Annotated in this window: 62 protein-coding genes (1 of these 62 only partly in view); 46 read left to right on the forward strand and 16 right to left on the reverse strand. The window is 32.6% G+C overall.

Annotated features, from left to right (window positions below; genetic code table 11):
* A protein-coding gene (locus Q4Q39_RS01080; RefSeq protein ID WP_303280527.1) for an FMN-binding negative transcriptional regulator crosses the window boundary here: on the reverse strand, nt 1–88 show its beginning. It extends 530 nt beyond the left edge of the window; the window shows 88 of its 618 coding nt (coding positions 1–88); the start codon lies at nt 86–88; the stop codon falls past the left edge of the window.
* 315 nt (nt 89–403) lie between these two features.
* Here Q4Q39_RS01080 and radC point away from each other — a divergent pair, with 315 nt between their 5' ends.
* From radC to Q4Q39_RS01110, 6 genes are read left to right on the forward strand one after another with little or no spacing between them, the layout of a single operon-like run.
* Nucleotides 404–1,102 (forward strand): RadC family protein, encoded by a 699-nt coding sequence (gene radC, locus Q4Q39_RS01085; RefSeq protein WP_303280528.1) that lies wholly within the window; start codon nt 404–406, stop codon nt 1,100–1,102.
* Complete coding sequence (locus Q4Q39_RS01090; RefSeq protein WP_303280529.1) at nt 1,102–2,412, forward strand: polysaccharide deacetylase family protein; 1,311 nt, start codon at nt 1,102–1,104, stop codon at nt 2,410–2,412. The genes radC and Q4Q39_RS01090 overlap by 1 nt, the downstream gene beginning before the upstream one ends.
* Entirely contained in the window at nt 2,393–3,091 is a 699-nt protein-coding gene (locus Q4Q39_RS01095; protein ID WP_303280530.1) for a YjjG family noncanonical pyrimidine nucleotidase, read from the forward strand. Before Q4Q39_RS01090 ends, Q4Q39_RS01095 begins: the two co-directional genes overlap by 20 nt.
* 49 nt (nt 3,092–3,140) lie before the next feature.
* On the forward strand, nt 3,141–3,704 hold the full coding sequence (locus Q4Q39_RS01100) for a hypothetical protein (protein WP_303280531.1): 564 nt from the start codon (nt 3,141–3,143) through the stop codon (nt 3,702–3,704).
* An 8-nt stretch (nt 3,705–3,712) separates the two neighbouring features.
* The gene (locus tag Q4Q39_RS01105; protein ID WP_303280532.1) at nt 3,713–5,116 is read left to right on the forward strand and encodes a DUF5723 family protein; all 1,404 of its coding nucleotides are present in this window, start codon (nt 3,713–3,715) and stop codon (nt 5,114–5,116) included.
* Nucleotides 5,106–5,999 carry a hypothetical protein gene (locus tag Q4Q39_RS01110; RefSeq protein WP_303280533.1) on the forward strand — a complete coding sequence of 298 codons (894 nt, stop codon included), beginning with the start codon at nt 5,106–5,108 and terminating at the stop codon, nt 5,997–5,999. Before Q4Q39_RS01105 ends, Q4Q39_RS01110 begins: the two co-directional genes overlap by 11 nt.
* A gap of 26 nt (nt 6,000–6,025) precedes the next feature.
* Here Q4Q39_RS01110 and Q4Q39_RS01115 read toward each other — a convergent pair whose 3' ends face one another.
* Nucleotides 6,026–7,303: a replication-associated recombination protein A gene (locus Q4Q39_RS01115; protein WP_303280534.1), complete on the reverse strand. Its 1,278-nt coding sequence runs from the start codon at nt 7,301–7,303 to the stop codon at nt 6,026–6,028.
* A gap of 265 nt (nt 7,304–7,568) precedes the next feature.
* Here Q4Q39_RS01115 and Q4Q39_RS01120 point away from each other — a divergent pair, with 265 nt between their 5' ends.
* Nucleotides 7,569–8,291: a rhomboid family intramembrane serine protease gene (locus Q4Q39_RS01120; RefSeq protein WP_303280535.1), complete on the forward strand. Its 723-nt coding sequence runs from the start codon at nt 7,569–7,571 to the stop codon at nt 8,289–8,291.
* On the opposite strand, the gene rlmB is transcribed toward Q4Q39_RS01120, so the two are convergent.
* The 6 genes from rlmB to Q4Q39_RS01150 form a co-directional block, all read right to left on the reverse strand.
* Entirely contained in the window at nt 8,288–9,022 is a 735-nt protein-coding gene (gene rlmB / locus Q4Q39_RS01125) for a 23S rRNA (guanosine(2251)-2'-O)-methyltransferase RlmB (RefSeq protein ID WP_303280536.1), read from the reverse strand. The two genes, Q4Q39_RS01120 and rlmB, sit on opposite strands and share 4 nt — an antisense overlap.
* A 67-nt stretch (nt 9,023–9,089) precedes the next feature.
* Nucleotides 9,090–9,572 carry a lipid-binding protein gene (locus tag Q4Q39_RS01130; RefSeq protein WP_303280537.1) on the reverse strand — a complete coding sequence of 161 codons (483 nt, stop codon included), beginning with the start codon at nt 9,570–9,572 and terminating at the stop codon, nt 9,090–9,092.
* Between the two features lie 10 nt (nt 9,573–9,582).
* Nucleotides 9,583–10,185, reverse strand: a complete 603-nt coding sequence (locus Q4Q39_RS01135) for a DUF5011/hyalin repeat domain-containing protein (RefSeq protein ID WP_303280538.1) — start codon at nt 10,183–10,185, stop codon at nt 9,583–9,585.
* Nucleotides 10,186–10,200: 15 nt separating this feature from the next.
* Nucleotides 10,201–11,670, reverse strand: a complete 1,470-nt coding sequence (locus tag Q4Q39_RS01140; protein WP_303280539.1) for a SusD/RagB family nutrient-binding outer membrane lipoprotein — start codon at nt 11,668–11,670, stop codon at nt 10,201–10,203.
* A gap of 19 nt (nt 11,671–11,689) precedes the next feature.
* A complete protein-coding gene (locus Q4Q39_RS01145) occupies nt 11,690–14,923 on the reverse strand; it encodes a SusC/RagA family TonB-linked outer membrane protein (RefSeq protein WP_303280540.1) in 3,234 nt (1,077 codons plus the stop codon).
* Nucleotides 14,924–15,248: 325 nt separating this feature from the next.
* Nucleotides 15,249–16,943, reverse strand: coding sequence for a POTRA domain-containing protein (locus Q4Q39_RS01150; protein WP_303280541.1), 1,695 nt, complete (start codon nt 16,941–16,943; stop codon nt 15,249–15,251).
* 306 nt (nt 16,944–17,249) lie between these two features.
* Here Q4Q39_RS01150 and rpsL point away from each other — a divergent pair, with 306 nt between their 5' ends.
* From rpsL to ctlX, 37 genes are all read left to right on the forward strand, one after another.
* Nucleotides 17,250–17,624, forward strand: coding sequence for a 30S ribosomal protein S12 (gene rpsL, locus Q4Q39_RS01155; protein ID WP_102756994.1), 375 nt, complete (start codon nt 17,250–17,252; stop codon nt 17,622–17,624).
* Between the two features lie 22 nt (nt 17,625–17,646).
* Nucleotides 17,647–18,123 (forward strand): 30S ribosomal protein S7, encoded by a 477-nt coding sequence (rpsG, locus tag Q4Q39_RS01160; protein WP_135877589.1) that lies wholly within the window; start codon nt 17,647–17,649, stop codon nt 18,121–18,123.
* A 6-nt stretch (nt 18,124–18,129) separates the two neighbouring features.
* Entirely contained in the window at nt 18,130–20,256 is a 2,127-nt protein-coding gene (gene fusA / locus Q4Q39_RS01165) for an elongation factor G (RefSeq protein ID WP_303280542.1), read from the forward strand.
* Nucleotides 20,257–20,267: 11 nt separating this feature from the next.
* Entirely contained in the window at nt 20,268–20,573 is a 306-nt protein-coding gene (gene rpsJ, locus Q4Q39_RS01170; protein ID WP_007650482.1) for a 30S ribosomal protein S10, read from the forward strand.
* 218 nt (nt 20,574–20,791) lie between these two features.
* Complete coding sequence (gene rplC, locus Q4Q39_RS01175; RefSeq protein WP_303280543.1) at nt 20,792–21,409, forward strand: 50S ribosomal protein L3; 618 nt, start codon at nt 20,792–20,794, stop codon at nt 21,407–21,409.
* The gene (gene rplD, locus Q4Q39_RS01180) at nt 21,409–22,038 is read left to right on the forward strand and encodes a 50S ribosomal protein L4 (RefSeq protein WP_303280544.1); all 630 of its coding nucleotides are present in this window, start codon (nt 21,409–21,411) and stop codon (nt 22,036–22,038) included. Before rplC ends, rplD begins: the two co-directional genes overlap by 1 nt.
* Before the next feature lie 7 nt (nt 22,039–22,045).
* Nucleotides 22,046–22,336, forward strand: a complete 291-nt coding sequence (gene rplW, locus Q4Q39_RS01185) for a 50S ribosomal protein L23 (protein WP_135877593.1) — start codon at nt 22,046–22,048, stop codon at nt 22,334–22,336.
* Nucleotides 22,337–22,346: 10 nt separating this feature from the next.
* Nucleotides 22,347–23,174 (forward strand): 50S ribosomal protein L2, encoded by an 828-nt coding sequence (gene rplB, locus Q4Q39_RS01190; RefSeq protein WP_303280545.1) that lies wholly within the window; start codon nt 22,347–22,349, stop codon nt 23,172–23,174.
* 3 nt (nt 23,175–23,177) lie between these two features.
* The gene (gene rpsS / locus Q4Q39_RS01195; protein ID WP_042499126.1) at nt 23,178–23,456 is read left to right on the forward strand and encodes a 30S ribosomal protein S19; all 279 of its coding nucleotides are present in this window, start codon (nt 23,178–23,180) and stop codon (nt 23,454–23,456) included.
* Between the two features lie 6 nt (nt 23,457–23,462).
* Nucleotides 23,463–23,870, forward strand: a complete 408-nt coding sequence (gene rplV, locus Q4Q39_RS01200; protein ID WP_303280546.1) for a 50S ribosomal protein L22 — start codon at nt 23,463–23,465, stop codon at nt 23,868–23,870.
* Nucleotides 23,871–23,877: 7 nt separating this feature from the next.
* Nucleotides 23,878–24,603 (forward strand): 30S ribosomal protein S3, encoded by a 726-nt coding sequence (gene rpsC, locus Q4Q39_RS01205; RefSeq protein WP_068602672.1) that lies wholly within the window; start codon nt 23,878–23,880, stop codon nt 24,601–24,603.
* A gap of 22 nt (nt 24,604–24,625) precedes the next feature.
* Complete coding sequence (rplP, locus tag Q4Q39_RS01210) at nt 24,626–25,045, forward strand: 50S ribosomal protein L16 (RefSeq protein WP_303280547.1); 420 nt, start codon at nt 24,626–24,628, stop codon at nt 25,043–25,045.
* 13 nt (nt 25,046–25,058) lie between these two features.
* Nucleotides 25,059–25,250, forward strand: a complete 192-nt coding sequence (rpmC, locus tag Q4Q39_RS01215) for a 50S ribosomal protein L29 (protein ID WP_274184815.1) — start codon at nt 25,059–25,061, stop codon at nt 25,248–25,250.
* Nucleotides 25,251–25,262: 12 nt separating this feature from the next.
* Nucleotides 25,263–25,520 carry a 30S ribosomal protein S17 gene (gene rpsQ, locus Q4Q39_RS01220; protein ID WP_072399584.1) on the forward strand — a complete coding sequence of 86 codons (258 nt, stop codon included), beginning with the start codon at nt 25,263–25,265 and terminating at the stop codon, nt 25,518–25,520.
* Between the two features lie 2 nt (nt 25,521–25,522).
* Nucleotides 25,523–25,891 (forward strand): 50S ribosomal protein L14, encoded by a 369-nt coding sequence (gene rplN / locus Q4Q39_RS01225; RefSeq protein ID WP_019386277.1) that lies wholly within the window; start codon nt 25,523–25,525, stop codon nt 25,889–25,891.
* A 14-nt stretch (nt 25,892–25,905) separates the two neighbouring features.
* Nucleotides 25,906–26,217, forward strand: coding sequence for a 50S ribosomal protein L24 (gene rplX / locus Q4Q39_RS01230; protein ID WP_135877599.1), 312 nt, complete (start codon nt 25,906–25,908; stop codon nt 26,215–26,217).
* A gap of 2 nt (nt 26,218–26,219) precedes the next feature.
* A complete protein-coding gene (gene rplE / locus Q4Q39_RS01235) occupies nt 26,220–26,771 on the forward strand; it encodes a 50S ribosomal protein L5 (RefSeq protein ID WP_135877600.1) in 552 nt (183 codons plus the stop codon).
* 3 nt (nt 26,772–26,774) lie between these two features.
* Nucleotides 26,775–27,044 (forward strand): 30S ribosomal protein S14, encoded by a 270-nt coding sequence (gene rpsN, locus Q4Q39_RS01240; protein ID WP_135877601.1) that lies wholly within the window; start codon nt 26,775–26,777, stop codon nt 27,042–27,044.
* Between the two features lie 73 nt (nt 27,045–27,117).
* Nucleotides 27,118–27,516 (forward strand): 30S ribosomal protein S8, encoded by a 399-nt coding sequence (gene rpsH, locus Q4Q39_RS01245; RefSeq protein WP_303280548.1) that lies wholly within the window; start codon nt 27,118–27,120, stop codon nt 27,514–27,516.
* A gap of 18 nt (nt 27,517–27,534) precedes the next feature.
* On the forward strand, nt 27,535–28,077 hold the full coding sequence (rplF, locus tag Q4Q39_RS01250) for a 50S ribosomal protein L6 (RefSeq protein WP_303280549.1): 543 nt from the start codon (nt 27,535–27,537) through the stop codon (nt 28,075–28,077).
* A 10-nt stretch (nt 28,078–28,087) separates the two neighbouring features.
* Nucleotides 28,088–28,444 carry a 50S ribosomal protein L18 gene (gene rplR, locus Q4Q39_RS01255; protein WP_303280550.1) on the forward strand — a complete coding sequence of 119 codons (357 nt, stop codon included), beginning with the start codon at nt 28,088–28,090 and terminating at the stop codon, nt 28,442–28,444.
* Between the two features lie 6 nt (nt 28,445–28,450).
* A complete protein-coding gene (gene rpsE / locus Q4Q39_RS01260) occupies nt 28,451–28,975 on the forward strand; it encodes a 30S ribosomal protein S5 (RefSeq protein ID WP_135877605.1) in 525 nt (174 codons plus the stop codon).
* Between the two features lie 11 nt (nt 28,976–28,986).
* Complete coding sequence (gene rpmD / locus Q4Q39_RS01265) at nt 28,987–29,169, forward strand: 50S ribosomal protein L30 (protein WP_303280551.1); 183 nt, start codon at nt 28,987–28,989, stop codon at nt 29,167–29,169.
* Nucleotides 29,170–29,182: 13 nt separating this feature from the next.
* A complete protein-coding gene (rplO, locus tag Q4Q39_RS01270; protein ID WP_303280552.1) occupies nt 29,183–29,635 on the forward strand; it encodes a 50S ribosomal protein L15 in 453 nt (150 codons plus the stop codon).
* Nucleotides 29,636–29,650: 15 nt separating this feature from the next.
* Nucleotides 29,651–31,003, forward strand: coding sequence for a preprotein translocase subunit SecY (gene secY / locus Q4Q39_RS01275; RefSeq protein WP_303280553.1), 1,353 nt, complete (start codon nt 29,651–29,653; stop codon nt 31,001–31,003).
* Nucleotides 31,004–31,015: 12 nt separating this feature from the next.
* Complete coding sequence (gene infA, locus Q4Q39_RS01280; RefSeq protein ID WP_007094967.1) at nt 31,016–31,231, forward strand: translation initiation factor IF-1; 216 nt, start codon at nt 31,016–31,018, stop codon at nt 31,229–31,231.
* Between the two features lie 4 nt (nt 31,232–31,235).
* Entirely contained in the window at nt 31,236–31,352 is a 117-nt protein-coding gene (ykgO, locus tag Q4Q39_RS01285; protein WP_010181906.1) for a type B 50S ribosomal protein L36, read from the forward strand.
* 2 nt (nt 31,353–31,354) lie between these two features.
* Nucleotides 31,355–31,729, forward strand: coding sequence for a 30S ribosomal protein S13 (rpsM, locus tag Q4Q39_RS01290; RefSeq protein WP_303280554.1), 375 nt, complete (start codon nt 31,355–31,357; stop codon nt 31,727–31,729).
* A gap of 99 nt (nt 31,730–31,828) precedes the next feature.
* Nucleotides 31,829–32,212 carry a 30S ribosomal protein S11 gene (gene rpsK, locus Q4Q39_RS01295; protein WP_135877609.1) on the forward strand — a complete coding sequence of 128 codons (384 nt, stop codon included), beginning with the start codon at nt 31,829–31,831 and terminating at the stop codon, nt 32,210–32,212.
* 251 nt (nt 32,213–32,463) lie between these two features.
* Nucleotides 32,464–33,069: a 30S ribosomal protein S4 gene (gene rpsD / locus Q4Q39_RS01300; RefSeq protein ID WP_303280555.1), complete on the forward strand. Its 606-nt coding sequence runs from the start codon at nt 32,464–32,466 to the stop codon at nt 33,067–33,069.
* A gap of 95 nt (nt 33,070–33,164) precedes the next feature.
* Nucleotides 33,165–34,157, forward strand: a complete 993-nt coding sequence (locus Q4Q39_RS01305) for a DNA-directed RNA polymerase subunit alpha (RefSeq protein ID WP_135877611.1) — start codon at nt 33,165–33,167, stop codon at nt 34,155–34,157.
* A 60-nt stretch (nt 34,158–34,217) separates the two neighbouring features.
* A complete protein-coding gene (rplQ, locus tag Q4Q39_RS01310) occupies nt 34,218–34,691 on the forward strand; it encodes a 50S ribosomal protein L17 (protein WP_303280556.1) in 474 nt (157 codons plus the stop codon).
* An 85-nt stretch (nt 34,692–34,776) separates the two neighbouring features.
* Nucleotides 34,777–35,880, forward strand: coding sequence for a glutamine-hydrolyzing carbamoyl-phosphate synthase small subunit (gene carA, locus Q4Q39_RS01315; protein WP_303280557.1), 1,104 nt, complete (start codon nt 34,777–34,779; stop codon nt 35,878–35,880).
* 271 nt (nt 35,881–36,151) lie between these two features.
* Nucleotides 36,152–37,444 carry a phosphopyruvate hydratase gene (gene eno / locus Q4Q39_RS01320; RefSeq protein WP_303280558.1) on the forward strand — a complete coding sequence of 431 codons (1,293 nt, stop codon included), beginning with the start codon at nt 36,152–36,154 and terminating at the stop codon, nt 37,442–37,444.
* 168 nt (nt 37,445–37,612) lie between these two features.
* Nucleotides 37,613–38,899, forward strand: coding sequence for a citrate synthase (locus Q4Q39_RS01325; protein ID WP_303280559.1), 1,287 nt, complete (start codon nt 37,613–37,615; stop codon nt 38,897–38,899).
* 149 nt (nt 38,900–39,048) lie between these two features.
* Nucleotides 39,049–39,963, forward strand: a complete 915-nt coding sequence (locus Q4Q39_RS01330; RefSeq protein WP_303280560.1) for a dimethylarginine dimethylaminohydrolase family protein — start codon at nt 39,049–39,051, stop codon at nt 39,961–39,963.
* An 85-nt stretch (nt 39,964–40,048) separates the two neighbouring features.
* Nucleotides 40,049–40,984, forward strand: coding sequence for a citrulline utilization hydrolase CtlX (gene ctlX, locus Q4Q39_RS01335; RefSeq protein ID WP_303280561.1), 936 nt, complete (start codon nt 40,049–40,051; stop codon nt 40,982–40,984).
* 1 nt (nt 40,985) lies between these two features.
* On the opposite strand, the gene Q4Q39_RS01340 is transcribed toward ctlX, so the two are convergent.
* Nucleotides 40,986–43,055, reverse strand: a complete 2,070-nt coding sequence (locus Q4Q39_RS01340) for a tetratricopeptide repeat-containing sensor histidine kinase (RefSeq protein WP_303280562.1) — start codon at nt 43,053–43,055, stop codon at nt 40,986–40,988.
* 481 nt (nt 43,056–43,536) lie between these two features.
* Here Q4Q39_RS01340 and argS point away from each other — a divergent pair, with 481 nt between their 5' ends.
* On the forward strand, nt 43,537–45,321 hold the full coding sequence (gene argS, locus Q4Q39_RS01345; RefSeq protein WP_303280563.1) for an arginine--tRNA ligase: 1,785 nt from the start codon (nt 43,537–43,539) through the stop codon (nt 45,319–45,321).
* Between the two features lie 84 nt (nt 45,322–45,405).
* Here argS and Q4Q39_RS01350 read toward each other — a convergent pair whose 3' ends face one another.
* The 7 genes from Q4Q39_RS01350 to Q4Q39_RS01380 form a co-directional block, all read right to left on the reverse strand.
* Nucleotides 45,406–45,948 (reverse strand): hypothetical protein, encoded by a 543-nt coding sequence (locus Q4Q39_RS01350; protein ID WP_303280564.1) that lies wholly within the window; start codon nt 45,946–45,948, stop codon nt 45,406–45,408.
* 6 nt (nt 45,949–45,954) lie between these two features.
* Nucleotides 45,955–50,130 (reverse strand): leucine-rich repeat domain-containing protein, encoded by a 4,176-nt coding sequence (locus Q4Q39_RS01355; RefSeq protein ID WP_303280565.1) that lies wholly within the window; start codon nt 50,128–50,130, stop codon nt 45,955–45,957.
* Between the two features lie 216 nt (nt 50,131–50,346).
* The gene (locus tag Q4Q39_RS01360; RefSeq protein WP_303280566.1) at nt 50,347–50,526 is read right to left on the reverse strand and encodes a hypothetical protein; all 180 of its coding nucleotides are present in this window, start codon (nt 50,524–50,526) and stop codon (nt 50,347–50,349) included.
* A 102-nt stretch (nt 50,527–50,628) separates the two neighbouring features.
* A complete protein-coding gene (locus Q4Q39_RS01365; RefSeq protein ID WP_303280567.1) occupies nt 50,629–51,009 on the reverse strand; it encodes a hypothetical protein in 381 nt (126 codons plus the stop codon).
* A gap of 16 nt (nt 51,010–51,025) precedes the next feature.
* The gene (locus Q4Q39_RS01370) at nt 51,026–53,314 is read right to left on the reverse strand and encodes a TonB-dependent receptor plug domain-containing protein (protein WP_303280568.1); all 2,289 of its coding nucleotides are present in this window, start codon (nt 53,312–53,314) and stop codon (nt 51,026–51,028) included.
* A 52-nt stretch (nt 53,315–53,366) separates the two neighbouring features.
* On the reverse strand, nt 53,367–54,263 hold the full coding sequence (locus Q4Q39_RS01375) for a FecR family protein (protein ID WP_303280569.1): 897 nt from the start codon (nt 54,261–54,263) through the stop codon (nt 53,367–53,369).
* 226 nt (nt 54,264–54,489) lie between these two features.
* Entirely contained in the window at nt 54,490–55,005 is a 516-nt protein-coding gene (locus tag Q4Q39_RS01380) for an RNA polymerase sigma factor (protein WP_303280570.1), read from the reverse strand.
* A 116-nt stretch (nt 55,006–55,121) separates the two neighbouring features.
* Here Q4Q39_RS01380 and Q4Q39_RS01385 point away from each other — a divergent pair, with 116 nt between their 5' ends.
* Complete coding sequence (locus tag Q4Q39_RS01385) at nt 55,122–56,912, forward strand: hypothetical protein (RefSeq protein WP_303280571.1); 1,791 nt, start codon at nt 55,122–55,124, stop codon at nt 56,910–56,912.
* Nucleotides 56,913–57,024: the final 112 nt, after the last annotated feature.

Raw genomic sequence — 57,024 nt, forward strand, 5'->3', positions numbered from 1 at the left:
AAATTAAAGTAGCTAAAGGATAGGCTTTAATTACTTCAATCATGTGATTAATATTGTTGTCCTGATGGTATTTTGGAGGATATTTCAAATGAATCTTTTAAATTTAAAGTGATGACTTATTAAATGAACTCATTTTGACTTTTTCTATTTCCTAAAAAATGGCTAAAATTCGCTCATAATTTTGTTACTTTTTTTATGCGTAAAACTGCTATGCCTTGCAAAAAATGCCTCATCTGAACAAATATTATCTCATTTTCGGTTAAAACAAAAAGTCAAGATGAGTTCAATGTATAAAACTACAATATTTATTTTTTAAAAGAACAGAAAGAAATTACTTACTTTATAAATTATTGATTTACTTTGTGTAAAATTAAAAATTCACAAAATAACGTATATCTAACCAATGCAAGAAAAGCTAGCATCGTTTTCAATAAAAAACTGGTCGCAAGGAGATCAACCAAGAGAAAAACTATTTTATAAAGGAAGAGAAGTATTAAGTGATGCAGAATTGGTGGCTATTTTAATAGGTTCTGGCAACAGAGATGAAAGTGCTGTTGCCTTATGTAAACGAATTTTAGCAAGCGTAGATAATAATTTAAGTGAACTTGGAAAACTATCTATCATACAACTTATGGAATTTAAAGGTATTGGAGAAGCTAAAGCAATTTCTATTGCTGCAGCTTTAGAATTAGGAAGACGTAGAAGAGTGGAGGATGCTTTACAAAGAAGTAAAATAATATCCAGTAGATCTGTTTTTGAACTCATGCAGCCAAAAATAGGGGAGTTAAAACATGAAGAGTTTTGGATTATTTATTTAAACAATTCTAATAGAGTAATTCAAAAAAATCAATTGAGTAAAGGAGGCATTACTGGTACTTTAGTTGATGTACGTTTAGTGCTTAAAAATGCTTTAGAGGTTGGAGCCACGGGCTTAATATTAGCACATAACCATCCGTCGGGAACTTTAAAACCTAGTGAATCTGATAAACAAATTACCAATAAATTAAAAAAGGCAGCTCAAAGTATAGATATAAAGGTGCTAGATCATCTAATTATAACAGAAAAAGCATATTTTAGTTTCGCAGATGAAACGCTTTTATAATGCTTTTAGTTTATACTCATAAAATATCACCTCGATTAAAATACATTTTTAAACATATTTGCTCTAGAATTCTAGGCGTAGAAGTAGATTTTACGACCAAAATAGAAACATTTATTGCGCACGATAGTTTAAAAATGTCTTACACAAAACAACAACTCGCTAATGAGTTTTTTATTAAAAGTCATGATATATTATTTGAGCAAGGACTAAATGATTTGGATATTAATATCCATGATTGGGAAAATACAAAATGCTTTTTTTTTAATGGAGATAAAAGTGCTATTCCTTTCGATATATTTGCTGCTTCTTTTTATTTATTATCACGATATGAAGAATATTTACCGCATGTAAAAGATGAATTTGGTCGTTTTACTGCAGAAGAAAGTTTAGCCTATAAGCATGGATTTCTTAAACAACCTGTGGTTGATATTTGGGCGTACAAATTTAAAGATGCTTTACAAACTCAGTTTCCTGAATTTAAGTTTCCAGAAAAAAACTATACTATTAAACCCATTATTGATGTTCCTAGTGCCTATAATTTTAGGCTGAAAGGAATAATTAGAACTCTTGGAGGTATGGCTAAAGATTTGGTTAGGTTTAGATTTAAAGGTCTGTATCTTAGAATTATGGTTATTCTTGGTTTTATGCATGATCCGTTTGATACTTATAAGTATATAATAAACAGACAAAAACATACCAAGTTTAAGTTTCTGTTCTTTTTTTTAATAGGCGACTATTCTACTTACGACAAAGGTATTAACCCTAATAAAAAGAAGTTTGTGTCGCTTATAAAACATATTGCAGATTATTGCATAGTTGGTTTAAAAGCTTCCTATTTTGCTGTTGATGATATATCTATTTTGAAGAAAGAAAAATCACGAATGGAAGCCATTTTAAACATCTCATTAAAAGCTTCCAGACATTCTTTTTCCAGACTTAATTTACCTAATTCATATAGAAATCTTATAGAATTAGAAGTAAAGGAAGATTATACCATGGGATATATCGATCAGATTGGTTTTAGAGCAGGATCGTGTACACCTTTTTTATTTTACGATTTAGATTATGAAGTACAAACTCCTTTAAAAGTTCATTCATATCACCTTTTGGATTATGCCTTGTTAAAAACACATTCTTTATTAGATAAAAAGAAAGTTTTAAGTGAGATCATTCATGAGGTAAAGCAAGTTAATGGCGAGTTTGTTACAGTATTTCACAATTATACTTTTGGTGCTGAAAGAAGATGGAATGGGTTTAAAGATTTATTTAATATTATTTTAGAATCTGCAAATGAAACAAACGAAACTTGAAGGGATTACAGATGTGTTTTTTGATTTAGACCATACCTTATGGGATTTTGATAAAAATTCTGCACTGACATTTGAAAAAATATTAACTTTAAACGATATTAATGTTGATATAAATAATTTTTTAGGTTATTATGTTCCCATAAATTTAAAGTATTGGAAATTATACAGAGAAGAAAAAATAGACAAAAAAACATTGCGTTTTGGAAGGTTATATGAAGCTTTTTCTGCAATTGGTTATCAAATTGAAGAAGCTGTTATCTATAAATTATCGGATGATTATATAACTTATTTATCAACGTTTAATTATCTATTTGAAAATACTTTTGAGATCCTAGATTATTTAAATCTCAATTATAATTTGCATATCATAACTAATGGGTTTGACGAAGTACAACATAAAAAGTTAACCCGATCTAATATTCATAAATACTTTAAAACAGTTACAAATTCAGAGATGGTAGGCGTTAAAAAACCAAACCCCAAAATTTTTAATTTTGCACTACAATTAGCTAATTCTAACAGTGCCCAAAGTGTTATGATTGGAGATAGTTATGAAGCTGATATTCTTGGCGCAAAAAATATTGGCATGGAAGTTGTTCTTTTTGATATTAATAACACAGCTGTTAATAATGATATTAATAGAATTAACAATTTAATCCAATTAAAGGAGTATCTATAATGTACTAATTCTCCTATTTTATCGTTAAGTCCTTAAATCTCTAACCTTTATGCGAAAGCGAATAATTAAATTCTTGTTTTTAGTCATTGTACCGTGTGTAAATTTTTTTTCTTGTGCAAAGGAAATTGATTTTGAGCAAGCCGATGATTTTGAAATTTCCCCTGTAATAGAATCCAGCCTTATATTTTTTGATGAGCCTGCTAGTTCTTTTTTTACTAGTAGTGCAGAAATAATTTCTATAAAGGATTCTATAAGTATAGAGGTTTTTAATAATGATTTTGTTGTTGATAATCTTATTAAAGCCGATTTTGTATTTGAAGCTACAAATTCAATCAATAGAACATTTCAAATACAAGTAGATTTTATTAACGATGCAGACCAACAAGTACATTCGTTCACACTTCAAGCTTTGTCATCAACAGATGGTAGTGACCTTTTATCAAATTATATAGAAGTATTTGAAGGCGATGAGTTAGACGCCTTAAAAAATACTTCAAAACTAGTATTCACCCTTAGCTTGTTACCTGGAGACACTATTAATCCAACTACACCAGGTAGAATAAAATTAAAATCAAAGGCTATTTTTTATTTGAATATAGGTGATTCCATATGAGAAAATTAATGATGTATTTTATAATTGTTTCGTGTTGCTTTTCATTCTCACAGAACAAGCAGTTACTTTATGGGTTTTCAGAAATACCACAATCTTTACTACTAAATCCAGGAGGTAAAATAACGAATGATTTCTATTTTGGGATTCCTTTACTATCACATATTCATAGTAATGTAGGTATTACTGGTAGTACTGTTTATGATATTTTCGCAAATGATGGTATCGATTTTAATACCAAGTTGCAACATGCTGTTTATGGTATGAATTCCAAAGATTTTTTTAGTGCAAACCAACAGCTAGAAATTTTTTCTGGAGGGTTTTCTTTTGGAAGTTCATATGAAAAGAATCAATATTTGAGTTTTGGTGTATATCAGGAATTAGATTTTATAGCTTATTTTCCTAAGGATTTGGCAGTTTTAGCTTTAGAAGGAAATCAGAATAATATTAATAGACCTTTTAAAACAAGTGATATAAATGTAACTGCCGAAGCTATTTCAGTATTTCATGTAGGCTATAATAAAAAAGTAAATAACAAACTTACTTTTGGTGTTAGAGGAAAAATATATTCGAGTATTGCAAACATAAATTCTACAAAAAACAAAGGACACTTTACAACTACAAATGGACAAAATAATTTTTATAACCATATCTTTAATTTAGATTTAGAAGCCCGAACATCTGGTCTGACGAGTTTAACAAATGATGAATCGGACTCAGGATCTGTCGTTAAAGACTTAACAAAACGTGTTTTTTTAGGAGGAAACCTTGGCTTGGGGTTTGACGTTGGAGTTACACGTCAATTGGATGAACAATGGAGTATGGATGTAAGTTTATTGGATATAGGTTTTATTAGACATAAAAAAGACATTGAGAATTATAAAATAGAAGGAAATTATATATATGAAGGTGTCGACCCTATTTTTACAGACACAGCAAACGGGCAAACAGCAGAAGATTACTGGAATGCAATTGAAGAAGACTTCGAAGATATATTTGAGATAGATACAACAACAGCAAAATATACAACGTGGCGACCTATTAAGTTTAATGCGTCATTAAACTACGCTTTTGGAGAAAAAAAATACAAAGATTGTAATTGCACAAGACCAGAAAAGAGCTATTTAAATAGTACCGGATTGCAATTATTTGCTATGAGTAGGCCTAAGCAAGCACAACTAGCACTAACAGCATATTATTATAGACGTTTATTTAATGGTTTACAGGTTAAAGCAACTTATACAATAGATTCTTACTCAGCATATAATGTAGGTTTGGGAATGTCTGCTAGATTGGGAGGGGTGAATTTTTATATAATGACAGATAATTTTTTACAATTAAAAAACATATATAATGCACAAAGTGTATCTTTACAGTTAGGGTTTAACTATATATTTAATAAAAATGAAAACTAAATTTTTCTCTTTAATTATAACATGTTTTATTGTTGCTAATGTTTTTTCACAATCTAATTTAAGCGATTATAAGTACGTGATTGTTCCTAATAAATTTGATTTTTTAAAACAGAAAGACCAATATCAATTAAATTCTTTAGCACAATTTTTATTTAAAAAATATGGATTTGAAGCATTGATGGAAGGAGATGCTTATCCTGAAGATTTAATTAGAAATAGATGTTTAGCATTAAGATCTGATGTATCTAAAGAAACTGGAATGTTTAAAACCAAATTAGCAATACAACTGAAGGATTGTAACGATCAGATAGTTTATTCATCTAATTTAGGAGAAAGTAGAGAAAAAGATTATGCTAAAGCTTATAATGAAGCTCTAAGAAATGCTTTTAAATCTATAGAAACTCTCAAATATAAATACAAACCTAATAAAAGTATAACAGGTTTACAAACAACTCAAAGTACCGAAGTTAGTAATGAAGTAACGCAAGAGATTGAGCAACTAAAGCAAGAGATTCAAAACCTTAAAAAGGAAAAAGAAGTAGAAGCTATAGCAAATAATACTAGTGAGGCTATTCAACCTAAATCAAAAGTAGAAGTAGCACCAGTAGTACCAGTACCTATAATTCAAGAAAAAACCAATAGCATAGAAACTGGTGTAAAAGAAGTGTTATCTAAGGTGTTATATGCTCAAGAAATTGAGAATGGGTTTCAATTGGTAGATAGTTCTCCAAAGGTAGTTTACAAAATCAGACAAACAAGACTTGATAATGTGTTTTTAGTAGAAAACACTAGTGCTATTATTTATAAAAAAGAGGGTATTTGGACTATTGAATATTACTCAAATAATACGCTTAAATATGAAGAATTAAATATTAAGTTTTAGCAACTAGTATTTAGTGCTGTAAGATATTAATATCCATATTTATCTTTCCAACGCTGCTTTAGAAACTCTTTGTGAGCATTTTCGCGAGCATTATTACCAGGTTCGTAAAGCTTTGTGCTTTTAATTTCATCTGGTAAAAACTCCTGATTGGCAAAGTTGAGATCATAATTATGTGCATATTTATAATTATCACCATAACCTAATTCTTTCATCAACTTGGTCGGAGCGTTCCTTATTTCCAAGGGTACGGACAAGTTGCCTGTTTCTTTAACTAATTGTTGTGCTTTACCAATAGCTTTATAAGCTGCATTGCTTTTGGGTGAGCATGCTAAATATGTAGCACACTGACTTAATATAATTCTAGATTCAGGGTAGCCTATTGTAGAAACGGCCTGGAATGCATTGTTTGCTATGACTAGAGCAGTTGGGTTGGCATTGCCTATATCTTCACTGGCTAAAATGAGTAACCTACGGGCTATAAATTTTACATCTTCACCACCTTCCACCATTCGAGCCAACCAATATACTGCAGCATTTGGATCGCTACCTCGTATCGATTTTATAAACGCAGAAATAATATCGTAGTGCTGTTCACCAGTTTTATCATAATGAACTGTATTACTTTGAACTCTTTCCAAAACAGATTCATCGGTAATGGTTATTTTATCAGAATCATAAGAATTTACTATAAGTTCAAAAATATTAAGAAGTTTCCTGGCATCACCTCCAGAAAGCCTTATAAGAGCATTCGTTTCTTTTAGTTTAATTGTTTTTTTAGAGATATATTCATCTTGCTCGATTGCACGCTTTAAAAGTAGCTCTAAATCGGTTTTATTAAAAGCATTTAAAATATAAACTTGACAGCGAGATAAAAGTGCCGAAATAACTTCAAAACTAGGGTTTTCTGTAGTAGCTCCAATGAGTGTAATCCAGCCTTTTTCTACTGCTTGTAATAAAGAATCTTGCTGTGATTTGCTAAACCTATGAATTTCGTCAATGAACAAAATAGGATTTTTTGTAGTAAATAATCCGCCACTCTGTTTCGCTTTATCAATAACATCACGAATGTCTTTAACACCAGAATTTATAGCACTAAGTGTATAAAAAGGCCTGCCAGATTCTGTAGCAATAATATTTGCAAGAGTAGTTTTCCCTGTACCTGGAGGCCCCCATAAAACCATAGAAGGGATTAAACCTTGTTTTATATGCTGTGTTAAACTACCCTGTTTACCAACTAGGTGATTTTGACTTACATAGTCATTTAAAGTTTTTGGTCTTAAACGTTCAGCTAACGGTTCATTCATAATGTAAAATTAAAGTATTTATACTGAACTTGTTTCAGTATCTATTATATTTTTAAGGAGATATTTTTCAAATTAATTAAAAAATAAAGCGCTGTTGCTTGATAAATAGTTCAGGAAATCTTTATCTGACAATTTAGCATTAAAGCAAATCTTGGTGAACTATTTGTTATCTTTATTTAGTATGAATGAAAACGACCAATAATTTTAATATATGGAACAATTTAGTTATGTGAATTACATCCGACTAAATAAAAAATAAGCCCAAATGAAAAACAGAGACCACTTTAAATTTTCTACAGGAGTTATTCTCTACCCCATCCTTTTTGTATTAGCTATTTGGTTAGTGTTTTGGTTTGAGGTACGTTTTGGCTTTAATTTTAGTAAATATGGGGTGTATCCTCAAAATTTGAAAGGTTTAAGAGGAATTATTTTGAGTCCGTTTATTCACGGAGATATAGAGCATATTTATCATAATACCATTCCATTATTTGTGCTATCCATGGCTTTGTTTTACTTCTACAAGCCTATTGCTTGGAAAGTGATACTATTTGGTATTTTATTCTCAGGATTTTTTACCTGGTGTATTGGAAGACCATCTTATCATATTGGAGCTAGCGGCCTTATTTATGTATTAGTAAGTTTCACTTTTTTTAAAGGTGTATTTGCAAAGCATTACAGGCTTATAGCATTATCTCTTCTGGTTATCTTTCTTTACGGTAGTATGTTATGGTATGCAGCTCCTGTAAAAGAAGGCATTTCATGGGAAGGACATTTGTCAGGTTTGGTTACAGGTTTATTATTTGCACTTTTCTTTAGAAGAAATATTGCAAAACCAAAAAAATATGTTTGGGAACAAGAAAGCTATAATGAAGAAGATGATCCTTTTTTACAGCATTTTGATGAGAATGGTAACTTTATTGAACGTATTGAAAACGAGGAGACCCCTCCTATTATAAATTACACCTATAAAGAAAATAAAGAGAACTAGAGACGTTGTCTTACTGCTTCATATAAAAAAGCACCACAAGCTACAGAAACATTTAAAGATTCAATGTCACCTAGTATAGGTAATTTTGCTTTTGCATCGACAACTTTCAAAGTAGAAGGGTTAATACCTCTGCCTTCAGACCCCATAATAATAGCACAAGATTCTTTAAAAGAAACATCATATAGTGTATTATTTGTTTTTTCGGTTGCGGCAATAACATTTATACCAGATGCTTGCATATAAAAAACGGCATCTTTAATATGGTCAACTTTACAAATGGGCACTTTAAAAACGGCACCAGCACTTGTTTTTATAGTGTCTCCATTTACTGGCGCACCACCTTTTTTCTGAATAATAATACCATCAACACCAGTACATTCTGCAGTACGTATAATAGCTCCAAAATTACGAACATCGCTTAATTGATCTAGTAATAAAAAAAGAGGTGTTTTGCCAGATTCTAAAACACTTAAAACTAAAGTCTCCATCTCATGAAACGCAATTGGAGAAATTTGAGCAACGGCACCCTGGTGATTTTTTCTGGTAAGCCTGTTAAGTTTTTCGACAGGAACATAAGAAGAGTTTATTGCATTTTTTCTTAAAATAGTTTCTAATTCGCTAAAAAGCTCTCCTTTAAGACCTTTTTGAAGAAATACTTTATCGATTGTTTCACCAGCATTAATTGCTTCAATAATAGCTCTAATTCCAAAAATTTGTGTTTGTTCTTGCATGGGGTAAAGGTATAAAAAAACCACCTCTATTGAGGTGGTTTTTTAGTACTAGTTATTTTATAATTGATTATTCATCTTCTAAGAAACCAGTTCTTCTGTAACCTGAATATACCCATATTTCACCTGGTATATCAGAAAATTCAGCTGTAAATGTTATACTGTCTGTTACGGTGCCACTAGGCGCTGTTGCTCCATCAGTAATTATTTGACCATCAGTAACTGTAACTGTTACATCAAAATAGGTTTCTTCTAGATCAGTTCCAGAAAAAGTTTTGGATGCTAAGTCTAAGTTAACCTTAGCTTTTAAGCCCCAACCATGTTGTTGATCATCAAGCCACATTTCAGTAATTGAATTTGCAGACGTATTGTATGTGCTTATATGATCATGGGCATAATCTGCACCATCTCTAGTTATATTAACAACCCAATCACCAGCTATTTCTGCTATAGCTGTTGCGCCTGGGTCTGGGTCGCCACCTTCATCACAAGAAATAAATATGCTTAGTGTGAATAGTAGTATAACCGATTTTATTATATTTATTTTTTTCATAATTATTATTTTATTGATATTTAAAAGTGTAACCAAATCCATAAGGGTTTACAAATGTTGTAAATTGCCTCTCTATTGGATCATATGTTAAATCAACAGAAGTTGCACCAAATGGATATACTTGAGGTATTTCAGAGATTGTGTCTCCATCCATTTGAAACCACATTGGGAAAGTACCACCAAAAGCAAAATCCGTTACAAAAAATATACTAGTAGTACCTTCAACTAAACTAATTATGCCAGTTCTTTCATTTCTAGTGGTATCAAATATGTTACCTGATACATCTGTACCAATAATGTTAGGGTCATGTACGATTACTTTTTGAGTAGCATTAATTCCAAATCCGTCAGAATTTACAGCAGAATATACGACATCATAAACTCCTGGAACATTAACATCTATATCTGAACTAAATTCTACTGGTAATTCTTCTCCTGCTTCAATTGCAGTTGCAGCTGCACTAAATGGAACCCCCATAGGATGTACTACTATAGCTTCAAATTCAAAAAGAGGAAGGTTTGTTATACTGTTAACGTTTCCTGTAGACTCTGTTTCACAAGAGCTAAAGATAAGCAATGTGATACATGCAATATATTTAATTATTTCTTTCATGATTTTCAATTTTTATTATTGATTCCACCAAATTGGTGTTGTGATTGGTACTATCGCAGGAGCATTTAGATTCGTCGATGTTTCTCCAGCAGGGTATAATAAACGCTGAGGGAAACCAGTCCCTAATACACCATTAACAGAAACTGCAAATTGTCCAGGAATATAACCAGCATCTGTTTGTGGAACTGAAGATGTTTCAGGAATACCAGTTCTGTGCCATTCAAAGAAAGCTTCGGCGCCATTTCCAGGATAACTAGCAACCCATTTTTGAGTAATTATTGCAGTTAGATTTTGCTCGAAAGTCCCTGCTGGATACTCATATGCACCAGTAGCAGCTACAAATGCAGAACCGTCTAAGCTCCATTTGTTAAAGTTTTCTATAACTGCAGCATCATACATTGCTTTTGCACCTGTACCACTATTATAGCGTTCCATAGCTTCAGCTTGCATAAATAAACTTTCTTCATGACTTATAAAGTAAACAGGTGTCGTTGGGCTTAATATAGATACTGCAAAGGTATTTGGTCCCGCTGGATTATTAAAGTCTCCTTGATCTACAGAATTTAATGGAGTATCAGGATCATCAGTATAAAACAATGCTTTTCTTGGATCTGCGTTTTCAGTTAAATAAGAAAACATTGTAGTACTTGCTCTTAAATTAAGTGCTGTATTTAATTGTCTTTTATCAGATTCGAATAAAGGATTACTTTGATTAGGTGCGTCTATAAATTTATGCTGTTCAATTAAACCTAAGCCAGCATCAGTATCTAAAAAGGTCACATTAGCATTTAGCATAGCTGTAATTCCTGCTTGAGCAACAGAAGGTCTAGCTTCAGTTTGACGTAAAAATATCTTAAGTTTAAGTGTATTTGCAAACTTAACCCAGTTACTCATTGTGCCTCCAAAAACTAAATCATCAACTCCAGGTGCATCACCTGTAGAGGTTGTTAAATTACGACTTAGAGCATCATCAAGGTCAGTAATCATATTATCGTAAACGGCTTCACCTGTATCAAAATTAGGTTGAAAAATTAAAGGGTCATTCGCTTCACTATATGGAATATCGCCATACCAATCAGTAAGCATGTGAGAAATGTATGTCTCTAAAACAGTAGCTATCAAATAGTAATTCCAGTTTTCGGCAGCAAGTGCTTTTCTTTTAATATTTCTTATATCTAAAAGCCCATCATAAGTGTTACGCCATCCACTTTCAGCAATGGCATCTGTAGTTCCAAGTGCATAGCTGTCAACGACACGATATTGACTTGACCCAGGGCTTTGTGACCACATTTGTGCCCAAATACCACCTATTAATGCCCAGTTAGCTCCTTGTACACCAGCTACAGCTGTAATACTAGCCGGTAATTCAACCGCAAAAGTTAAATCATCTGGAGTTAGAAGGTCAGGGTCTCTGTTTATATCTAAATTTGATTCACAAGATATTAACATCCCGAATCCTATTAATAATATTATTATTTTTTTCATTAGTATATTTTTTTAATTATTAGAATGACATTTTTAATGCAACTCCGTACGTTCTTTGGGCAGGGTTTCCTCCAAATTCACCAAATTCAGTTTCTATATCATTACCTCCAAAAGAAGTCACTTCCGGATCTACATAAGGATTTTCGTCAGGAGTCCATAGCATTAAGTTTCTACCATAAAAGCTCAAAGATAAAGAGCTTAATCCTGATTTTCCAATAATACTTTCAGGGAAGTTATAAGATAAAGATAAATCACGTAACCTTATAAATGTTTTATCTATTACATGATTTTCAGCTTCTGTACTTGGGTTATTACTTGCACTATAAAAACCAGTAACAGCATCAAAAGTTATAGGTGTTGTGTTTTCTGGATATGTAGGAGCTGTTACAACAGAACCGTCAGGATTGTAAACACCATCATCAATAACTGAGTTAGGAACAATAAATGTGTTTCTATCGTTATATGTAGTTGCAATAGAATTACCAGTAAATCCTAAAAGTCTAGATGTATAAGAGTACATTTCACCACCTTCTTTCCAATCAAATCCAAATGATAATCTGAAATTTTTGTATCTGATAGTATTTTGAAGCCCCATTACAAAATCTCTTTGTGAATTACCAATGGTTTGTTCTTCTGTAGATTGTAATGGAATCCCAGTATTAGGGTCTACAATAATCTGACCAGCTGCATTGGTTTGTGGAACACGTGCTTGGAAAACGCCTAAAGGCTGCCCTTCAATAGCATAGTAATTCACACCAAAAGCACTATTTACTAATAATTTATCTAATCCATCTGGAAGATCCGTAACCTCATTTTCGTTTTTTGTAAACGTATAGTTAATATTCCAACTAAAGTCATCCGTTCTAATTGGTACAAATCCAAGAGCTACTTCAATACCTTTATTTTCAATATCTAAAAAGTTACCAAATATTTCTCTATACCCCGTAGAGTTAGGAAGTTGTTGTTGTATAATAGCACCATCAGTTGATTTGCTATAGTAAGCAAGATCTGCTGTAACTCTATTATTAAAAAATCGACCTTCAAGACCTATTTCATATTCATCAGTAAATTCAGGCTCAATTCCTATATTACCTAGAGTTCTACCAATTTCAAACGAGTTTAAGCCAGCAAAAGGGAAATCAATAGATCCAAAATAAGCACCTGCAACACCCTGTGTCGCAGAACTTTCTGTTAAATATAAAGCAGCTCCATTAGCAAGAGATGCATAACCACCACGTGCTTTTAAGAAATGTTCCCCATTATCTAAAACAATCGCACTTAAATTAGCCGAAGGGTAGAAAAAAGAGTTATTGCCTATCGCTAAAGTAGACGTCCATTCGTTTCTTGCTGTTAAGTTTAAATAAATACGCTCTTTATATGATAATGTCGCTGCACCAAAAACTGAATAATTTCTAGATAAATTATCGTTTTGACGAGTTACAGGAAGCACTGCTGAGTTAGAAATTTCATAAAAATTAGGGATATCTAAATTGGTTACTCTAACTTGTAAAAAACTTGAAGCACTATTATTAATAGATCCCCCAAGAGACGCTTCTAATCCGAAGTCTTCACTTAAAGCAGTATTGTAATCAAATGTCATAAAAGATTCATAACGTCTAGTTTCGTTTGTTCTTTCAGTTACACCACCAACAACAGTACTTGCTCCCAATAATGCATTTGGAGAACCAGGAGTGTAGTTAATTACGGCTCCATGGCTATGACGTTTACCATTATTTACATCAGCACCAATTTGAATCGTACCAACTAAATTAGGTGTTATATCGTAAGAGAAATTAACATTTCCGTAAAAACGCTCACGATTTATAACCGTTGCATTTTCGTTAAGAAGCCACCATGGGTTTCTTGAATATGGCGTATAGAAATTATCGTTGTTATTAAAAGGATTATTAGTATAATCTCTTAAATCTAGCACACTGACACCTCTAGGGATTTGAATTAACTCTTGCATAAAAGTTTCTCCTTCACCTGCGCCATCACCCTGTCCTGTATTTACAGCATTTTGTCTTGTTTGGGCATAATTACCATTAACACGAAGTCTAAATTTTTCACCAGAAATACCAGTATTTAAACTGATAGTATTTCTTTTTAAAGCATCCGCATCAGTAGGGATGATACCATCTGTGTCTACTCTTGTGAATATAATAGAGAAGTCCGTTTTTTCTCCACCACCACTTAGACGAACTGAGTTTGTGAATGTATTACCAATGTCATAGAAGTCTTTGATGTTATCTTCTAGGTTTTCATATATTTTAAATTGCTGAGTATTATCAACTACTTGACCCCAAAGACGAGGCTGTCCATTAAATATAGGTCCCCAAGAACCATTTTCATTAGTAGCACCTGTCCCTCCAGCTGGAAGACCGGAATAATCTACACCATTCCAACCCTGACCGAATTTTTGCTGTAAATGAGGGATTCTGGCAACTTCTAAAAAGTCAACAGAACTATTCACTTCTACTTTTACTTTTTGTCCAGCTTGTCCTTTTTTAGTTGTAATAATGATAGCACCACCTTGTGCTCTAGAACCATATAGGGCTGTTGCAGCACCCCCTTTAAGGACATTTATACTTGCAATAGCATTAGCATCTAAGTCATTAATGTTGGTACCACCATCAAAAGATCTATTAACATCAGTATCTAATCCAGTAACACTACCAGTATTTGAAGCTGAAGATATTGGTGTACCATCAATTACATATAAAGGACCGTTACCACTCAAAGAACTGAAACCCCTTAGAATTATTTTTGTAGAGGCACCAGGTTGATTTGGAGCTGTTATATCTGCACCAGCTATTTTACCAGATAAACTTTCAAATGGGTTAAGTGTTGCTACCTCTGTTAACTGTTCTCCAGAAACAGAAGTTGCAGCATAACCAAGAGATCTTTTTTGTTTGGCCTTACCAAAAGCAGTTACAACAACCTCTTCTAGAGATTCTGCATCTTCTTGTAATGTTACATTAACTGTATTAGAACTGCCAACAGGAGCTTCCGTAGTCGTATATCCTACGAAGCTAAATACAAGGATGTCTCCCTGACTAGCTTTAATTGAATATTTTCCATCGAAATCTGAAGATGTACCAGAACTAGTACCTTTAACTAAGACAGTTGCTCCAGGCAACGGCAAACCAGAATCATCTGAAACTGTACCTGAAATTGTCTTTTCTTGTGCAAACGTAAGCTGCACGACAAACGCTAGTAATAGCGTTAGAATTCCACTAAACTTTGTTTTCATTTTATAATTATTTGAATTAGTCAATGCCAAAAATCATAATAAAAAGTTAATAAAACAATAAATAATGGTTAAAATTTACCTTTTAACGAGAAATTTTAAGAAAAAAGTGAAAAAACATAAGCTTATTTCCTTCTTTTTTAAAAGTAAAAGAGACTACTTTTCTAATTCAAATAAATTGTTCTTATAAATGAATTTATTATGATTTAAAATAATTTTAGACGAGTTTCTTTTTGTAGCGGAATAAATATCTTTAGTTGTTGAACATCAGCATTGGTTTGCCGCTATTGCCTGAAACCACCAACATATTAAGAAACCACAATAATAGTTAGAAATTTGCTATTAAACTTATATGTATTTTAGAATTGGAAAGCTTAAATTTTTGATTTTCACTTTTACCATTCGCGTAGTTAAACCGAAATAGTCCAGCTTGAGTAAGAATACCAAAACCAAATCCGTAACCGAAAAGTTTTTCTTTGGTATTTAAAATGTCATTTTCAAAATAAGCAGCATCTATAATAGAATGTACATAAATGGAATTGTTAAGTTGATATCTGTATTCTGTGTTAATTAAACCGAATAAAGAAGAAAATAAACTATTCTCTTCAAACCCTCTGATAGAATTTATGCCGCCAAACCTGAGTAACTCATTTTCGAAATACGTGTTAGAATTTAAAGAAGCACCGTTTAGTCTTAAAAACACACTGTTCTTTCTATTTAAATAAAAGATCTTAAAAGCATCAATAGCAAGATGAGTCTGCTTTTCTTGTGTATTTAATGCTTTTCTTTCTCCAAAATTTGTTTCTAGGTATAGTTTAGAGTTTAAAGGAAAAAGCAAATTGTATGCTTGTGCTTTAGTAAACTCGTAGGCTAAGGTGTAATATTGAGTTTTGTAATCTGAAATAGTTAAAGATGTATTTTCTGTTAGCAAATTATTTGACTCTGTAGAAAGAAGCCCTGCGTAAATTTTATGCTTCGAATTTATTTGATAATGTAGTTTTAATGCTTGGTTTACGGTTGTAAAAGATGAATCCTTTTTAAAAATTCGTAAACCAAAATCCAATCCAATAGGAGATTTAAATAAATAAGGAAGTGTTAAATCAGCTTGAAATGTTTTTTGATCATTTTCATCACTTTTGTATAGTAGTTTAAATGATTCGCCAAAGTTTAAATTGTTGGTTAAGTTTAAATTAAGGAAACCGTCGAATTCTAATTGGTTGGTTTCTTCATTGGTTCCAAATCCTAAAAAACCATCAAAAGAATTACTTTTTGCTTTTTCAAGATATAAATACAAAGTTGTTGAGTCTTTAGAGAATAAAACTTCAGGAGGTTTTATCTCGTTGGCAAACTTTAAATTGTTTAGCTGACTCGTCTTACTTTTAATTTTGCTTAAGTTAAAAACTTGAGACGGTTTTATTTTCAAATAGTGTTTTAGGTAAGAACGTGGAAATTTTTCATAGCCCTTAATTACGATATCACTAATAACTCTTTTTCTTATTTCTGATTCAATTATCAAATTTGCTGATAAATTAGATGTGTCCTTAACTTTAATATTAGACAGACGTAGTTTTGAAAAAGGTAATCCCTCATTTGAAATTTTAGAATTAATAAAATTTAAAGTGTTTTCGATTTTGCTAAATTCTAATTCAAAATAGTCATCAAAAATGTTTTTCGAAATGGATTCTAAAAGGGAACGCTTAATTTTAGTTTTATCGTAATATATATGTATGGTATTGAATTTCTTTTTTAAATGGATTTTAGTTTCGAATGATGAATCATTTATTTTAATAATTTCTTTTAACTTATTTTCAATGTATCCTATTTTAAAAAGTCTTTTTTGAATAGAGTCTAGCTCATGTTTAATAGAATTGTAATTTGCATGAGTTTTTGTGTAGCTTAAAGAATCTATTATGTTTGTCTCATGTTTGGTATTGCCATCAATTTTAAAGTGTAAATTTTGGCAAAACAGAACTGAAGAGAAAAGTATATATATAATAAGGAGTAAAAAAGAAGTTTTTTTCACTGTATAGCTAGCTGTTTATTGTGTAAATCTAACGGAAAACCTAGACTTATAATATAGTAGATAAGATATTTTTTAATTCTATTAAAAACGTTTTATGTTTTTTATGAAAAAAAGGATGAATAATTAAGCTTGTTTTAAGAATAAGATGAGGCAAGTAATTAATGAAATAGAGCGGTTAAGTATCCTATGAAAATTAAAAATTCATTACGATATGAAAATTAATGATTTAGGGTTTGAATTATTGATTTTAATTTCTACCTTTGCAGCCCTCTTAAAAGAGGATTTTAAAATTTATATATAATATATATGCCAACAATTTCACAATTAGTAAGAACAGGAAGAGCCAAAATAACCAAGAAGAGTAAATCGGCTGCTTTAGATTCTTGTCCGCAAAGACGTGGTGTGTGTACTCGTGTTTACACGACAACTCCTAAAAAACCAAACTCAGCAATGCGTAAGGTAGCAAGGGTTCGTTTAACAAACGGTAACGAGGTTAATGCATACATTGGTGGAGAAGGACATAATCTACAAGAGCACTCGATAGTATTGGTTAGAGGTGGAAGGGTAAAAGATTTACCAGGAGTTAGATATCACATCGTTCGTGGTGCTTTAGACACCGCAGGTGTTTCAGGTAGAACACAACGTAGATCTAAGTATGGTGCAAAACGCCCTAAGAAGTAATTTAAAACTTTAAGAAGAAGACATGAGAAAAAGAGCAGCAAAAAAGAGACCGCTTTTACCGGATCCACGTTTTAACGATCAGTTAGTAACTCGTTTCGTTAATATGATGATGTGGGATGGAAAGAAGTCTGTCGCTTTTAAAGTATTCTACGATGCTATTGATATTGTAGATTCGAAAAAAACTGACGAAGAAAAAACAGCTTTAGAAACTTGGAAAGATGCTTTATCAAATGTGATGCCTCACGTAGAAGTACGTAGTCGTCGTGTTGGTGGTGCAACATTCCAAATTCCAATGCAGATTCGTCCAGATCGTAAAGTTTCTACAGCAATGAAATGGCTAATTAGCTATGCTCGTAAAAGAAACGAAAAATCTATGGCTAATCGTTTAGCTTCAGAAATTTTAGCAGCAGCTAAGGAAGAAGGAGCAGCCGTTAAGAAAAGAGTCGATACTCACAAAATGGCAGAAGCAAACAAAGCATTCTCTCACTTTAGATTTTAATACGACATGGCAAGAGATTTAAAATTCACTAGAAATATAGGTATTGCTGCTCACATTGATGCAGGAAAAACTACTACTACAGAGCGTATTCTTTATTATACAGGGGTGTCTCATAAAATTGGAGAAGTACATGATGGTGCTGCTACAATGGACTGGATGGAGCAAGAGCAAGAAAGAGGTATTACAATTACTTCTGCAGCTACAACTTGTGAGTGGGAATTTCCAATTGAAAACGGAAAGCCAACTCCAGATACTAAAGGGTATCACTTTAATATAATTGACACACCGGGTCACGTAGATTTTACAGTTGAGGTAAATCGTTCATTACGTGTGCTTGATGGTTTAGTATTCTTATTTAGTGCAGTTGATGGTGTTGAGCCACAATCTGAAACTAACTGGAGACTAGCAGATAACTATAAAGTGCCTAGAATTGGTTTCGTTAATAAAATGGACCGTCAGGGATCTAACTTTTTAGGTGTTTGTCAACAAGTAAAAGATATGTTGAAATCTAATGCGGTGCCAATCGTTTTAAACATTGGTGACGAAATAGATTTTAAAGGTATTATAGATTTAGTTAAAAACAGAGCTATTGTTTGGCATGATGAAACTCAAGGGGCAACTTTTGATGTTGTTGAGATTCCAGATGAATTGAAAGAAGAAGCTCGTAAATATCGTGCACTACTTATTGAAGAAGTTGCTGGTTATGACGAGAATCTTTTAGAGAAATTCATGGAAGATGAAGATTCTATTACAGAAGAAGAAGTGCATGCTGCACTTAGAGCTGCTGTGATGGATATGGCAATCATTCCAATGATTTGTGGTTCTGCATTTAAAAATAAAGGTGTTCAGTTTTTATTAGATGCTGTATGTCGTTATTTACCTTCTCCAACAGATAAAGAAGGTATTATAGGTACAGATCCAAGTTCTGGAGAAGAAATTCTACGTAAGCCTGATGTAAAGGAGCCATTTGCAGCTTTAGCATTTAAAATTGCTACCGATCCTTTTGTGGGACGTTTAGCATTCTTTAGAGCGTATTCGGGTCGTTTAGATGCTGGTTCTTACGTGTTAAATAACCGGTCAGGCAAAAAAGAACGTATTTCTCGTATCTATCAAATGCATGCTAACAAGCAAAATGCGATTGATTTTATAGAAGCTGGAGATATTGGAGCTGCTGTTGGATTTAAATCTATTAAAACAGGAGATACACTTTCATCAGAAAAGCATCCTATTGTTTTAGAATCTATGGACTTCCCTGATCCAGTAATTGGTATTGCGGTTGAGCCTAAGACTAAAGCAGACGTTGATAAACTAGGTATGGGCTTAGCTAAGCTAGCTGAAGAAGATCCTACATTTACTGTACGTTCAGATGAAGCTTCAGGACAGACTATTATTTCTGGAATGGGTGAGCTTCACTTAGATGTCATCGTTGATCGTTTAAAACGAGAATTCAAAGTTGAGGTTAATCAAGGTCAACCACAAGTTGAATACAAAGAAGCTATTACACAAGCGGCTGATCATAGAGAAGTTTATAAGAAACAATCTGGTGGTCGTGGTAAATTTGCCGATATCGTATTTACGGTTGAGCCAGCTGAAGAAGGTAAAACTGGTCTTGAATTTATTTCAACAATTAAAGGTGGTAACGTTCCTAAAGAATTTATCCCTTCAATTGAAAAAGGATTTAAAATGGCAATGGTTAACGGACCTTTAGCAGGATATGAAATTGATGCTATGAAAGTAACATTGAAAGATGGATCTTACCATGATGTGGATTCTGATCAATTATCTTTCGAATTAGCTGCAAAGATTGGATTTAAAAATGCTGCAAAAGCTGCAAAAGCAGTTGTTATGGAGCCTATAATGAAACTTGAGGTAATTACTCCTGAAGAAAATATGGGTGATATTGTAGGCGATTTAAATAGAAGAAGAGGACAAGTAAGTGATATGGGTGATAGAGCTGGTGCAAAAACTGTAAAAGCAACTGTACCATTATCTGAAATGTTTGGATATGTTACAACATTAAGAACATTGTCTTCAGGCCGTGCAACATCAACAATGGAATTTTCACACTACGCTGAAACTCCTTCAAATATATCTGAAGAAGTTATCAAAGCAGCTAAAGGAGAACAATCTTAAAAGTTAAGAAAATGAGTCAAAAAATTAGAATAAAATTAAAGTCTTACGATCATAACTTAGTAGACAAGTCTGCTGATAAGATTGTAAAAACAGTAAAAAGTACTGGTGCTGTTGTAACTGGACCAATTCCTTTACCAACACACAAGAAAATTTTCACTGTATTACGTTCTCCACACGTAAACAAGAAATCAAGAGAACAATTTCAATTAAGCTCTTATAAGAGATTATTAGATATTTACTCTTCGTCATCAAAAACAATTGATGCGTTAATGAAACTTGAATTACCAAGTGGTGTTGAGGTGGAAATTAAGGTTTAATTTCCATTCCCACGAAGGTGGGAATCTCATTAAAGGTTAAGAGATTAGAAGTATAAGATTTCCGTTTTCACGGAAATGAAAATGTCCCACCGATGCGGTCGCGGGAAAAACGGAAAAATACATTTCAGGGACGAAACGTATTTTGTCCCTGAATTTTTTTAAATAAGTAATGTTGAAAGCTGTTTCAACGAAATAACAATAATTAATAAATAATAAATATGTCTGGGTTAATTGGAAAAAAAATCGGTATGACCAGCATCTTTGATGACAACGGAAAGAATGTTCCTTGTACAGTTATCGAAGCTGGACCATGTATCGTTACCCAAGTCAGAACCGAAGAAGTTGATGGCTATGAAGCTATCCAACTTGGTTTCGATGACGCGACAGAAAAAAGCGCTACTAAAGCTGACTTAGGTCATGCTAAAAAAGCGGGTACTTCTGTAAAACGCAAAGTTGTTGAATTCAAAGGTTTTGATGAGGAGTACAAATTAGGAGATGCAATCACTGTTGAACATTTCGCTGAAGGTGAATTTGTTGATGTGGCAGGAACATCTAAAGGTAAAGGATTTCAAGGTGTTGTAAAACGTCATGGTTTTGGTGGTGTAGGTCAAGCGACTCACGGTCAACATAACCGTTTAAGAGCGCCAGGATCAATTGGAGCTGCATCTTACCCTGCAAGAGTTTTTAAAGGCATGAAAATGGCCGGAAGAATGGGTGGTGACACAATAAAAGTTCAAAATTTAAGAGTTTTAAAAGTAGTTGCTGAAAAGAATCTACTAGTTGTGAAAGGGTGTGTACCTGGACACAAAAACGCTTATGTAATTATTAGAAAATAATGAAAGTAGCAGTTTTAGATATAAACGGAAAAGACACAGGAAGAAAGGCAGACCTTTCTAAAGATGTGTTCGCTATTGAGCCTAATAATCACGCTGTATATTTGGATGTTAAACAATATTTAGCAAACCAACGTCAAGGAACTCACAAATCTAAAGAAAGAGGTGAGATTACTGGAAGTACACGTAAGATTAAAAAGCAAAAAGGAACTGGTACAGCAAGAGCAGGTAGTATTAAGTCTGGTATATTTAAAGGAGGAGGTCGTATGTTCGGTCCAAGACCAAGAAATTATAACTTCAAACTTAATAAAAACGTTAAGCGTTTAGCGCGTAAATCTGCATTAAGTATCAAAGCAGGAGAAAAGTCAATTACAGTTTTAGAAGACTTTAATTTTGATGCTCCAAAAACGAAAAACTTTACAGCGGTTTTAAAAGCGTTAGAACTTGAAAACAAAAAATCTCTGTTTGTGTTGGGTGGGTCAAATAATAACGTATATTTGTCATCGCGCAATTTAAAAGGTTCAGAGGTTATAACTTCCTCGGAATTAAGTACTTACAAGATTTTAAATGCAAATCAAGTCGTGCTTTTAGAAGGTGCCTTAGAAGGAATTGAAACAAACTTAAGTAAATAAGAAACAGATGAGTATCTTAATTAAACCTATAATCACAGAAAAAGCGACTGCAGATAGCGAGTTAAGAAATTGCTATACTTTCGCGGTGAAGACAAAGGCGAACAAGGTAGAAATTAAAAAAGCGGTGGAAGCTGCTTATGGTGTTTCTGTTGAAAAAGTTCGTACTATAAATGTCCGTCCAGATAGAAGAACCCGTTTTACAAAAACAGGTATTCAACATGGTAAAACAAATGCTGTTAAAAAAGCAATTGTACAACTGGCGGAAGGTGAAATGATTGATTTATACAGTAACATGTAATTAGACAACAATGTCAGTAAGAAAATTAAAACCAATCACACCAGGACAGCGATTTAGAGTAGTAAATGGATTTGACGCCATAACTACTGATAAGCCGGAAAAGAGTTTACTCGTTCCGAATAAAAGGTCTGGTGGTAGAAACAGTCAAGGAAAAATGACCATGCGCTATATAGGTGGAGGTCATAAGAAAAAGTATCGTATTATCGATTTTAAACGTGACAAAGCTGGAATTCCAGCAGAAGTTAAGTCTATCGAATATGATCCAAACAGAACCGCTTTTATCGCATTATTGAATTATCAAGATGGAGAAAAGAGATATATTATTGCTCAAAATGGATTACAAGTTGGGCAAAATGTGGTTTCTGGTTTAGAAGAAGTTGCTCCGGAAATCGGAAATGCAATGCCATTAAGTGAAATTCCATTAGGAACTATTATTTCTTGTGTAGAGTTACGTCCAGGACAAGGAGCTGTTATGGCTCGTAGTGCTGGTGCTTTTGCACAGTTAATGGCAAGAGATGGTAAATTTGCTACTATTAAATTACCTTCAGGTGAAACAAGGTTAATTCTTGTTAACTGTATGGCTACTATAGGTGTTGTTTCTAATTCTGATCATCAATTATTAGTTGGTGGTAAAGCAGGTAGAACAAGATGGTTAGGAAGAAGACCACGTACTAGACCGGTAGTTATGAATCCAGTCGATCACCCAATGGGTGGTGGTGAAGGTAAATCTTCAGGAGGACACCCTCGTTCAAGAAACGGTATTCCAGCTAAAGGATATAGAACACGTTCTAAGACTAAAGCAAGTAATAAATATATTGTAGAACGTAGAAAGAAATAAGACATGGCAAGATCATTAAAAAAAGGACCTTACGTTCATTATAAATTAGAGAAGAAAGTAGCTGTTAATGTTGAATCTAACAAGAAAACAGTAATCAAAACTTGGTCAAGAGCTAGTATGATTACTCCAGATTTTGTTGGACAAACAATCGCAGTACACAATGGCCGTCAATTTGTACCTGTTTATGTAACAGAAAACATGGTAGGTCATAAGTTAGGAGAATTTTCACCAACACGTTCATTCCGTGGACACGCTGGTGCTAAAAATAAAGGTAAAAAGTAGTAAGCTATGGGAAGTCGTAAAAAACAAATGGCAGACGCTATTAAGGAAGCAAAAAAGCACGTTGCTTTTGCTAAACTTAATAACTGTCCTACATCACCGAGAAAAATGCGTTTAGTAGCCGATTTAGTAAGAGGTGAAAAGGTAGAACATGCACTTAATATCTTAAAATTCAACCAAAAAGAAGCTTCTGGTCGTTTAGAGAAATTGTTGTTGTCTGCAATTGCAAACTGGCAATCTAAAAATGAAGAAGCTAATATAGAAGAGGCTGGATTGGTAGTAAAGGAGATTAAAGTTGATAGCGGATCTATGTTAAAAAGATTACGTCCAGCACCACAAGGACGTGCGCACAGAATTAGAAAACGTTCAAACCACGTAACAATCGTAGTTGGAGCAAACAATAATACACAAAGCTAAGATAGATATGGGACAAAAAACAAATCCAATCGGGAATCGCTTAGGAATTATCAGAGGATGGGAATCTAACTGGTACGGAGGTAATGATTATGGAGATAAGCTTGCCGAAGACGATAAAATTAGAAAATACGTTCATGCACGTTTATCTAAAGCTAGTGTAAGTAGAGTAATTATTGAAAGAACTTTAAAACTTGTAACCGTTACTATCACTACTGCAAGACCAGGTATTATTATCGGGAAAGGTGGACAAGAGGTAGACAAGTTAAAAGAAGAGCTTAAAAAAATTACTGGAAAAGAAGTTCAGATTAACATCTTTGAAATTAAAAGACCTGAACTTGATGCATTTTTAGTAGGATCTAGTATTGCTCGTCAGATTGAAAATAGAATTTCATACAGACGTGCAATAAAAATGGCTATCGCTGCTACTATGCGTATGAATGCAGAAGGGATTAAAATCCAAATTAGTGGTCGTTTAAATGGTGCTGAAATGGCACGTTCTGAACACTACAAAGAAGGACGTATTCCTTTATCTACCTTCAGAGCTGATATTGATTATGCTTTAGTTGAGGCGCACACTACTTATGGTAGATTGGGTGTTAAAGTATGGATCATGAAAGGTGAAGTATATGGTAAAAGAGAACTTTCTCCGCTAGTTGGTTTGTCCAAAAAGCAAGGAAAAGGTGGAGCAGGAGGACGTGGCGGAAATAAATCTAACCCTCGTCGTAGAAAGTAATTTTTTATAAAGTAAAGAAAAAATGTTACAGCCTAAAAGAACAAAATTTCGTAAGCAACAAAAAGGACGTATGAAAGGTCTCTCTGGAAGAGGGCACCAACTTTCTTACGGTACTTTTGGAATAAAAGCATTAGACGCAACTTTTATAACGTCACGTCAAATTGAAGCAGCTCGTATTGCCGCTACACGTTACATGAAAAGAGAAGGACAACTTTGGATTAAAATATTTCCAGACAAGCCTATCACAAAAAAGCCTCTTGAAGTACGTATGGGTAAAGGTAAAGGTGCCGTTGAATATTGGGTAGCCGTTTGTAGACCAGGTCGTGTTTTATTTGAAATTGGAGGTGTGCCGTTAGATGTTGCTAAAGAAGCATTACGTTTAGCAGCGCAAAAGCTACCAGTAAAAACTAAGTTTTTAATTGCTCGCGATTACGAAGCATAATTTATTTGATATTATGAAACAATCAGAAATTAAAGAATTATCTACAGCTGAGTTACAAGAGAAACTTGGTGAGACTAAAAAAAGTTATTCAGACCTAAAAATGGCTCATGCAATATCTCCTTTAGAAAATCCAATTCAGTTACGTAGTATTAGACGTACAGTAGCTAGAATTGCGACAGAATTAACTAAAAGAGAATTACAATAATTCTGCTGAAAGATGGAAACAAGAAATTTAAGAAAAGAACGTATAGGAGTTGTTACTAGTAACAAAATGCAAAAATCAATAGTTGTTGCAGAAGTTAAAAAAGTAAAGCACCCTATGTATGGTAAGTTCGTGTTAAAAACAAAAAAATATGTTGCACACGACGAAACAAACGATTGTAATATTGGAGATACTGTAAAGATCATGGAAACAAGACCTTTAAGTAAATCTAAATGTTGGAGATTAGTTGAAATCATAGAAAGAGCTAAATAATTATGGTACAGCAAGAATCAAGATTAAAGGTAGCAGATAACACTGGAGCAAAAGAAGTATTAACAATACGTGTTCTAGGTGGTACTAAGAGAAGATACGCTTCTGTAGGAGACAAAATAGTTGTTTCTGTTAAAGATGCAACACCTAATGGAAACATTAAAAAAGGTGCTGTTTCAACTGCAGTTGTTGTTCGTACTAAAAAGGAAGTAAGAAGACCTGATGGATCTTATATTAGATTCGACGATAATGCTTGTGTTTTATTAAACCCAACGGGTGAAATGAGAGGAACACGTGTATTTGGTCCTGTTGCTAGAGAACTTCGTGATAAACAATTCATGAAAATTGTATCATTAGCACCAGAGGTGCTTTAATACATCAATTTAAGATGACAAAGCTTAAAATAAAAACTGGAGATACTGTAAAAGTAATTGCTGGAGATCATAAAGGATCTGAAGGTAAAGTACAAAAGGTATTAATAGACAAGAACAAAGCGATTGTTGAGGGTGTTAACATGGTTAAGAAACATACTAAACCAAGTGCACAAAGTCCTCAAGGAGGAATCGTAGAAAAAGAGGCTCCTATTCATATTTCAAACTTATCATTGTTAACTTCAAACGGAGAAACAACTAGAGTAGGTTATAGAGTAGAAGGCGATAAGAAAGTAAGATTTTCAACAAAATCTAATGAAGTAATATAGTTATGGCATATTCACCTAGACTTAAAGAAGAGTATAAAAGCAGAGTAATTGCAGCTCTTACCGAAGAATTTGGATATAAGAATGTTATGCAAGTTCCAGTACTTAAAAAGATCGTAATATCTAAAGGAGTTGGAGCAGCAGTAGCAGACAAAAAGTTAATCGACTATGCAGTAGAAGAATTAACTACTATATCTGGACAAAAAGCTATATCAACATTATCTAAAAAGGATGTTGCATCATTCAAATTACGTAAAGGGATGCCAATTGGCGCTAAAGTTACTTTACGTGGAGAAAGAATGTATGAATTCTTAGACCGTTTAGTTACTTCTGCGTTACCGCGTGTAAGAGACTTTAATGGTATAAAAGCAACTGGATTTGATGGTAGAGGTAACTACAATTTAGGAGTTACTGAGCAAATAATATTCCCAGAAATTAACATTGATAAGGTTAATAAAATTTCTGGAATGGATATTACATTTGTAACATCTGCTGATACAGATAAAGAAGCAAAATCATTATTAACAGAACTAGGGTTACCTTTTAAAAAGAACTAAGTTATGGCTAAAGAATCAATGAAAGCCCGTGAGGTTAAAAGAGCAAAAACAGTAGCTAAATATGCAGAGAAACGTAAAGCTTTAAAAGAAGCTGGAGATTATGAAGCATTACAGAAGTTACCTAAAAACGCTTCTCCTATTCGTATGCACAACAGATGCAAATTAACAGGAAGACCTAAGGGGTATATGAGAAACTTTGGAATTTCTCGTGTAACATTTAGAGAAATGGCTAACCAAGGATTAATACCTGGTGTTAGAAAAGCAAGTTGGTAAAAAAAGAATTATAAATTGGTTTTAGGTTCAAAAGAAGGGTTCTTTTGAAAACCACTACCGCAAATTAATAAATATGTATACAGATCCAATATCGGATTATCTTACGAGAGTTAGAAATGCAATACGAGCTAACCATAGAGTGGTTGAGATTCCTGCATCTAACTTAAAAAAGGACATCACTAAAATATTATTCGAACAAGGATATATTTTAAGCTACAAGTTTGATGATTCTTCAGTACAAGGGACTATTAAAATAGCACTTAAGTACAACAAAGAAACTAAAGAACCTGTAATTAAGAAACTTCAAAGAATTAGTAAACCAGGTTTACGTAAGTATGCTGGTTCTAAAGAATTACCTAGAATCCTTAATGGTCTTGGTATTGCCATCGTTTCAACTTCTCATGGAGTAATGACTGGTAAACAAGCCAAAAGAGATAATGTAGGTGGCGAAGTGTTATGTTACGTTTACTAATCTAAAAGGGAGAAAGAAATGTCAAGAATAGGAAATAACCCAGTTGCAATTCCAGAAGGAGTTACAGTAGAAGTAAAGGATAACGTAGTTACAGTAAAAGGGAAATTGGGAGAGTTAACCCAAGAGTTCGATACTGTAGAGATTAAAGTTGAAGATGGAAACGTTTTAGTAACACGTTCTTCTGACTCTAAAGAACAAAAAGCTAAACACGGTTTATATAGATCATTAATGAATAACATGGTCGAAGGTGTATCTAAAGGATGGACTAAAGAATTGGAATTGGTTGGTGTAGGTTACAGAGCATCTAATCAAGGTCAAAAATTAGATTTAGCTTTAGGTTTTTCTCATAATATTGTTTTAAACATTGCTCCAGAAGTAAAAGTTGAAACAGTTTCAGAAAAAGGAAAGAATCCATTAGTAAAGTTAACATCATTCGATAAACAACTTGTTGGTCAAGTAGCTGCAAAAATCCGCGGATTTAGAAAACCTGAACCTTACAAAGGAAAAGGAATTAAGTTTGTTGGTGAAGAAATAAGAAGAAAAGCAGGTAAATCAGCTTAATAAAATAGTTATGGCATTAACAAAGAATCAAAGAAGACAAAGGATTAAAAACAGAATTCGTAAGATCGTTTCTGGTACAGAAGCTAGACCGAGATTAACTGTTTTTAGAAGTAATAAAGAAATTTATGCTCAAATTGTGGATGACGTAAATGGTACAACTATCAGTGCTGCATCTTCAAGAGATAAAGATATTAGTTCTGCAAAAGGTAATAAATCAGAAATCGCTACTCTAGTAGGAAAGGCAGTTGCTGAGAAAGCTTTAAAAGCAGGTGTAGAAGCAATCGCTTTTGATAGAGGTGGTTATTTATATCATGGTAGAGTAAAATCATTAGCTGAAGGAGCTAGAGAAGCAGGACTTAAATTCTAGAATATTATGTTTCAAAAATATAAAAGTGCAGAGTTAGTAAAACCAGGTGGATTAGATCTTAAAGATCGTTTAGTTGGTGTACAAAGAGTTACAAAAGTAACTAAAGGTGGTAGAGCATTTGGTTTTTCAGCAATTGTTGTAGTTGGTGATGAAGCTGGTGTTGTAGGACAAGGTTTAGGAAAATCTAAAGATGTTGCTAGTGCTATTGCAAAAGCAGTTGAAGATGCTAAGAAAAATCTAGTAAGAATTCCTATTATAAAAGGGACTTTACCACATGAACAAAAAGGGAAATATGGTGGAGCAAGAGTAAACATCATACCTGCAGCTCCTGGTACAGGAGTTATTGCTGGTGGTGCTGTTAGAACTGTTCTTGAGGCTGTTGGTGTACATGATGTATTATCAAAATCTCAAGGATCTTCTAATCCTCATAATGTAGTAAAAGCAACGTTTGATGCTTTATTACAATTAAGAGATGCTAATGCAATCGCTAGAGATAGAGGTATTTCACTTGAACAAGTTTTTAACGCTTAATAACATCAGAGATGGCAAAGATTAAAGTAAAAAAAGTTAAAAGCGCAATCAATCGTACGCAAAGACAAAAAAGAACTTTAGAAGCTCTTGGTCTTAAAAAGATTGGTCAAGTAAAAGAGCACGAAGCTACACCTAATATCTTAGGTATGGTTGCTAAAGTTTCACATTTAGTTTCTGTAGAGGAAGCAAAATAATATAAAACTGAAAATGGATTTAAGTAATTTAAAACCTGCAGAAGGTTCAGTAAAAAATCAAGGGAAAAGAATAGGTAGAGGACAAGGTTCTGGAAAAGGTGGTACTGCTACGCGTGGTCACAAAGGAGCTAAATCTCGTTCTGGGTATTCTAAAAAACTAGGATTTGAAGGTGGGCAAATGCCACTTCAAAGACGTGTTCCTAAATTTGGTTTTACAAACATTAACCGTGTTGAATATCAAGGTATCAATTTAGATACGTTGCAACAATTAGTTGATGATAAAAAAATTAAGGATACAGTAGACTTTGAAATTTTATTCTCTAACCGTTTAGCCGGAAAAAATGATCTAGTTAAGATTTTGGGTAGAGGAGAGTTAAAAGCAAAATTAAAAGTATCTGCACATAAATTTACAGCTTCCGCAAAAGCAGCTATTGAAGCAGCTGGAGGAGAAGCAATAACATTATAAGACCATATTAAGAGTATGAAGTTTATAGAATCGCTTAAAAATGTTTGGAAAATTGAGGAGCTAAGAAACAGGATCATAGTGACACTAGGACTGTTATTAGTATATCGTTTTGGTACTCAGGTGACGTTGCCAGGTGTTGATGCTGCACAATTAGCTGCATTAGGAGACAGTACTAGTACAGGGTTATTAGGACTACTTAGCCAGTTTACTGGAGGAGCTTTTTCTAGAGCATCTGTATTTGCTTTGGGTATTATGCCTTACATTTCTGCTTCTATTGTTGTACAATTAATGGGTATCGCTATTCCTTATTTGCAAAAACTGCAAAAAGAAGGAGCTAGTGGGCAAAAGAAAGTTAATCAAATTACACGTTGGTTAACGATTGCTATTTGCTTATTGCAAGCACCAGGTTATTTAGCAAGTTTACCAAGTTTAGGAGTTCCACAAAGTGCCTTTTTATTAGGTACTGGACCTTTATTCTATTTCTCATCTGTAAGTATTTTAGTCACTGGTTGTATTTTTGCTATGTGGTTAGGTGAAAAAATTACAGACAAAGGAATTGGTAATGGAATCTCATTATTAATCATGGTTGGTATTATTGCAACATTGCCTCAGTCATTTATTCAAAATGCCGCTACTAGATTAGAAGGTAACAACGTGATGCTTATTCTTTTTGAATTAGTTATTTGGTTTGTTATTATTTTAGTTACAATCATGCTTGTTATGGCTGTTAGAAAAATAGCTGTACAATACGCAAGAAGAACTGCTTCTGGTGGTTATGAGAAAAGTGCTATGGCAGGTTCAAGACAATACATTCCATTAAAGCTAAATGCTTCTGGAGTAATGCCTATTATATTTGCGCAAGCTATTATGTTTGTGCCTGGTATGATTGGTGGTACAGATTTATTAAAAGATTCATCTGTAGGAGCCTGGTTAGTTACTAATCTTGGTCCAGCAAGTATGTTTGGTTTTTGGTATAATGTTGTTTTCGCTTTATTAATAATCGTATTTACATATTTCTATACAGCGATCACTGTACCAACAAATAAAATGGCAGACGATTTAAAACGTAGTGGTGGTTTTATTCCTGGTATTCGTCCAGGTTCTGAAACTTCAGAATATCTGGATAAAATTATGTCTCAAATAACCTTACCGGGATCTATATTTTTAGCACTTATAGCTGTGTTCCCAGCGTTTATTGTTAAGCTTATGGATGTACAACAAGGTTGGGCATTATTTTTTGGAGGAACCTCATTATTAATCATGGTTGGAGTTGCAATTGACACTATGCAACAAGTAAATTCATACTTGTTAAATAGACATTATGATGGCTTGATGAAAACTGGTAAAAATAGAAAAGCTAGCGCTTAATATATATCTACTATGGCAAAACAGGCAGCAATAGAACAAGACGGAACAATTATAGAAGCATTATCAAATGCTATGTTTCGTGTTGAATTAGAAAATGGTCACATTGTGACAGCACATATTTCTGGTAAAATGCGTATGCATTATATTAAATTATTACCAGGAGATAAAGTGAAATTAGAAATGAGTCCTTACGATTTAACAAAGGCTCGAATAACTTATAGATACTAATACGATGAAAGTAAGAGCATCACTTAAAAAGAGAAGTGCGGATTGTAAAATCGTACGAAGAAAAGGCAGACTTTACGTTATAAACAAAAAGAATCCTAGATTTAAACAAAGACAAGGGTAATTATGGCAAGAATTGCAGGTGTAGACATACCAAAAAACAAAAGAGGAGTAATCTCTTTAACTTATATCTATGGAATAGGTAGAAGTAGAGCAAAAGAAATTTTAGCAGCCGCTAAGGTTGACGAAAGTACTAAAGTTCAAGACTGGAGCGATGACCAAATTAGTGGTATTCGTGAAGCTGTTGGAACTTATACAATCGAAGGTGAATTACGTTCTGAAACACAATTGAACATTAAGCGATTAATGGATATTGGATGTTACAGAGGTATTCGTCATAGATCTGGTCTTCCATTAAGAGGGCAACGTACTAAGAACAACTCCAGAACTAGAAAAGGTAGAAGAAAAACAGTTGCTAACAAAAAGAAAGCAACTAAATAATTAAAAGTCATTAGTATTTAGTCGTTAGATGGAATCTGTTTGAAATGTAAAAGTTTAGGATTCTAATACTAACAACTAACAACTAGAAACTAAAAAAATATGGCAAAAACAAGCACTAAAAAACGTAAAGTTATTGTAGACTCTGTTGGAGAAGCACATGTTACGGCTTCTTTCAATAACATTATTATTTCGCTTACCAATAAAAAAGGAGACGTTATTTCATGGTCTTCTGCTGGTAAGATGGGATTTAGAGGTTCTAAGAAAAACACACCTTATGCTGCTCAATTAGCTGCTGAAGATGCTGCTGCTGTAGCACAGGAAGCTGGTTTGAAGAAAGTAAAGGTTTATGTTAAGGGACCTGGAAATGGTAGAGAATCTGCTATTCGTTCTATCCACAATGCAGGGATTGAAGTAACAGAAATTATAGATGTTACTCCATTACCACATAATGGATGTCGCCCACCAAAACGTAGAAGAGTTTAACGAATTACGATCTTACGTTTACAATTCTTTGTATCATTTTAAATCAAAAATTGTAAACCTGCCCTGAGCGAAGTAGAAGGGTTAAAAATCGTCAATAAAATTAATATTATCTGATTATCAGATGGTGTTAGTTTTTTGCATAAATTTGCAAACTGAAAAAATAATAACAAGTATCAACGAGAGACCAAAAAGATTATCGAAGGATAAGATTAAGACCTTAATTCATAATCACTCTCACAAACAAATTTAAAATGGCAAGATATACTGGTCCTAAAACTAAAATCGCTCGTAAATTTGGCGAAGCAATATTTGGAGATGATAAATCTTTTGAAAAGAGAAATTATCCTCCAGGTCAACACGGAAACAACAGAAGACGTGGGAAAAAATCTGAATACGCAATCCAGTTAATGGAGAAACAAAAAGCTAAATATACTTATGGTATTTTAGAGCGTCAATTCAGAGGTTTATTTAAAAAAGCAAGAGCTGCACAAGGTATTACTGGTGAGGTTTTATTACAATTATGTGAATCTAGATTAGATAATGTAGTATACAGAATGGGAATTTCTCCTTCTAGAAGTGGTGCAAGACAATTAGTATCTCACAGGCATATTACTGTAAATGGGGAATTAGTAAATATTCCTTCTTACCAATTAAAAGCTGGAGATGTTGTTGCAGTAAGAGAAAAATCAAAATCGCTTGAGGCAATTGATAGATCTTTATCAAACTCAAGTCACGTTTACGAATGGATTACTTGGAATGATGATACAAAACAAGGAACTTATGTTTCTGTTCCTGCTAGAATTCAAATTCCAGAAAACATTAACGAACAATTCATCGTCGAATTATATTCTAAATAATAAATTAATCATATTGGTATTTAGCCAAAGGATTTATTAGTCTTCTTCAAACTTTTAGATCGCGCAACTAAATAACAATTAAAACGAAGAAAAGTATGGCAGTATTTAATTTTCAAAAACCAGATAAAGTAATCATGATTGATTCTACTGATTTCGAAGGTAAATTCGAATTCAGACCACTAGAACCTGGTTACGGATTAACAGTAGGTAACGCACTAAGAAGAGTTTTGCTTTCTTCATTAGAAGGATTTGCAATTACATCGGTTAGAATTGAAGGTGTAGATCATGAGTTTTCTGCAATTGCTGGAGTCGTTGAAGATGTTACAGAAATCATCCTAAACTTAAAACAAGCTAGATTTAAAAGACAGATTGATGATATTGATAATGAATCTATTTCAATTTCAATTTCTGGTCAAGATAGAATAACAGCTGGAGATTTTCAAAAATTTATTTCAGGATTCCAAGTATTAAATACAGAATTAGTTATCTGTAACTTAGATCCTAAAGTTAATTTTAACTTGGAAATTACTATTGAAAAAGGTAGAGGTTATGTTCCTGCAGAAGAAAATAAGAAAGCTGCTGCACCAATTGGAACTATCTTTACAGATTCAATTTATACACCAATTAAGAATGTTAAGTATAGTATTGAAAACTATCGTGTAGAACAAAAAACTGATTACGAAAAATTAGTTTTTGAAATTATTACTGATGGTTCTATTACACCACAAGATGCTTTAACAGAAGCTGCTAAAACATTGATTCACCACTTTATGTTATTCTCTGATGAGCGTATCACTTTGGAAGCGGATGAAATCGCACAAACTGAAACATATGATGAAGAATCATTACATATGAGACAGTTGCTTAAAACTAAGTTAATCGATATGGATTTATCTGTACGTGCACTTAACTGTTTAAAAGCTGCAGAAGTAGATACTTTAGGAGATTTAGTATCATTCAACAAAAACGATTTAATGAAATTCAGAAACTTCGGTAAGAAGTCTTTAACAGAGCTTGAAGAGCTTGTAAATGTAAAAGGATTAAATTTCGGAATGGATTTAAGCAAATATAAATTAGATAAAGACTAACACGTCATATTTTGCTCCTCGTAGAGAGTTGAAGCAAGATGATGGTTAATAATAAAAGTCATGAGACACGGAAAAAAAATAAATCATTTAGGTAGAAAAACTGCTCACAGAAAATCAATGTTGGCTAATATGGCTTGTTCTTTAATAGAGCACAAACGTATTAATACAACAGTTGCTAAAGCAAAAGCTTTAAAACAATTTGTTGAACCAATGATTACAAAGTCTAAAGAAGATACAACTCACAACAGACGTATTGTGATGGCTCGTCTTAGACAAAAAGATGCAGTTGCTGAATTATTTAGAGATGTTGCAGCAAAAGTTGCTGATCGTCCAGGAGGTTATACAAGAATTATAAAACTTGGTAATCGTTTAGGAGATAATGCGGATATGGCTATGATTGAACTTGTAGATTACAACGAAATTTACAATGCAGATAAGAAGGCTAAGAAAACAACAAGAAGAAGTAGAAGAGGTGGTTCTAAACCAGCTGCTGCTCCTGTTGTAGAAACGAAAGCAACTAACGAAGAAGAATAAATGTTAATAAGCATTTGAAATATTAAGGATAAACTATTTTAGTTTATCCTTTTTTTTATGCAATTTTGTAAAACTTTTCGAAAATATGAAATATCAAAAAAGACAAAAAGCCATCATTCTTCTAGCTGATGGTACTATTTTTCATGGTAAGGCAGTGGGGAACAAACAAGGTACTTCTTTTGGTGAAGTCTGTTTTAATACGGGTATGACAGGTTACCAAGAGATTTTCACAGACCCATCTTACTTTGGTCAATTAATGGTAACTACCAATGCACATATTGGTAATTACGGAACCAATGCAGATGAAGTAGAATCAGATTCGATTAAAATTGCTGGGTTAATTTGTAAAAACTTTAGTTATGTGTATTCTCGAGTTGATTCTGAAGGTTCTTTAGAAGAATTTTTGAATAAAAATAACTTGTTAGCGATTTCAGATGTAGATACTCGTGCTTTAGTAAGCTATATTAGAGATAATGGTGCCATGAATGCCGTTATTTCTACAGAGGTTGATAATGTTGAAGGTTTAAAGAAACAATTGGCTGAAGTTCCAAAGATGGAAGGTTTAGAATTGGCATCAAAAGTGTCAACAAAAGAACCTTATTATTTTGGAGATGAGAATGCAACTTATAAAGTAGCAGCTTTAGATATAGGTATAAAGAAAAACATCTTACGAAATATAGCAAGCAGAGATGCTTATATAAAAGTATTTCCATACAATTCTAAGTTTGAAGATTTAGAAGCTTTTAAACCAGATGGTTACTTTTTATCTAATGGACCAGGAGATCCTGAGCCATTAATTGAGGCACAGAATTTGGCAAAAGAAATTATAAAAAGAGATTTACCTTTATTTGGTATTTGTTTAGGACATCAAGTTATTGCTAGAGCCAATGGTGTCTCTACTTATAAAATGCACAATGGTCATAGAGGGATTAATCATCCGGTAAAGAATCTAGTGACAGGAAAAGGAGAGATTACTTCTCAAAATCACGGATTTGCTGTAAATAGAGAAGAATCTGAAGCGAATCCAGATTTACAAATAACTCATGTCCACTTAAATGACGATACAGTAGCAGGTTTGGCTATGAAAAGCAAAAATTGTTTTTCAGTACAGTACCACCCTGAAGCAAGTCCAGGACCACATGATTCGGCTTATCTCTTCGATCAATTCATTGAAAATATTAAAAAATAATCATTAAAATAAAGGTGTCTAAAATGTGTCATTCAGATGGAGGTACGACCGAAGAATCTCTAGAGATAAATATTTGTATTTAGAGATTTTTCGACGTAGCCTGTCTCGAGCGAAGTCGAAAGGCTCAAGATGACAGTTTCTAAACTTTTTAGATGCCTTCATTTTTACTAAAACGTTATAGATGTCGTTTTGAGTATTTCTTCAAAAACATCTTAAAATAAATAAGATTTAGCTGTAAATTTGAAGTATTAAAGATTAAAAACAACCAATTATGAGTATTATAATTAATATCCACGCAAGACAAATTCTAGATTCAAGAGGAAACCCTACGGTTGAAGTAGATGTAGTAACTGAAAATGATGTATTAGGGAGAGCTGCTGTACCATCTGGAGCATCAACTGGAGAACATGAAGCTGTTGAGTTACGTGATGGAGGTGCTGCCTATATGGGAAAAGGTGTAACTAAAGCTGTAGATAATGTAAACTCTATTATTGCTGAAGAATTATTAGGAGTTTCAGTATTCGAACAAAATTTAATCGATCAAATAATGATTGATTTAGACGGTACACCAAACAAATCAAAATTAGGAGCCAATGCTATTTTAGGTGTTTCTTTAGCCGTAGCTAAAGCAGCAGCAGGAGAGTTAGGGTTGCCATTATATCGTTATGTAGGAGGTGTTTCTGCTAATACATTGCCATTACCAATGATGAATATCATTAATGGAGGATCTCATAGTGATGCACCTATAGCGTTTCAAGAGTTTATGGTTATGCCAGTTAAGGCTAAAAACTTTACCCATGCCATGCAAATGGGAACTGAAATTTTCCATAATCTTAAGAAAGTATTGCACGATAGAAATTTAAGTACAGCAGTAGGTGATGAAGGTGGATTTGCTCCAAACTTAGCAGGAGGAACTGAGGATGCTTTAGAAACTATAGCAAAGGCAGTTGAGAATGCTGGATATAAGTTTGGAGATGAAGTAAAAATCGCTTTAGATTGTGCTTCAGCTGAATTCTATGAAAATGGACAATACGATTATAAAAAATTCGAAGGAGATACAGGTGTCGTAAGAACAAGTAAAGAACAAGCGGATTACTTAGCAGAATTAGTTGCTAAATATCCAATTATCTCTATTGAAGATGGAATGGATGAAAATGATTGGGAAGGTTGGAAATATTTAACAGAATTAGTAGGAGATAAGGTACAGTTAGTTGGAGATGATTTATTTGTAACCAATGTAGAGCGTTTATCGCGTGGTATTGACGAAGGTATTGCTAACTCAATTCTTATAAAAGTGAATCAAATAGGAACATTAACAGAAACCATTGCAGCTGTTAATATGGCACACAATGCAGGTTATACATCTGTAATGTCTCACCGTTCTGGAGAAACTGAAGACAATACAATTGCAGATTTAGCAGTTGCTTTAAATACAGGGCAAATTAAAACAGGTTCTGCGTCTCGTAGTGATCGTATGGCTAAATACAATCAACTACTTCGAATTGAAGAAGAGCTAGGAAGTGTTGCTTATTTCCCTCAAGAAAAAGCATTCAAAATAAAATAGTAAAAATAAACTTTACATTTTAAGCGGTTATTATTTAATAATAACCGCTTTTTTTATTATCAATTTTAGTGATTTGATTATTACAAAAACCTTTGATAGTTCTTTTTATAAATACCGACATATTTTGTAATTTAGCGTGGAACATAATAAAATAAATTCATTTAAAATATGGCAAATACTGCTACTATAGAAATAGACGGTCAGAAACATGAATTCCCTTTAATAACAGGAACAGAAAAAGAAATTGCAATTGATGCAAAAGCATTAAGAAGTAGTACAGGAGGTGTCATTACACTTGATCCTGGCTATAAAAATACAGGTTCATGCGAAAGTGCTATAACATTTTTAGATGGTGAAAAAGGAATTTTAAGATATAGAGGTTACAGTATTGAAGAATTAGCAGAAAAAGCAGACTTTTTAGAAGTCGCTTATTTATTGATATTTGGAGAGCTTCCAACAAAAGAACAAAATGATAAATTTCATGATGATATTAAGGCACAATCTTTAGTTGATGATGATATCAGAAAAATTGTTGATGCATTTCCTAAATCTGCACATCCAATGGGGATTATATCTTCATTAACGAGTGCATTAACAGCTTTTAATCCAGGATCTGTAAATGTTGATTCTGAAGAGGATATGTACAAAAGTGTTGTTAAAATTATGGGAAAATTACCTGTACTTGTAGCTTGGACACTTAGAAAAAAGCAAGGCTTACCTTTGGATTATGGTGATAAAAATTTAGGATATGTAGAGAATGTTCTGAAAATGATGTTCAAAAGTCCTAATGAGGAATATAAACAAAATCAAATTCTAGTAGACGCTTTAGATAAATTATTAATTCTTCATGCAGATCATGAACAAAACTGTTCAACATCTACGGTAAGAATAGTAGGTTCAGCTCATGCTGGATTATTTGCATCTTTATCTGCGGGTATATCGGCGCTTTGGGGACCACTTCATGGAGGTGCTAACCAAGCTGTATTAGAAATGTTGGAAGCTATTAAAGAAGATGGTGGAGATACTAAAAAGTATATGGCTAAAGCGAAAGATAAAAACGATCCATTCCGTTTAATGGGCTTTGGACACCGTGTTTATAAAAACTTTGATCCTCGTGCAAGAATTATCAAGAAAGCTGCAGATGAAGTATTAGGTGATTTAGGAATTGAAGATCCAATTTTAGACATTGCAAAAGGACTCGAAAAAGAAGCGTTAGAAGATCAATACTTTGTAGATAGAAAACTATATCCAAATGTAGATTTTTATTCGGGTATTATATATAGAGCTATGGGAATACCAACAGACATGTTTACAGTCATGTTTGCATTAGGACGTTTACCTGGTTGGATAGCTCAATGGAGGGAGATGCGTTTGCGTAAAGAACCTATTGGTCGACCAAGACAATTATACATAGGAGAAACAGAAAGACCTTTTGCTCCTATTTACAATAGATAAGTATATTATTACGATATTTGTTAAGCTTCATAATTTTTTTATGAAGCTTTTCTTTTTTCAGGTAATATTTTTAAGAATAATTCAAAAAGTAATTTTAATAATGATTAGTTTTGCCACCTCAATGATAAATTTTCTAGGGTAATTATAGTATGTTAGAATTAAATATTAAAAACGAAACATCAAGATTAAGAGCAGTTGTTTTAGGTACAGCAGAGAGTAGTGGGCCAATTCCTAAAGTTGAAGAATGCTATGATCCAAAAAGTATTGAGCATGTTATTGCAGGTACCTACCCGAAAGAAGAAGATATGGTTTTAGAAATGGAAGCAGTTGCTGCTGTTTTTAAAAAGTATAACGTTAAAGTATACAGACCAGAAGTTATAAAGGATTGCAATCAAATTTTTTCACGAGATATTGCTTTTGTAATTGAAGATAAAATCATCCGTGCTAATATTTTACCTAATAGAGAAAAAGAGGTAAAGGCCATAAAACATGTTTGGGAACAAGTTGATAGAGAGAATAGAATTATATTACCTGAGGAATGCCATGTTGAAGGTGGAGACGTGATGCCATGGAATGATTATATTTTTATAGGTACCTATTCAGGTGAAGATTATCCAGATATTATAACAGCTCGCACAAATATTGATGCCGTAATAGCTATTCAAGAACTATTTCCTGATAAAATAGTAAAATCGTTTGAACTTAGAAAATCTAATACAAATGCAAAAGAAAATGCATTACATTTAGACTGTTGTTTTCAACCTATTGGAAAGAATAAGGCTATTCTTCATAAAAATGGATTCTTGGTTGAACGTGAATATGAATGGCTGGTTGATTTCTTTGGAAAAGAAAATATTTTTGAAATAACTAAAGAAGAAATGTACCAAATGAATAGCAATGTGTTTTCTATTTCTGAAGATGTTATTATTTCAGAGAAAAACTTCACACGTTTAAATACTTGGTTACGAGGAAAAGCTTTCACGGTAGAAGAAGTACCTTATGCCGAAATAGCTAAACAAGAGGGATTATTACGTTGTTCTACGATGCCTCTTATTAGAGATTAATGTTTTATTACTAAGATTACTTTCATAATAAATTAAATAAGTTTCAGTTTCAAAAATTATAATTTGTAGATCACAATTAAATAAAATGCAACAAACCACAAACACTATTTTAATGATTCGCCCTATAGGTTTTAGGATGAATGAGCAAACAGCAGTAAACAATTATTATCAAAAAGTGATAGATAACTTATTGCCAGAAACAGTTAATGCCAAAGCACAACAAGAATTTGATGCATATGTTGAAAAGCTAAGGGCAGTAGGTGTGAATGTTATTGTGATTAATGATACAGATGTGACAGATACTCCAGACTCTATTTTTCCGAATAACTGGGTGTCTTTTCATGAAAATGGTGATGTAGGTTTGTATCCTATGTTTGCGGAAAACAGACGTCTTGAACGTCGCGATGATATTTTGAATACTTTGGAGGAACATGGATTCTTGATTAATAATGTTATTGATTATACCAGTGCTGAGGAAGAAGAAATTTTTCTTGAAGGTACAGGAAGTTTGTTATTAGATCGCATAAACAGGAAAGCATATTGTGCGTTATCGCCAAGAGCAGATGAAGCGTTACTTGTTGAGTTCTGTGAAGATTTTGAATTTACACCAGTAATCTTCACCTCTAATCAAACAGTAGAAGGAGCCCGTAAAGCTATTTATCACACAAATGTAATGATGTGTTTAGGCGAAACCTTTGCAGTTATATGTTTAAGTAGTATTGATGACAAAAAAGAACGCAAAAATGTCATCAATCATTTAAAGGAAAATAATAAAGAAATTATTGATATCACCGAAGCACAAGTAAACAATTTTGCTGGTAATATGCTGCAAGTAAAAGGGACTAACGATGAGCGCTATTTAATTATGAGTCAAGCAGCTTATGATTCTTTAACAAAATCTCAAATAGAACGCTTAGAGAAACACACTAAAATAGTATCAAGTTCTTTAAATACTATTGAAGCTTGTGGAGGTGGAAGTGCACGTTGTATGATGGCAGAAGTATTTTTACCTAAGGCTTAGGTTAGTCGCCGTTAGGTCTAGACTTGGGTAGTTGCACATAGAATGTACTACCTACTCCTTGGGTACTTTCAACCCAGATTTTACCGTTATTCAATTCTATAAGTTCTTTACAAATAGAGAGTCCTAAACCTGTACCTTTTTCATTATTTGTACCTACGGTAGTAAACGAACTATTTTTAAATAGTTTTTCTAAATTTTGTTTAGAAATACCAACGCCTGTATCTGCAATGCTGACAATACAGCTTCCATTACTAATATGGTTTGAAATAGTGATAGTATCTCCACTTTTACAGAATTTTAATGCATTAGCAAGTAAGTTCTGAATAACAATTTCGAACATACTTCTGTCGGCATAAGCAAAATCACGTAAAGAATGATCGGTTAAGGTGATACCTTTATTCTCCATGCGTTGCTCAACAAGTTTAACTTTGTCTTCAAAAACTTCTTGAATATCAAATAAACTAGGCTTAGGCTCTAATGACTGCATTTGAGATTTAGACCAGTTTAATAAGTTAAATAATAATAAGGATGCATTGTTTGCATTTTCGCTTAATTCTGGAATTAAGTTATCGAACTCCTCCCTAGATAAAGAACCATCTTTAAGTAAATCTATAAAACCATTAATAGAAGAAAGAGAATCTTTTAAATCATGGGAAACGATAGAAAACAATTTATCTTTTACATTATTAACATTTTCAAGATGTTTAGTTTGCTCCTGAAAAGCGACGTTTTGTAATTCAATTTTAATATTCTTCTCTTCTAATTCTTGGGTATACCTTATATTGTTGTTACGTTTTAGATAAATTAGAACTAAAAAGGTAGATACAATGGCTAGTGCCGCTAATAAAGCGTAAAGAATAATTTTAAACTTATTAAAGTTTTTTTCTGGTTCTATTGGAGCTGTTTTTGTTACAATATCAACCTTTTCTGTATTGGCAACTGGTTTATCAAAATCCGGATCTAGTTCTATAATAGGTTCTACAGCTTTTGAAGCTATTTTTACTTCAGCTTTTTTAATCTTATTTTTTAAATCATAATATTGACGCTGCCAAACAAATGCTCTCTCGAATCGTTTGTTTATAGAATCTAACGATTTCATTAGTCTATAATGCTTAAGTAATTCCGTTTTATGATCTATTTTTTTAGCAATAGCTCCAGCTTCAAGCAATTGTTTTTCAGCTAAAATGACTTTGCCTTTTTGTAAGTTTAAATCGCCAAGGCTGTTTAAAGCAATTAATATGCCTTCGTTATAACGACTACGTCTATTAAGTTTTAAACCTTTTACTAAATAATCAGCCGCAGTGTCATAATCATTAAACATTAAATACTCACTGCCTAATTTAGGATAAATACGTCCACGTACAGAATCTCTGTTTAGGTCTTTATTGGCTAATACTTTTTCGTAATATTCTATTGCTTTTCGATGTTCTTTTTTAGAAGAATATAATTCTGCTAGTTGACTGTTAGATCGGCTAGTCCCTTTAACATCATTTAATTGCTCTTGAATATTTAAGGCTTTTAAATAAAATTCGATGGCTTTATCGTTAGCATTAATGTTATAATAAGCATCGGCTAAATTACTATAAGCCAATCGTAGGTCGTTTACTAAATTTCTTTTCTCTAACTCTTTAATCGCCGCAAGCGAGAACTGCAAACCTTTATTGTAATTCCCTCGTTTAATTTCAATTAAACCAATACTATTATTTACTTTGGCAACACCAAGTGCATCATTTAATTGATTAAATAAGGTTTTAGATTTTTCATAACCACTAGTAGCATTTATATAATCCCCTTTTGCAGCATAGATCAATGCTTTATAATACGTAATTTCAGCAATACCTTTTCTATAGTTTACATTGTTAGAAAGTTTTTCACTTTCAATAATATATTTTAAAGCCCTATCATAGTCGTTTATATCATAAAGCGATTTAATAAGCTTTATAGAAGTATCTATTTTTAAAGTATCTTTAGTTTGATAAGCTAATTCTAAGGCAAGACTATCTACCTCGTTAGTTTGGGAATGACTAATCGATATAGATAAAAATATAATTAAAGTAATTATTTTCCTCATAACAACATTTAAATTACAACTATTAAGCCAAGCAATAATTATTAGTGTCTTATTTTTGAGGGAAAGTAAGATCGCTTTACTAAGTTGTAACGTATTTGTTAGTGTTAAAATTTCCAAATAAATGGATTTACTAATAGCTTTACTGAACAAAAGTTGGAAAAAGCAATTTTAAAATCTAATTTCTGCGTTTTAATACCAAAAAATTAGACGAAAGGAGACAAGAAAATTTACACAAAAATCGACGAATAGATAAACGGCAAAAATCATAGAATAAGAACACTTTTATCGATGAAATGCATATTTTTTTTTAAAACACTTTTATGTGTCAAATATAACTCTATGTTAATGAATTATTTGTGTTTTTTATTTTAAACACTAATAAATCTTTCACTTCAAAAAACGACTATTTTATTAAGATTAATTTTGAAGGTAATCCTTTAATAAAAGTTTTATCTTTGCTCACTTAAAAATTCACTATATAATGAGCCTTCAAGAGACTTTATCTAATCAAGTAAAGCAAGCTGTAAAATCCAGTTTTAGTATAGAATTGGAAACGGTAGAATTTCAAGCAACCAGAAAAGAATTTGCTGGTGATATTACTGTTGTTATTTTCCCAATGTTACGTTTTGTTAAAGGTAACCCAGTACAAATAGGGGAGACTATAGGTCATTATTTAGTAGAAAATGTAACAGATGTTAAGGCCTTTAATGTGGTGAAAGGGTTTTTAAATGTTGAAATAAGCGATTCGTATTATATCAATTTTTTTAATAATATAAAGAATAATGAAACCTATGGTTTTGTTTCGCCTACGGCAGAAAAAAAAGCAGTCATGGTAGAGTATTCTTCACCAAACACAAACAAGCCTCTGCATTTAGGTCACGTACGAAATAATCTTTTAGGGTATAGCGTTGCTGAAATTTTAAAAGCAGCAGGAACAAAAGTTTACAAAACTCAAATTATTAACGACAGAGGGATTCATATTTGTAAAAGTATGCTAGCTTGGAAACGTTTTGGAAATGAGGAAACTCCAGAGAGTACTCATTTGAAAGGCGATAAATTAGTGGGGAATTATTATGTGAAGTTTGATCAGGAGTATAAAAAGGAAATACAAAGTTTAATAGCTTCTGGAGAAACAGAAGAAGACGCTAAAAAGAAAGCCCCTATTTTATTAGAAGCTCAAGATATGCTTTTAAAGTGGGAAGCAGGTGATGAAGAAACGGTAGCACTTTGGAAGAAAATGAACGGTTGGGTATACGATGGTTTTGATATCACCTATAAAAATTTAGGAGTGGATTTCGATACGCTGTATTATGAAAGCAATACTTATTTATTAGGAAAAGAATTTGTTACCGAAGGATTAAAGTCTGGTGTTTTTATTAAAGAGGACGATGGCTCGGTTTGGTGTGATTTAACCGAAGACGGATTAGATAAAAAAATAGTACAACGTGCCGACGGTACTGCGGTTTATATGACCCAAGATATTGGTACAGCGATACAACGTATTAAAGATTTTCCAGATGTAGGAGGGATGGTTTATACGGTTGGTAATGAGCAAGATTATCATTTTCAGGTATTGTTTTTAATTTTAAAGAAACTTGGTTTTGAATGGGCTAAAAACTTATACCATTTAAGTTATGGTATGGTCGATTTACCTAGTGGAAAGATGAAAAGTAGAGAAGGTACAGTGGTTGATGCCGACGATTTAATTGATGATATGGCTAATACTGCTGGTGAGATTTCTGAGGAATTAGGGAAGCTTGAAGGCTATTCTGATGATGAAAAACAAGCGCTTTATAAAACCATTGGTTTAGGAGCTCTAAAATATTATGTTTTAAAAGTAGATCCTAAAAAGCGTATTTTGTTCGACCCTAAAGAATCTATCGATTTTCAAGGAAATACAGGTCCTTTTATTCAGTATACTTATGCTAGGATTCAGGCTATTTTAAGAAGAGCTGATAAAGATAAGATGGACACATCAGGTACAACCGATGTACAGCTGGATCCAAAAGAAAAAGAATTGTTAAAACAAATCCAATTGTTCCCTGAGGTCGTGCAAAATGCTGCATTACAACACAGTCCGGCTTTAATTGCTAATTATACGTACGATTTGGTTAAGTTATATAATTCATTTTTTCAAAACGTATCTATTTTTGGAGCAGATAATGATAACGAAAAAAGATTTAGAGTACAGCTTTCAAATACGGTTGCTAATACGATTAAAAATGGATTTGAGCTGTTAGGGATTCACGTTCCTGAACGGATGTGATTAGTGAATTTTAACCTGTTTGTTTTTTGAATACACTAAACCTACTTAGCAATTCTACTTTTAGTTTTCCAACTTCTTTTTCTTTTATTCTTCTTGTAAATTTATATACCGATCCCTAATTTCGGAATCGAAAAACACTGTAATTTCTGGGTAACCGAGGTAAGGCTTGGTTTCTTCGTCTACAATCTTCATTGCTTTTAAGTAAACATGCTCTCTATTATCAAAATGAAGTTCTAAACCATATGGATAATCTGTTCTAGATTTTGGATGCCCTCGAGAAAACCTATGGTTTATAATCCTTTCCCAATTCAACCATATTGCTTGTATTTCTTTTCCTATGTAGCCTTTCCATTCTACAGTGACATTTTTTAAGTGTTTGATATATTTCTTTTCTCTTTCCCAGTAATTCATTTTTTTGATGTAAACGCCATAAATGAACTTTAAATTCAACTCATCTGCAGGATAAATATGAAAGACATCACCATCAGAACATTCCAGAAAGAGTCCTTCTTCGTTAGTTTGATAATCACTTCTGATATTAAACTTGCCTTTGTACCATACCGAAGTGATTATCTTTCCTTTCAATTTGGAAAATGCATATTCCAAATCTATTTTATTTTTTATCATATAGACTTAAGATGCAGTTATTGCCAATAAATCAGCTATCGTTTCTGAAAAGACTATAGGTGGTATTTCCTTAAAAGGAATTAATCTGCTGTCATTTTCATTATAAGGGTTTTCATTGATATAGCTATCTGTACGAACAGCGCCTATAGCAACAAAATATAATCTGCCAGTGGTCATTATGTCTTCATAACCTTCTCTTACAGGTAGCTCATTTGTTTCTATAAAAGCTTCTATATGGTCTGCCTCAAAAGCCTTTTCGTAAGAAGTAACCATGCCTCCTACAACAAGACCTCTTCGCCATCCTGCTTTAGTGGTTCGATGCCTGAAGGTGCTGACCTGAATTTGTTTGAGGTTAAAACGATTGTCCATAGTTTGTGCATGCAGTTCTTCTGGTAAGTGGTGTATATCTCTAGTTAGTTGATTAAAAGTTGATGAAATAGCTTTATTTTCTAAATAGTTTATCCATTTTTGACTCATATCTTGCCCCGTTAAGATAGGATGTGCTAAAGTAATTTGATCATTTTTTCCTAAGTTAACTATCTGGTCTTTTAAATCAACCAACTCACCGTTAGATCCTGCGATGAAATAGGTTTCATCATTACTCCAAACAGTCTTTTGTGCAAAAGCAAAAGTAACAGGATGATTTAGGAAAAATGATTGCCAGTCTTCTGTGAACCAAAATTTTTGAGTTACCAAATACCTATTGAGTGACTGCGAAAATTGTTTGGCTACTGTCTTTAATAAAGCATTGGATTCTTTTTGCTTCTTTTTAAAGTCTGAAGAAGCTTTAGGAATACCTTTTAGTGTGCTTCCTTTTTCATTTTTATAGCTGAAGTGAAGTGAGTTATCAATAAATAAAATATAATCTATACCGTTTTCTGTAAACTTCAGTTCACGCTCTGTAAACCCAAAATCGGGAAGCATTCGTTCTTGCAGCTCCAGAGCTGTTAGTCCTAAACTATCTGCTATAGCAGTAAAAGCAGCTTCGGCTTCTCTTAAAAGGCTATTTTGCTTAGGTTCATTAATTTTTATAACCTTATCTAAAGCCCAAGCAGCAGCTTCAGAGGTCATAAGGCCTAATAGGCTACAAGCAATTACTTTTTTGTTTTTTAACGCTTCATGTGCTAAGCTATTTATTAATTCTTCTCCACCCCAAATACCAATAGGAGCAAGAATCCCTTTTTCCTTTATAGATAGGTCTTGGTCTTTTTGAACCAATTCCCACCATGCTTTAGCAAAATCTTCAGCACTTTTCTTTTCTACCAAGTTATAGATAGGTTGAGCTTCTACATCTGGAGCTATAGTTTTGCACAGGCTTTGTCTATAAAACAAATAGTCAATTTCCTCTTGGGTAAATGGTGTCCTATCAGACCAAATTAACTGAGGAAGCTTACTTTGCCATTTTACTATTTTAGTTTTTAGCTTATTTAAAGCAATAGCATCCTGTATTCGCTCCTTCATTTCTTCAACCGTCACCTTACTAAGGTCTTGCTGCCCATAAATAATATCTACGGCTATTTCTCTTATTAAATCTTTACTCTCTGTTTTAAGAACAGACTGGATGGCCGACTTGGTGTCTTCATCTCTCCAGTAATAAAAAACACGCATAGCAGCTAACCTTTGAGCATCTTTCTTTGAATTTAAATAGTCTAGTGCTTTATTTTTGACTTCAATATTTTTTGTTCTCGCTAGTTCGAATGCTGCCATTTGGGAAATTTTGGTTTTTTTATCTGTCGCTAGTTCCCATACCTTATCGAAATGTGACGAATAATCAAACCTTCCAACAATGCCCAATAAAGTTCTATAATATTCTTCGGCTCCATTACTGGTTGTTCTCACTTTAAAATCATGTTGTATGATATCCAATGCGTCTTGACCAAAGTGATCGACGATAACTTTAGAAACCCTTAAATTGTGTCTTTTAGTATGCTCTACATATTGAGCAACTGTTTCTTTTAATTCTGTGCCATAAATTTCTAGTGCCCAGTCTATAAATTCGTGCGTGTTATCTCCATATCCACCTTTTACAGACCAAGAAAATTGGTTTTTTCCGTTTTTATTTATCTTCTCAGAAATAATAGTTAACGTTTCTTTTACTTTTGCAAGCGTTATGTCTCTGTAATCTTCCTCATTGTATTTTAGTAAGATTCTGTAGGATTCCATGATACATTCGTGACAATCTGTTTGTTCTATCAGCTCATGAATGTAATGTTCATAGGTCTTAATGTCATAAGAAACCAACAGTTCAAGTAAAGTGAATGGGATGTGTTTATTTGCTCCACCTGTTCCCTCATATTCCCTTATAACCAACATTTTTGGCAAACTTTTTTCTAATAGTTTACGGTCATTAATGAGCATTAATTGAATAAAAGGCCTTCTTAATTTATGTTTGATTATAAGGTCTGTAAGGTTTTCCAGGTCGTTTTTAGCTTTATCAAGAATATAATTGCCAACAGAGTTTGGTGTTTGATCTGCGTGACTAAATGGAACTTTTGCCGGTACGGAAGATAGAAATGCTTCGAAACAAGTGTTTTCATCTACTCCAGCATTAATGAGTAGTTCAAAAATACTTCCTAAGAGATTCTTGCCTTTTTGTTCATTTTTCAGTTGAGGTAAAAACCAATTTTTGAAAAATTGTTTATGATATCCACTAAAAGAAGGACCGTCTATAAATCTATTTTTCTCCTGATAATAAAATGCATCTTGAGTAATGAATAAAAAAATTCTTTCATCTATAAAGTTCCATTCTTCTAATGGGGACAACAAGTCAACAATACGTTTATAATCATAAGAGTCTTTTCTTAATGCTAAAGGTAGGTCGTACGATTCTCCAGTTACAAAGTCTCTTAATGTTTTTATATTCTCTTTATCATCACCAAATGTTTCTACATTAATATCAGAGAATATATCTTCTATCAGGTTCCATCTGTTTTTAACCAATTGTTCTTTATTGGAAGGGACTTCAGGTATATTTTTAGTGACAGTGGTCTTTTGTTTTTTGCTAAGATTGCTTAAATAATCAATAATGGACTCAGGTTCGAGGGAGTTAAAGCCAAGGCTCTCAACCCTAAACTGTGAAGGTATATTAGACGCTTCACTTAAATTAATTTCGAAATCTTCTAAGTTCTCTAAGTGTACAAACTCGTTTGGGATATGCTTTATGGCAACCGAAGAAGAATACATTTCTAATGTTTCTAGGTTGGTTAGCCCACAAATCCCCAAAGGAAAGTGGTCAAAAGCATTATCTTCTATTATTAATTCTTTCAGTTTTTTTAGATTACCTATGTCGTCTGGTAAAGATTGAATATCATTTTCTTTCAAGTCCAGTTTGGTTAAGTTTGTGAGTTTTCCAATCTCTTTGGGAATAACTAGGCCTGGAAGTTGAGAGTCTGAGTAAGAACTTCTAGAAGACTGAACTATTAATTCTTCTAAATTATCCAGACTTCCAATAGATGCAGGTAATGTTTCTAAAAGTTTAAGATTATTTAATTCTATTTTTTTAAGTTGAGATAAATTACCTAAGTTTTTAGGTAGCTCTTTACTAGCAAATCCGTCAATTCTTAATGTTTCTAAGTTGGATAGTTTGGAAATGGTACTTGGGAGGATGGATTTTTCATTACCATTTAGGTGTAATTTTTTAAGATAAGATAGTTCTCCTATTTCATTTGGAATGATAAAATTTATGCCATAGCCTGGCGAAATATCGAGCTCTTCTAGTTTTTGTAGATTTTTAATAGATTTTGGAAGGCTTTTACTCTTAAAAAGCGAAAGTTTAAGAGTTTTAAGGTTAACTAAATTGCCTAATTCTTCTGGGATATTTAAATCTGTCCGAAGTTCTAAAAACTCTAACTCAGTACATTTCCATATTTCTGCCAGTATTTCTTCGTTGTCTGTCCATAATCTATCCTCATTAATTATAGTAGCATTCCCTCTTTGAACTTGCTCTATTCTATACAGTAAATCTAGATCTTCCCCCTTTATTTGAAGTTTAAGTTCAATATAACCACCTTTTATTTTAGATTTAATAAGTTTTTCTGCATCCTTTTCACATGCTTCCTCAGTTTTAAAAGTCTTTTTGTTCTTTCTCAGTTTACCATCTACCTTTCCGTATTCTACAATATGAGATTTGCCTTTGGTTTCTATTTTCCAAAGTTTGGTGTTGTTGACTAGTTCTTTTTTCATTTTTGATTTTGTTAAAACTGATTAAGGCTTTTGAGTTTTCAGAATGATTTTTTTAACTCATAACCTCAATGTGTTATAAGACGTTATTATTTTTTCAAATGTAAGGACAACGTTATTGTTTTATACCCCAGTTTTCAGTGAAAAATATAACTTAAAAGACTTGGTGTAAAATTGGAAATATTAAATTAGTTTGGATTGATTTTTATATCAATTCAGTCATGAAATTTCTTTAATATCCTCACAGTCATTTTCATCATCTTTCTTTTCAACAAGTTCAATAGTATATTTAGGAAGGTTATCTTTTTTATAAAACGTTATAGGTACAGGTAATGCAGCTGCTAGGGCAATCATAAGTATTAAAGCAAAAAGCCTTAATCCTTTTTTTAAAGTCTTCATAATGGTAATAGTAAATGTAGCATCAAAATGATGTCATAGATTAAAAAACAAATTGAAATATTGCCATAGTATTATAGTGCTGGCAACTGGTCATAGAATGATTTATTCTATAAAGGCATTTTTAGACTTAATTGTGTTTGTTTGAGCTATAAGGTTTTGCTCTAGAAGATTATTGTAGTTTTCAAACCGTAGAATCGCTTCCTCTTGAGATTTAAACGTGATATCGAAATCTAAGATATGTATGTTTAATAAAGATTTAAAACTAAAAACTATGTACTGATTGAATACTATTTTTTGAGATCTTTCAGATAAAATCTTGTATTGTTTATCTGTAGAAAGACTGTTTTTATTTTTGCTAACAAGAAGCTCTGTATGTGGTTTTTCGTAGTTAGAAGATACACTAGTAAACCCCGAAAACGATACTAAAGTAATTAGTAAAGCAAGAAAACTACATGTATTTTGTATTCTTTTAAAAGACAACATACAGTAAAAGTAAGCATTAAAAATGAATTCTTAAACTTACATTAGGAGTGATACCAAGAGATTCATTTTCAACCGTATTAATCTCATTGTTGTCATCCAAAGTATAATACGTATTTATTATATTTTTTTTATTTAAAACATTCCAAACAGAAGCTCCTATTGTAGCTTGTGTAGCATCAGAAATATTAAAATTATAAGTAGCGGAACAGTCGGCACGTAAATAATCTTTTAAGTTACTACTGTTAGGGTTTGTGAAAGTTATACCTCTATCATTAGAGTTTTGATTTGTGTCTGGAAGTGTATTAGGTTTACCAGAATGCCAATTGAGCCCTAACGCTAGTTTAAGACCGTTTTGTGTATAAGCCCCAGCAAAAGAAAATGTATGTCTGAGATCTGTATTGTTAGGAAATTTTTCACCATTATTTAAAGTAGGAAATGTGTAATTGTTAGTGCTATAAGAATAAGAAATCCAGCTACTTATAATATCGCTAAACTGTTTGTTTAATAAAAAATCGAATCCTTGGATTTCATAACTACCAATGCTATTTATAAATTGAAATTGGTTTTGAAACCCTTGACTTCTTGTAGTGATACCATCTACTTTTTTTATATAGGCTTCAGCACTAACTAGTAGTTTGTTTTTGTTATAATGAATACCAGCGGATAGTTGTTTGCTTTTTATCACAGGTACAGGATATATCGTTTTATTATTAATAACGATGTTCTCTTCATTATTGTTTGATAATACCCATCGGCGATTTTCAATACCTAAAAAGTCATTTTGTAAATCAATAATTTGAGAAGTCGTTTGATGTTTAAATTCCCCTAAAACTTCGAATTTTAAATTATTTAAAAAACGTTGACTAAACCTTAATCTAGGCTCTGCTAGAAATAACTTAAACTTGTTGATATAATTTAAACGACCTCCTATTTTTAAATGGGTTTTGGCATTATTCGATAAAAGTGATGCTTCAGCATAAACAGCATGACTTCTTATAACGTTTTTAATAAAGCTTCTAAAAGCAGGATTGTTAACGTCTTCTAAATTGCTAATCCCAACTTCAGAGAATTGATAACCACCGTTTATTTTTAGGTGGCGGCTGTGCTTATAGTTAATATCAAATCTTGAAGAACCATCATAAACTTCGTTTTCTTGAATTAAGCGTTGATTGTTGAAAATATCAAAATTTGTAGCATCTAAATCATAATTAGAAACATAAACTTGGTATGTTGTAGAAAGTCTATGGGTCCAATCTCTGGTGTAAGTTAACCCAATTGCTGAGTTTTGCTGTGATAGTTTGCTGTTTAAAGCTTCATCTCTATTATTAACAGTAGACTGTTCATCATAATTTAACCTGTTATTTACATGCAACAAATGAAATCTGATTTTATCTTTTTTAGAAATATCATATAAAAACTTAGCCGTAATGTCATAAAAGTAAAACGTCTCATTTTGAGAAATGGAATTATTATTGGATTTACTAAAATCTGAATCTTCAAATACACGTTTAAGGTATTGATCGTAAGTAGGCGTAATCACTAAATCGGTTACAGAACGACGCGTTGATACCTGTAACTCTGTTTTTTTTGATAATGGAATTTTTGCGTATCCATCAACGTTAATTAAATTAAAGCCAATGCCGCTTTTAAACTCATTATCAATATCATCTGGTAATTCAATATCTATAATGCTTGAAATACCATCGCCATATTTAGCACTGGTACCATTTTTATATACATTAACACGTTTCGTTGTATGTGGATTAAAGGCTGAAATAAGCCCGAAAAAATGTCCGGATTGATACATTTTTATGCCATCCCATAATAATAAATTCTGATCGTGCGTACCTCCTCTAACATTTATGTTAGATACTTTTTCGTCAGTACTTAAAACACCTGGTAGTGCTTGGATGGTTTGTAAAACATCGGGTTCTATTAAGCCAGGAAGAATACCAAAAGATTCTGGTTTTATAGTAATAGAGCCATCATTTAGTTTGGTGATACCATTGGTAAGGTAATTAGTAACAACAATTTCTTTAAGCTTTTGTAGTTGAAAATCGTCTTTTTCTTTTTTTAAACGTTTAATGGCTATGAAGCGACTATCTAATAATTCAAAATCTAGTTCGACTTTCTTTTTAAGAAACTCTAAAAGGTCAATTAAAGTTAAGTCTTCTTTAGGTAATGTGATTTCTTTATCTTTAATCGTTTCGTCTGCATAGGAAAAACTAATGTTATAGCGTGTTTCGAGAATATTTAAAATAGTCAAGAGCGATTGCTTTTCTTTTTGAACGTTTTGAGCTTTCAAGCTAGTAACATTTAAAAAGAGCAGTATAAAAAGAAGGGAAAGAATATCTTTTCTACTCACGTTTTAATATTATAGTATTGTTTGTCTTACTATAAGTTACACGTAAAGGTAAGGTAATTGCTTTTATAGCCACATCCATATTATCATGGGCAAAGCTACCAGTAAACAGTTGATTTGAATCAATATTCAGTAAAGTAATATGAACGCCATATTGTCTTTCAAATTCAGCGATAACGGTTTTGTAAGGCGTACTTTTAAAAGTACTTTCGTTATTTAGCCACGAAGGTTGTGTGCGGTTTTCTTTTTCTTTAGCAATTATTTTCCCATCGATAATTAAAAAACTGTCACCAGGATTTAACTTCGTTTCTTGAGAATTGTAAGTAACGCCAACTAACCCTTCGTAGCAAATAACCTCAAAATAATCGTCCCATTGTTTGACATTAAATTGAGTTCCGTAAACAGTTACAAGCCCTGTTTTTGTTTTTACTTTAAATGATGACCCTTTTGCGACTTTAAAAAAGGCTTCACCATCAAGTTCTACTTTTCTATTATGTTTCCAATCTTTCTTATTGAATGTTAATAATGATTTTGCATTTAAAGATACACTAGAAGCGTCTGGCAATTCTATGGTTGTTTTTTGAGCAAACTCAGTCGTTATAGTCGTATCTAAAGTAGTTGTGTAATAATATAAACTAAAGCAAACAGCAAGTATCGCAGCAACACGCATGAGAGGTTTAAACCAATGTGTGGATTGCTTTTTACTACTTTTAATAGTGTTTAAAACAGTGTCTAGTTCTTTAGAAGTGTTATAATCATCTACTTTAAAAGCCTGTAGGCCTTGGTTTAACTTTACTAAATCATCGTAATCTTCAAGTGTTTTAAACGCTTCAAGTTCCTGATCATTTAGATCGTCATCTAACCATTTCGATATTAAAATTTCTCGTTTCATAATCTTATTACAACTATATAACAGTTAGCTTTTATTTTTTCCTACCCTTAATTTTATTTTTTTTCAAAAAAGTTTAAATTTCAGTGTTCAGTGTTTAACCAGTTTTACATCTTTATGAGAAACTAAAGAATACAAAAATTAAAAACCAAAAGTTTAATTTTCTAACATCTAACATCTAACATCTAACATCTAACATCTAACATCTAACATCTAACATCTAACAACATCACAACTCCTTAATATCCTTCCGTAACTTTTCCAAAGCGCCATAAATACGTTTTTCAACAGCTTTAGTTGAAATGTCTAAAAGTTCCGCTATTTCTTTAAAACGTTTTCCTTCAATTCTATTCATCATAAAAGCGACACGCTGGGCTTCCGTTAAATTAGCTAATGCTTTTTGTAATTTATCATGATACTCATTCTCCTGCATTAAAAATTCAGGATTCTCATTAGTATAGGTTTTAGGTTTGGTTTGCTGGTGCTTTAAAACAACTTTTTGGTGTGCTGTTTCATTTAGCATTAAATTATTGGCCGTAGTAAACACAAAACTCTTTGCCTTCTCAGGAGAAACTTTTGCGCAGTTTTCCCAAAGTTTAACAAAAGCCTCCTGTACTTTATCTTTTGGGTTTAGTAATTCACCAAACTTATAATATAAAAAATTGTGTAAATCTTTAGAGTGTTTATTAAATATGGAAGAAAACATACGCTCTTCACAAATATTTTCATGTAACTGTTTACCCATGTATTATTGGTGATTGGTCATGCTAAATTAAAAAAAAACAAACTATAGGGTAGGAATTTTTAAAGTTATCCTGTTTTATAATCAAAAAAGCTATGTTTAACCCAAAATTATATGTTATGAAATCTAAAATGAGAACATTATTATTAATGCCTTTTTTTGCCCTATTATTCTTTACTTCTTGTCAAGAAGAAAAAGTTGATATTACGCCACCAGCAGAAAGTGAGGCTCTTGTCGCAAATTCTGAGCTAACAAGTTTTATTAGTGCGACGTCTGCTAAAGACGGATCTAAAGATAATATTATCGATAACGCAAGTTGTTTGTCTGTAGACCTGCCAGTAACTGTTGTTGTTAATGGTCTTGAAATCATTATTGATTCTACTGAGGACTTTAAAACTATTGAGGCCATCTTTAATGAGTTTGAAGACGATAATGATAAGTTAGAAATAGTGTTCCCTATTACTATTATTTTAGCAGATCACTCAGAAGTTGTTCTTAATAATCGTGATGATTTAGAAAATTTAATCAAGGAATGTAAAGGTGAAAATGAGCCAGATGATGATATTGAGTGTATCGATTTTCAGTATCCTATATCTTTTTCAGTTTACGATACAGAGTTTCAGGTTATAGATGTTATAACTGTTGAAAATGATAGAGAATTACACCGTTTTATTAAGCGTGTTACTAATGCTGAAGTTTTAGCAAGTCTTAATTTTCCTGTGACTTTAATTTCTGCTGATGGTTCTGAATATGTGGTAAATAATAATGAAGAATTAGAAAGAACTATTAAAGAAGCAAAAGATGGATGTGATGAAGATGATGATAATGATTATGGAGATGACGACTTTACTAAAGAGCGTTTAGACGAGTATTTAAAAATTTGTCCTTGGGTTGTTTATGAATTTAAAAGAGACAACCAAGATAATACAGCACAGTACAAAGAATATGCATTAAACTTTAAAGAAGATGGTGTTGTTGTAATGCGTGCAAGAGGTGGTGATATTTTAACAGGTACCTGGAATACTCGTGTAACTGATAGGGGAGCGCTTTTAAAACTAGAATTTGATACGCTTGCAGACTTTACTTTAGAGTGGGTTGTGTATGATATTGAATATGGTAAAATCAAGCTTTATGAAGTTGGAGGTAACAGAATCATCATGAAGAAAAACTGTGATGTAGTCTTTGATGTTACCAAAGAAAGAATCAAAAACTATTTACAAGAGTGTTTATGGAGAATAGCACGTTTAAATATTGAGGGTACAGATAAAGAAAAAGATTATATAGGTACACCTTTAAAATTCTATGAAAACGATGTTGTTAAACTTAGAGTAAATGGTGAATTAGTTGAAGGTACGTATAGTGTGACTCCATTGAATACAGAAGGGTTTGTTCTACAAATAGCCTTAGAAAACAGACCTGAATTACAATTAGAATGGTTTGTTACGTTCCTTGAGCCAGGTTTAATAAAACTGGAGTCTTTAGGTAATAGAGATAATAAAATGGTATTGAAAAGACATTGTCCGGTGGGTGATGAAGATATAATCTATATTAATGAAATACTTACTTCTTCTTGGGGAGGAGCTTGGGATGCAGGTTGGACTGTAGCCTCTTATATTGATGGAGATGTAGAAAAAAAGGATGGCTTTGCATTATATGCAATTACTTTTTCACAAGAAGGAGAGATAAATGTTTATAAGGATAATAGTAATACTCTAGAGTTTAGTGGTTCTTGGTTAGCTTATAGAAATGAAGGTTTATTCCTTGGTATGCATTTCGGAATTGATGCTCCGTTTGATGCTCTTAACCACAGATGGCAAATAAAAACAATTAAGGAAAATAGAGTTGAATTAAAAGATTACAATGCTAACGGAGGTATAGAAAGAATATTAGTTCTTGAAAGAGCACTATAGTAATAGTAATCCAACTGTTTTTGATTAAAAAAGGAAACACTTATCTTTCGGTTTGTTAGGTTAATTAGAGTTAAGTCTCCTTTATATAGGCTGTCAAATTATATAATTTGAC

The sequence above is a fragment of the Flavivirga amylovorans genome, from assembly GCF_030540875.1.
GTDB lineage: Bacteria > Bacteroidota > Bacteroidia > Flavobacteriales > Flavobacteriaceae > Flavivirga > Flavivirga amylovorans.

What these genes read in the sequence shown, in the direction of transcription:
- radC (WP_303280528.1), top strand. Translation starts at nt 404, where the DNA reads ATGCAAGAAAAGCTAGCATCGTTTTCAATAAAAAACTGGTCGCAAGGA.
- Q4Q39_RS01090 (WP_303280529.1), top strand. Translation starts at nt 1,102, where the DNA reads ATGCTTTTAGTTTATACTCATAAAATATCACCTCGATTAAAATACATT.
- Q4Q39_RS01095 (WP_303280530.1), top strand. Translation starts at nt 2,393, where the DNA reads ATGAAACAAACGAAACTTGAAGGGATTACAGATGTGTTTTTTGATTTA.
- Q4Q39_RS01100 (WP_303280531.1), top strand. Translation starts at nt 3,141, where the DNA reads ATGCGAAAGCGAATAATTAAATTCTTGTTTTTAGTCATTGTACCGTGT.
- Q4Q39_RS01105 (WP_303280532.1), top strand. Translation starts at nt 3,713, where the DNA reads ATGATGTATTTTATAATTGTTTCGTGTTGCTTTTCATTCTCACAGAAC.
- Q4Q39_RS01110 (WP_303280533.1), top strand. Translation starts at nt 5,106, where the DNA reads ATGAAAACTAAATTTTTCTCTTTAATTATAACATGTTTTATTGTTGCT.
- Q4Q39_RS01115 (WP_303280534.1), bottom strand. Translation starts at nt 7,303, where the DNA reads ATGAATGAACCGTTAGCTGAACGTTTAAGACCAAAAACTTTAAATGAC.
- Q4Q39_RS01120 (WP_303280535.1), top strand. Translation starts at nt 7,569, where the DNA reads ATGAAAAACAGAGACCACTTTAAATTTTCTACAGGAGTTATTCTCTAC.
- rlmB (WP_303280536.1), bottom strand. Translation starts at nt 9,022, where the DNA reads ATGCAAGAACAAACACAAATTTTTGGAATTAGAGCTATTATTGAAGCA.
- Q4Q39_RS01130 (WP_303280537.1), bottom strand. Translation starts at nt 9,572, where the DNA reads ATGAAAAAAATAAATATAATAAAATCGGTTATACTACTATTCACACTA.
- Q4Q39_RS01135 (WP_303280538.1), bottom strand. Translation starts at nt 10,185, where the DNA reads ATGAAAGAAATAATTAAATATATTGCATGTATCACATTGCTTATCTTT.
- Q4Q39_RS01140 (WP_303280539.1), bottom strand. Translation starts at nt 11,670, where the DNA reads ATGAAAAAAATAATAATATTATTAATAGGATTCGGGATGTTAATATCT.
- Q4Q39_RS01145 (WP_303280540.1), bottom strand. Translation starts at nt 14,923, where the DNA reads ATGAAAACAAAGTTTAGTGGAATTCTAACGCTATTACTAGCGTTTGTC.
- rpsL (WP_102756994.1), top strand. Translation starts at nt 17,250, where the DNA reads ATGCCAACAATTTCACAATTAGTAAGAACAGGAAGAGCCAAAATAACC.
- rpsG (WP_135877589.1), top strand. Translation starts at nt 17,647, where the DNA reads ATGAGAAAAAGAGCAGCAAAAAAGAGACCGCTTTTACCGGATCCACGT.
- fusA (WP_303280542.1), top strand. Translation starts at nt 18,130, where the DNA reads ATGGCAAGAGATTTAAAATTCACTAGAAATATAGGTATTGCTGCTCAC.
- rpsJ (WP_007650482.1), top strand. Translation starts at nt 20,268, where the DNA reads ATGAGTCAAAAAATTAGAATAAAATTAAAGTCTTACGATCATAACTTA.
- rplC (WP_303280543.1), top strand. Translation starts at nt 20,792, where the DNA reads ATGTCTGGGTTAATTGGAAAAAAAATCGGTATGACCAGCATCTTTGAT.
- rplD (WP_303280544.1), top strand. Translation starts at nt 21,409, where the DNA reads ATGAAAGTAGCAGTTTTAGATATAAACGGAAAAGACACAGGAAGAAAG.
- rplW (WP_135877593.1), top strand. Translation starts at nt 22,046, where the DNA reads ATGAGTATCTTAATTAAACCTATAATCACAGAAAAAGCGACTGCAGAT.
- rplB (WP_303280545.1), top strand. Translation starts at nt 22,347, where the DNA reads ATGTCAGTAAGAAAATTAAAACCAATCACACCAGGACAGCGATTTAGA.
- rpsS (WP_042499126.1), top strand. Translation starts at nt 23,178, where the DNA reads ATGGCAAGATCATTAAAAAAAGGACCTTACGTTCATTATAAATTAGAG.
- rplV (WP_303280546.1), top strand. Translation starts at nt 23,463, where the DNA reads ATGGGAAGTCGTAAAAAACAAATGGCAGACGCTATTAAGGAAGCAAAA.
- rpsC (WP_068602672.1), top strand. Translation starts at nt 23,878, where the DNA reads ATGGGACAAAAAACAAATCCAATCGGGAATCGCTTAGGAATTATCAGA.
- rplP (WP_303280547.1), top strand. Translation starts at nt 24,626, where the DNA reads ATGTTACAGCCTAAAAGAACAAAATTTCGTAAGCAACAAAAAGGACGT.
- rpmC (WP_274184815.1), top strand. Translation starts at nt 25,059, where the DNA reads ATGAAACAATCAGAAATTAAAGAATTATCTACAGCTGAGTTACAAGAG.
- rpsQ (WP_072399584.1), top strand. Translation starts at nt 25,263, where the DNA reads ATGGAAACAAGAAATTTAAGAAAAGAACGTATAGGAGTTGTTACTAGT.
- rplN (WP_019386277.1), top strand. Translation starts at nt 25,523, where the DNA reads ATGGTACAGCAAGAATCAAGATTAAAGGTAGCAGATAACACTGGAGCA.
- rplX (WP_135877599.1), top strand. Translation starts at nt 25,906, where the DNA reads ATGACAAAGCTTAAAATAAAAACTGGAGATACTGTAAAAGTAATTGCT.
- rplE (WP_135877600.1), top strand. Translation starts at nt 26,220, where the DNA reads ATGGCATATTCACCTAGACTTAAAGAAGAGTATAAAAGCAGAGTAATT.
- rpsN (WP_135877601.1), top strand. Translation starts at nt 26,775, where the DNA reads ATGGCTAAAGAATCAATGAAAGCCCGTGAGGTTAAAAGAGCAAAAACA.
- rpsH (WP_303280548.1), top strand. Translation starts at nt 27,118, where the DNA reads ATGTATACAGATCCAATATCGGATTATCTTACGAGAGTTAGAAATGCA.
- rplF (WP_303280549.1), top strand. Translation starts at nt 27,535, where the DNA reads ATGTCAAGAATAGGAAATAACCCAGTTGCAATTCCAGAAGGAGTTACA.
- rplR (WP_303280550.1), top strand. Translation starts at nt 28,088, where the DNA reads ATGGCATTAACAAAGAATCAAAGAAGACAAAGGATTAAAAACAGAATT.
- rpsE (WP_135877605.1), top strand. Translation starts at nt 28,451, where the DNA reads ATGTTTCAAAAATATAAAAGTGCAGAGTTAGTAAAACCAGGTGGATTA.
- rpmD (WP_303280551.1), top strand. Translation starts at nt 28,987, where the DNA reads ATGGCAAAGATTAAAGTAAAAAAAGTTAAAAGCGCAATCAATCGTACG.
- rplO (WP_303280552.1), top strand. Translation starts at nt 29,183, where the DNA reads ATGGATTTAAGTAATTTAAAACCTGCAGAAGGTTCAGTAAAAAATCAA.
- secY (WP_303280553.1), top strand. Translation starts at nt 29,651, where the DNA reads ATGAAGTTTATAGAATCGCTTAAAAATGTTTGGAAAATTGAGGAGCTA.
- infA (WP_007094967.1), top strand. Translation starts at nt 31,016, where the DNA reads ATGGCAAAACAGGCAGCAATAGAACAAGACGGAACAATTATAGAAGCA.
- ykgO (WP_010181906.1), top strand. Translation starts at nt 31,236, where the DNA reads ATGAAAGTAAGAGCATCACTTAAAAAGAGAAGTGCGGATTGTAAAATC.
- rpsM (WP_303280554.1), top strand. Translation starts at nt 31,355, where the DNA reads ATGGCAAGAATTGCAGGTGTAGACATACCAAAAAACAAAAGAGGAGTA.
- rpsK (WP_135877609.1), top strand. Translation starts at nt 31,829, where the DNA reads ATGGCAAAAACAAGCACTAAAAAACGTAAAGTTATTGTAGACTCTGTT.
- rpsD (WP_303280555.1), top strand. Translation starts at nt 32,464, where the DNA reads ATGGCAAGATATACTGGTCCTAAAACTAAAATCGCTCGTAAATTTGGC.
- Q4Q39_RS01305 (WP_135877611.1), top strand. Translation starts at nt 33,165, where the DNA reads ATGGCAGTATTTAATTTTCAAAAACCAGATAAAGTAATCATGATTGAT.
- rplQ (WP_303280556.1), top strand. Translation starts at nt 34,218, where the DNA reads ATGAGACACGGAAAAAAAATAAATCATTTAGGTAGAAAAACTGCTCAC.
- carA (WP_303280557.1), top strand. Translation starts at nt 34,777, where the DNA reads ATGAAATATCAAAAAAGACAAAAAGCCATCATTCTTCTAGCTGATGGT.
- eno (WP_303280558.1), top strand. Translation starts at nt 36,152, where the DNA reads ATGAGTATTATAATTAATATCCACGCAAGACAAATTCTAGATTCAAGA.
- Q4Q39_RS01325 (WP_303280559.1), top strand. Translation starts at nt 37,613, where the DNA reads ATGGCAAATACTGCTACTATAGAAATAGACGGTCAGAAACATGAATTC.
- Q4Q39_RS01330 (WP_303280560.1), top strand. Translation starts at nt 39,049, where the DNA reads ATGTTAGAATTAAATATTAAAAACGAAACATCAAGATTAAGAGCAGTT.
- ctlX (WP_303280561.1), top strand. Translation starts at nt 40,049, where the DNA reads ATGCAACAAACCACAAACACTATTTTAATGATTCGCCCTATAGGTTTT.
- Q4Q39_RS01340 (WP_303280562.1), bottom strand. Translation starts at nt 43,055, where the DNA reads ATGAGGAAAATAATTACTTTAATTATATTTTTATCTATATCGATTAGT.
- argS (WP_303280563.1), top strand. Translation starts at nt 43,537, where the DNA reads ATGAGCCTTCAAGAGACTTTATCTAATCAAGTAAAGCAAGCTGTAAAA.
- Q4Q39_RS01350 (WP_303280564.1), bottom strand. Translation starts at nt 45,948, where the DNA reads ATGATAAAAAATAAAATAGATTTGGAATATGCATTTTCCAAATTGAAA.
- Q4Q39_RS01355 (WP_303280565.1), bottom strand. Translation starts at nt 50,130, where the DNA reads ATGAAAAAAGAACTAGTCAACAACACCAAACTTTGGAAAATAGAAACC.
- Q4Q39_RS01360 (WP_303280566.1), bottom strand. Translation starts at nt 50,526, where the DNA reads ATGAAGACTTTAAAAAAAGGATTAAGGCTTTTTGCTTTAATACTTATG.
- Q4Q39_RS01365 (WP_303280567.1), bottom strand. Translation starts at nt 51,009, where the DNA reads ATGTTGTCTTTTAAAAGAATACAAAATACATGTAGTTTTCTTGCTTTA.
- Q4Q39_RS01375 (WP_303280569.1), bottom strand. Translation starts at nt 54,263, where the DNA reads ATGAAACGAGAAATTTTAATATCGAAATGGTTAGATGACGATCTAAAT.
- Q4Q39_RS01380 (WP_303280570.1), bottom strand. Translation starts at nt 55,005, where the DNA reads ATGGGTAAACAGTTACATGAAAATATTTGTGAAGAGCGTATGTTTTCT.
- Q4Q39_RS01385 (WP_303280571.1), top strand. Translation starts at nt 55,122, where the DNA reads ATGAAATCTAAAATGAGAACATTATTATTAATGCCTTTTTTTGCCCTA.